Source organism: Salinicola acroporae (assembly GCF_003206615.1).
Taxonomy (GTDB): Bacteria; Pseudomonadota; Gammaproteobacteria; order Pseudomonadales; family Halomonadaceae; genus Salinicola; species Salinicola acroporae.
In genome coordinates, this window is record NZ_PZJW01000014.1 from 275 (window position 1) to 55845 (window position 55571).

The following is a 55571-nucleotide window of genomic DNA, read 5'->3' on the forward strand; positions in this document are numbered from 1 at the left end:
GTTCGACGACATGGCGTCGGAGCAAAGCTCGCTGGAGATGGTCTTTGAGGGGCTGGTTGTCGAGTTGTCATGGGAGCAGGAGTTTAGGGAGAAAGATGTAGATGTTGTTAGCAGTCATGGCATATTGGGTACGACTTCCAAGGAGCTTCAGAATTTTAAGGCTGAGAGGAGTCTTGTAAAAATTAATTTAAAGGTCAGGGTTCCAAAGTTGGATTTTATGGAGCTTGATGTTGAGCTTAGTGTCGCGAATCTGCGTGACTATACATATGCTTGGTCTTACAAGCGTACTGGCGGAGCCAGTGGGTTGTCTTCTGAGAGAAAACGTGGGCAAGACCAAAGTGCGGGATCTTCCGATACTCCACAATTCGTTGAGGTGGATGATGGTTATAGTATGGAATGGTGCCAGGCTTACACTCGGAAAGAACTCTCTGACATGGCTACTCTGTCTATAAATCTGAAGACGTCTCGTGCTGCACTTGGCAGCTCTGATGTTTTCCTAATGGAGCTTCCTCAATGAGATTGATGCTTGTATTTCTTTTTTTGTTTGCTGTAAATTATGTTCATGCGGGAACTTTTTACAATGACCCCGCTGGCCGTGAATTCAATGCTGCTTATGATCGGTTTTCAGAGGATAGTTTGAAGGACTTGAGTGGCGATGATAAGCATCTGAGGCAATGTTTGCTTGGTGTCTTGTATGTGAATGGAGATCAAGAATTTAATGTGAGAAAAGATTGTCGCAAGGCGGTGTCATTGTTGCAGAAAGCCTGGCAGGCGAATGTTGTTGACGCTGGGTTCACATTGGCTACGATGTATTATGATGGTGTTTGTTTGGACAAAGATCTGGACAAGGCAAGGGGGCTTGCGACTGATACGGCAGAAGATGGCTATATTCTTTCTCAGAGGATGTTGGGAAGGGCGTATTTGGGGCGCTCTTGGAAGGGGCTATATCCGAAAAACATGGAAAAGGCTGTTTTTTGGTTAAGCAAAGCGGCTGATGCTGGAGATGCTCAATCTGCTGGAGCCCTGTCGGCTATTTATCGCACAGGCATTGGGGTGGCAGTGGACGAAAAAAATCTTTTTATTGGGCTAAGAAGTCAGCATTTTCAAAATACTAGCCAGACAAGATAATTAATTTTCACTACTTGCCCGGCTACTACGAAAAAGGAGTTGGCACAGGCGTGGATTTGGTTAGTGCTTATAAGTATTATGATCTAAGTGGTACCGCTAGGGTTGATGATAAGCAACGCATTGCCAAGGAAATGACCCAAGAACAGATCGACGAAGCCATTCGTCAGTCCAAAGAATGGCAGAAAGAGCACAATGTTCAGGTGGGCGGCGGGTTTATTCGTCGTGCCAACTGACGCTTTGGTTTCGGTGCTGGTGTGTGGTGATAAGTCATAAGTTAACGCCAGGCTGTCTAACGCTAAGAGGTGATTTTTATGCCAGACCAAGAAAATCCGGATCAAGCTTTTTACGCCAAGATCTCCTCGCTTATCGCGCTTTGCGGCGGGGGTGGGTTATTGCTCGCGTCGCTGTTGGCGATTCCCAGTTCGCCGATTTTTCCAGGTGCGCCCATCCTCATCGCTTGCGCCCTGATCGTGGCTGGCCTCTGGTTCCAGTTCAATCCTATCGTCCGGCTCACGGATGAGCATGTCTCGGTCAAACTGGCGATCATCCGTCCGCGTTCTACCCTTGCGCTCGACCAGTTGGCGCGCGTCGAAGCGACCCCGCGCGAGTGTGTGCTTTACTACCGCAAAGACGGTTCCGGCGAAGGCAAGCTCAAGATCCCGCTCAAGAGCCTGGCCAAGGAGGATCGCGAGCGGTGCACGTTGGCCTTGCGGCAGCGGGTGCGCACCGAGGCGGCCTAGGCCGATTGCATCACCAACACACAAACGCCCATGGCCTTGGCCATGGGCGTTTGCATTGGGGCAGGGCTGGTTTGTCAGGTAGTGCCGACTTCAGGCCTCGTCCAGCTTCTGCTTGAGCAGGCCGTTGACCTGTTGCGGGTTGGCGGTGCCGCGGGAGGCTTTCATCACCTGGCCGACGAAGTAGCCGATCATCTTGCCGCGCTTCTCCGGGTCGGCGTCGCGGTACTGGGCGACCTGTACCGGGCTGTCCGCGATGACCTGGTCGATCATCGCTTCGATGGCGCCGGTGTCGGTGACCTGCTTGAGCCCGCGGGTGTCGATGATCTCGTCGGCGCTCTGGCCTTCGTTGTTCCAGAGTGCCGCGAAGACCTGCTTGGCCGCCTTGCCGTTGATGGTGTCGTCGAGCACGCGGCTGACCAAGCCGCCGAGCTGCTCCGGGGTGACCGGGCTGTTGCTGATGTCGATGTTCTCACGGTTGAGATGGCCGGAGAGTTCGCCTTGCACCCAGTTGGCTGCCTGCTTGGCGTCGCCGCACACCGCGAGCACCGCTTCGAAGTATTCGGCAGTGGGGCGCGTGGCGGAGAGCACGCCGGCGTCGTAGGCCGAGAGCCCCAGGCTGTTCTCGAAACGGTGGCGCTTTTCGGTGGGCAGTTCCGGCAGGGTGGCGCGCTGGTGCTCGATATAGGCGCTGTCGAGCATCACCGGCAGCAGGTCGGGGCAGGGGAAGTAACGGTAGTCGTTGGCTTCCTCCTTGGTGCGCATGCTGCGGGTCTCGTCCTGGTCCGGATCGTAGAGCCGGGTCTCCTGCACGACCTTGCCGCCATCCTCGATCAGCTCGATCTGGCGTTCGACCTCGAACTCGATCGCGCGCTCGACGAAGCGGAAGGAGTTGACGTTCTTGATCTCGGCGCGGGTGCCGAAGGCTTCCTGGCCCTTGGGGCGTACCGAGACGTTGACGTCGCAGCGCATCGAGCCCTCGGCCATGTTGCCGTCGGAGATGCCCAGATAGGTGACGATGGCGTGGATCGCGCGCAGATAGGCGACCGCTTCCTTGGCCGAGCGCATGTCGGGTTCGGAGACGATCTCCAGCAGCGGCGTGCCGGCCCGGTTGAGATCGATGCCACTCATACCGTGGAAGTCTTCGTGGAGCGACTTGCCGGCGTCCTCTTCCAGGTGGGCGTGGTGGATGCGGATCCGCTTGCGCACGTCGTCATCCAGCACGATCTCGACTTCACCCTTGCCGACGATGGGCTGGGCCATCTGGCTGGTCTGATAGCCCTTGGGCAGGTCGGGGTAGAAGTAGTTCTTGCGCTCGAACAGCGAGGTGTCGGGAATGTGCGCGTCGATGGCGAGCCCGAACTGGACGGCCATCGCCACCGCGCCTTCGTTGAGCACCGGCAGCACGCCGGGCAGGCCCAGATCGATGGCGCAGGCCTGGGTATTGGGCTCGGCGCCGAACGCGGTGGAGGCGCCGGAGAAGATCTTGGATTGGGTGGCGAGCTGGACATGGACCTCCAACCCGATGACGGTTTCCCACTGCATTAGGTTGTCTCCTGATCGGTCGGATGCCGACGGTGCCAGTCCGTCGCCTGCTGGAACTGATGCGCCACGTTGAGCAGTTGGCCCTCGGCGAAGTGCTGGCCGAGAATCTGGAGGCCGATAGGGCGCTTGCCGGCAAAACCGGCTGGCACGCTGATACCCGGGATGCCGGCCAGGTTGATGGCGATGGTGTAGATGTCCTGCAGATACATCGAGACCGGGTCTTTCTTGGCGCCGAGATCGAACGCCGGGGTCGGCGCGGCCGGGCCCATCAGCACGTCGACTTCTTCGAAGGCGTCCATGAAGTCCTGGCGGATCAGGCGGCGGACCTGCTGCGCCTTGCGGTAGTAGGCGTCGAAGAACCCTTCCGACAAGGTGTGGGTGCCGATCAGGATACGGCGCTTGACCTCGTCTCCGAAGCCCTCGGCGCGCGAGCGCTTGTAGAGATCCTCGAGATCGACCGGGTTGTCGCAGCGGTGGCCGAAGCGCACGCCGTCGTAGCGTGAGAGATTTGACGAGGCTTCCGCCGGGGCGATCACGTAATAGGCCGGCACCGCCAGGTGGGTATGCGGCAGGCTGACCTCGCACACCTTGGCGCCCAGGGATTCGTAGACCCGGATCGCTTCGCGGATGGCGCTTTCGACCTCCGCGTCCAGGCCGTCACCGAAGTACTCCTTGGGCAGCCCGATCTTGAGTCCGTCCAGCGGCGCATCCAGCTCGGCCAGATAGTCCGGCACCACCCGGGCGACGCTGGTGGAGTCACGCAGGTCGTGGCCGGCGATGGCACCGAGCAGGTGGGCGCAATCTTCTGCGCTGCGGGCCATCGGCCCGCCCTGGTCGAGACTCGAGGCAAACGCGACCATGCCGTAGCGGGAGACCCGTCCGTAGGTCGGCTTGAGCCCGGTGATGCCGCAGAAGGCGGCCGGCTGGCGAATCGAGCCGCCGGTATCGGTGCCGAGCGCGGCAGGCGCGAAGCCGGCCGCGACGGCGGCGGCGCTGCCACCGGAGGAGCCGCCGGGGACGGCGGTGCGGTCCCAGGGGTTCTTGACCGGGCCATAGAAGCTGTTTTCGTTGGACGAGCCCATGGCGAACTCGTCCATGTTGGTCTTGCCGAGGCTGATCATGCCAGCGGCCCGGAGCTTCTCGACCACCGTGGCGTTGTAGGGCGCCTGGAAGTTGTCGAGCATCTTCGAGCCGCAACTGGTACGGATGCCCTGGGTGCAGAAGATATCCTTGATCGCCAGCGGCAGGCCGGCAAGCGGGCGCGACTCGCCCTTGGCACGGGCCTGGTCGGCGGTGTCGGCGGCAGCGAGCGCCTGATCGCGAGTGACGGTGACGAAGCTGTTGATTTCGCCATCCAGGCGCTCGATGCGGTCGAGCAGGCTGGTGGTCAGCTCTCGGCTGGAAAAGTCGCCGGCTTTTAGGCCCTTGGCGAGTTCCGTGAGCGTCATATGATGCATGGGGTCGATATTCCCTGAGTCAGATCGCTATGCGGGATGAAATGACGGCAATTGTCGCTCTCATCGATAAACGACGTCGGACGTGCTCGACGATGTCGAACTTAGTCGACTCTCTAAAGCGCCCTGAAGTCTAAAGTGTCCTGAAATGTCGAACTTATTCGACGACACGCGGTACCAGATAGAGGCCGTCGGCAGTCTCCGGCGCGCAGGCCTGGAAGGCGTCGCGTTGATTGGTTTCGGTGACCTCGTCCGGGCGCAGGCGCTGGGTGGTGTCGAGCGGGTGGGAGAGGGGCGCGATGCCATCGGTGTCCACCGCCTGCAAGCGATCGACCATTTCCAGGATCCGGGTCAGGTCGTCGACATAGCCGGCCGCCTCGGCATCGCTGTTGAGTCCCAGGCGAGCCAGATGCGCGGCGCGCAGCACGTCCGCATGTTCGATTGCCATGTAGAAAAGGTCCTCTGGTTGAGACATCGCGTCGTGAATGGCGGTGAGACCGGATCGCCGAAACCTCTACCCAAAGGGCCAGTCCCGAACCTCGGGATGTCGGAAATCGGAGACGATCATCGCGCTAAAACTTCGCGATACTGTTCATGCCAAGAAATGGAGGAGACATTATCATATTAACGCCCCATCTGGCAGGCTTGCGCTTGCTGCTTTACCCCCACGGTGATACCGTTTGCGTCCGCACAGGGTTCCGGTCTGGACTAGGTAAAAGTTTCCATGTTTAAACGTTTACGGGGGCTGTTCTCGAGCGATCTGTCGATCGATCTGGGGACCGCCAACACGCTGATTTACGTCCGCGGTCGCGGGATCGTCCTGGACGAACCCTCCGTCGTGGCGATTCGCCAATCCGGCAACATGCGTAGTGTTGCGGCTGTCGGTCTCGACGCCAAACGGATGCTGGGGCGCACGCCCGGTAACATTACCGCCATCCGTCCGATGAAGGATGGTGTGATCGCCGATTTCACCGTTACCGAGCAGATGCTGCAGCACTTCATCCGCAAAGTTCATCAAAGCACCTTTTTGACGCCTAGCCCGCGCGTGCTGGTGTGCGTTCCCTGCATGTCCACGCAGGTCGAGCGCCGCGCGATCAAGGAGTCCGCCGAGGGTGCGGGCGCACGGGATGTCTACCTGATCGAGGAGCCGATGGCTGCCGCGATCGGTGCCGGCCTGCCGGTCGAGGAAGCGCAGGGTTCCATGGTCGTCGATATCGGCGGTGGCACCACCGAGATCGCGATCATCTCGCTCAACGGCGTGGTCTACTCCGAATCCGTGCGGGTGGGTGGCGACCGCTTCGACGAGGCGATCACCTCCTATGTGCGTCGTCACTACGGCAGTCTGATCGGCGAAGCGACGGCGGAGCGGATCAAGGAGGAGGTCGGCTGTGCCTATCCGGGCGGTGAGCTGCGCGAGATCGACGTTCGCGGACGCAACCTGGCCGAGGGCATTCCGCGCAGCTTTACGCTCAATTCCCACGAGATTCTCGATGCGCTGCAGGAGCCGCTGGCTTCCATCGTCGCGGCGGTCAAGAGCGCCCTGGAGCAGTCCCCGCCGGAACTGGCCTCCGACATCGCCGAGCGTGGCCTGGTGCTGACCGGCGGTGGCGCGTTGCTGCGTGATATCGACAAGCTGATCGCCGAAGAGACCGGCCTGCCGGTCATCATCGCCGAGGACCCGCTCACCTGCGTTGCCCGGGGTGGCGGCAAGGCGCTCGAGATGATCGATCAGCATACCTTCGAACTGCTCTCCAGCGATTGAGGCCAGCCGCGACGGATGAGGCCGCCGAGCGGCACCTTCCGTCTTCGGTAGGTGGGGGTGAGGCCTATCAAACCGCTGTTTTCCTACGGCCCGATACCCACGTACCGCATGCTGCTGTGTGCGGTACTGGCGTTCGGGCTGATGTTTGCCGAACACCGCTTCAGCGCGGTGGAAACGGCACGTTCCCACATGACCTCGATCGTGGCGCCGATCCAGTGGCTGGTCGCGCTGCCTAGCGAGGGCGTGCGCTGGGGCGCCATGGCGATCTCCGACCAGCAGGCGCTGATCGACGAGAACGGGCGCCTGCGCGAGCAACTGCTGACGCTCTCCAACCGGGTGCAGCGCATGGCGAGCCTGACCGCCGAGAACATCCACCTGCGCGAACTGCTCAACGCTCCGAATCCCGCCGACGTGCCCTATATCACTGCCGAGCTGCTGTCGCTGGACTCCGACCCGTTCACCCAGCAGATGGTGATCAACCGAGGGCGGCGCGATAGCGTCTACATCGGCCAACCGGTGATGGACGCCTCGGGTCTGATCGGCCAGGTGGTCTCCGTCTCCGCCTATACCAGTCGCGTGCTGATGGTGGCCGATGCCAACCATGCGGTGCCGGTGGAGATCAATCGCAACGGTTTGCGCTTCATCGCCCAGGGCACCGGCCAGCTCGATTCGCTCAACATCCCCAGCGTGCCGGCGACGGCGGATATTCGCGAGGGCGATCTGCTGGTGACATCCGGACTGGGCGGGCGTTTCCCCCAGGGGTATCCGGTCGCGCGTGTCGTCGACGTCAAGCGCGAGTCGAGCCAGGCGTTCATGGAAGTTTCGGCGGAGCCGATCTCCCAGCCCGAGCGCTCGCGCTATTTCCTGCTGCTGTTTCCGCCCGAGCGGCCCGAGGATAGCTTGAGTGCGCCGGAACGCATGGCTCGCCAGGTGGTGTGGCCGGGCGATCCCGGTCATCCTGATACCAACCGGATCAATGAAGACGCGTTGACCGCGGCGCTGACACTGCATTCCACGGAGCAGGAGTAGCCATGGGTCCGTTCGGTTATCTCTTCGTCTGGTTCACGCTGCTGTTGGCGCTCTGTCTGCAGGTGATGCCGCTGCCGGATGCCTGGCTGGTATGGCGACCGGACTGGCTGGGCGTGCTGCTCGCCTACTGGTGTGTCGCCACGCCACAACGAGTGGGAGTGCTGCATGGCTTCGTGCTGGGCCTGATGCTCGACCTGATCGAGGGCGCGCCGCTGGGGCAGAACGCCCTGGTGCTGTCGCTGCTCGCCTATCTCTTCCTGCTGCTCTACCAGCGCTTCCGCGTCTATTCGATCTGGCAGCAGGCCGTGTTGGTCTTCATTCTGCTGGGTATCGCGCAACTGGTCGAGCAGTGGCTGCGCACGATCTTCGGCCCGATCTCCGTCAGCCTCGAATTCCTGCTGCCGGCGCTGATCGGTGCGCTGCTCTGGCCGTGGCTGTTCACCATGATGCAGGTGGTGCGTCGCCGGTTGGGTATCGGATAACCGTCGGAGCGGCCTTCGCAATGACGTTGCGGCGTGGCCAGCGCCGTCCCCGGCCGGAGGTGTCATGCCGACGGCCGGGGACTTCCCAGCTCTCTCGGAGGATTTGCCCATGACTGCCGCTACCCGAACCGACCCCGTACTGCGCCTGGCATCGGCATCGCCGCGTCGGCGCGAGCTGTTGGCGTCGATCGGCGTCACGGTCGAGGTCGTGCCGACCGACATCGACGAGTCCCGGCAAGACGGCGAGTCGCCGGAGCGCTTCGTCTCCCGCCTGGCTCGCCAGAAGGCCGAGGCGGGCCATGCGGGCAGTGCGTTGCCTACCTTGGGCGCCGACACCGTCGTGGTCTGCGACGACGCCATCTTCGGCAAGCCGGCAGATCAAGCCCACGCCCGCGAGATGTTGATGACGCTGTCCGGGCGCGAGCACCGGGTACTGTCCGCGGTGGCCGTGCTGGGCCCTCGGGGGTTGGTCGAGAGCCGGGTCTCCACCCGCGTGGTGATGCGTCGCATCGACGAGGCGGAAGCGTCGGCCTACTGGGCAACCGGAGAGCCGCTGGACAAGGCGGGCGGCTACGCGATTCAGGGCCTGGCATCGATCTTCGTCGACCAACTGGTGGGGAGCTACTCCGCCGTGGTGGGTCTGCCGCTTGCCGAGACCGCGGCCCTGCTGCGCGGGCAAGGTGTCCCGCTGTGGGGTGGCGCGTTGCCGGATGACGGATCGAGTGGTCCTCCCTCGTGACGGGGCGCCTTATGAGAGAACGGGCGGCTGTGCCATAATTCCCATGAGGCTGGCGCCGCTGGCCCCGGCAAGGGATGTCGCCGGCGTGCTCGAACCACCTGCAACAAGGATGCCCGCATGAGCGGTGAGGTACTGATCAATCTGACGCCGATGGAAACGCGGGTGGCCGTGGTGGAAAACGGCGTGCTGCAGGAGGCCTTCATCGAACGCAGCCGACGCCGGGGCATCGTCGGCAATATCTACAAGGGCAAGGTCGTGCGGGTCCTCCCGGGCATGCAGGCCGCCTTCATCGATATCGGCCTCGAGCGGGCCGCCTTCATTCACGTCAATGAAGTGCTACCTCCCGATGCCCCGCACGAGGAGCCGGCGTCGATCAGCCATCTGCTGCACGCCGGACAGTCGCTGATCGTCCAGGTCACCAAGGACCCGATCGGCTCGAAGGGCGCTCGGTTGACCACGCATCTCTCCATTCCCTCCCGCTATCTCGTCTATATGCCGGATTCACCCCATGTCGGCGTCTCCCAGCGGATCGAGGACGAGGCCGAGCGCGAACGATTGAAGGCGCTGGTCGAGAGCGGCAAGGCGGAGCTGCCGTCAGGCGACAGCGGGGGCTTCATCATCCGCACGGCGGCCGAGGGCGTGGGGCGAGAGGAGCTGTTCGCCGACATGGTCTTCCTGCAGCGGCTGTGGCAGAAGGTGGCCGAGCGGCGCACCACGGCCGAGGTCTCTACCCCGATCTACGACGATCTCCCGCTGTTCATCCGCACGTTACGGGACGTGATGCGCGACCAGATCGAGAAGGTGCGCATCGATTCCCGCGAGAACTACTTCAAGCTCAAGGAGTTCGCCCGGGAGTTCATGCCGACCATGGAGTCGCGGATCGAGTACTACCCCGGCGAGCGGCCGATCTTCGATCTCTACAGCGTCGAGGACGAGATCCAGAAGGCACTGGGGCGCAAGGTACAGCTCAAGTCCGGTGGCTACCTGGTCATCGACCAGACCGAGGCGATGACCACCATCGACGTCAATACCGGCGGCTATGTCGGCCATCGCAATCTCGAAGAGACCATCTTCAAGACCAACCTCGAAGCCGCGACCGCCATCGCCCGCCAGCTGCGGCTGCGCAATCTCGGCGGCATCATCATCATCGACTTCATCGACATGGAGGAGCTGGAGCACCAGCGCCAGGTGCTGCGGGTGCTCGAGAAGTCGCTGGAGCGGGACCATGCCAAGAACAAGCTGACCGGCGTTACCGAACTGGGCCTGGTGCAGCTGACCCGCAAGCGTACCCGCGAGAGTCTCGAGCAGACACTGTGCGAGCCCTGCCCGACCTGCCTGGGGCGGGGATCGTTGAAGACCCCGGAAACGATCTGCTACGAGATCTTCCGCGAGATCCTGCGCGAGGAGCGTGCCTATTCGCCGGAGACCTACATGGTGCTGGCCGCCCAGTCGGTGGTCGATCGGTTGCTCGACGAGGAGTCCGCTGCGGTGGCCGATCTCGAATCCTTCATTGGCAAGACGATCCGGTTCCAGGTCGAGGCGCATTACTCCCAGGAACAGTACGACATCGTGCTGATGTGAACCGATGAGTCGTCCCCGAATGATTCGGTTGCGTGCCTCCTGGCGCTGGCTGCTGACGCTGGTCGCCCTCGTTGCCATCATCGTCGCCGTGCTTTCGAGCGGCGTTCGGCTGGCGGCCTGGCAGATCGATCGGCTGAGCCTCTGGCTGACCTCGGTCGTGGAAGACCAGTTGCATGCCAGTGCCCGGCTCGGTCACCTCTCCCTGACGGTCCATCGACTGAATCCCCGCCTGGCGTTGAATGGTTTTCGGCTCGACACTCGTGACGGCCAGCCGTTGCTGAACATCGATCATGCCGCCGGGCGGCTCGAGACATTGGCAAGCTGGCGGTTGGGCGCGCCGGTCCTGCGGGGGGCGGAAATCGAGGGGCTGACGCTGCATCTCTATCAGGCTGCCGACGGCCGATGGGCCTGGCCGGATGGCGCAGGCAGCCGCTGGTTCGGTGGCACCGACGACTCGTCGTCTTCGTCGCTCGATATCGACGGCTGGCTGCGGCTGCTGGCGCGCCAGCAGGCCCGGCTCGAGAACGTCACGCTGGTCCTGCATGGCAAGCGCGAGCAGGCCAGCGTCTCGGTTTCGCAACTGACGCTGGCCAGCCGGAACGGCCAGGCCTCGATCCAGGCGACGCTCAGCGCCGGGGAGAAAGAGGCGGGACACCTTCATCTGGCGATCGAGAGCGGCGGTGAGTCGCAACCAGGGGACGGTGGCACCGACGATCACCCCGAGGCTCGCTTCGCCGGAGAGCTTGATCTGGACGCGCTATCGCCGTCACTGGCCGCATTGAGCTCGGGCTACCCCAAGGGGGTCGGGAAGGTCGAGGGCGAGGCATCGCTGGGCGGCGAGTGGCGCGACGGCGGACTGCGTCAGGGCCGGCTCTCACTCGACGTACCCAGGTTGCAGGTCAATGACACCCGCAACGAGGTTTCCGAGACGCTGCGTGGGCTCGGCTTCGAGGCGGGATTGGACCGCGACTCCCAGGGTGGCTGGAGAGCCTGGTTGGATGACCTGCGGGTCTCCCATGCCGGCCTGGCAGCGGTGGACTGGCCACAGCAGTTGCAGGCCCAGTCCACCGAGAATGGCTGGCGGCTGCGCAGCGCACCGTTCGATCTGGCCGGCATGACCGACTATTTGCGCTATCTGCCAATGCCGTTCGAGCTCGCTCAGACGCTGATCCAGTTGAACCCCCGCGGCCATGTCGCCGGTCTGGAAGTCGGGCGGGAGAACGGTGAATGGTACGCCCAGAGTGCGCTCGAGAACGCTGCGGTAACCGCCTGGAACGAGATTCCCGGCGGCGGCCCCGCGGACGCCTGGATCAGCTATCGTGGGCGTGGAGGCACGGTCTCCTTCGCCGCCGGTGAGGCGGCGCAATTCTCGATTCCGATGGTTTACGCCGATCCGCTGGATCTCTCCCGCGCCAGCGGCCAGATCGACTTCGAACTGACCCGCCAGGGTGCCGTGGTCAGCGGCGAGAACCTCAAGGCGGGATGGCGGGGTGCAACCGCCACTGGGCGATTCGGGCTGACGCTCTACGATGACCAGGACAAGCCCGGTACCTTCCTGCTGGATCTCGATTTCGCCAATGCCGATGCCCGAAACTCGCGAGTGCTGTCGTGGCTGCCTACCCGCGTGATCGACGACGAGCAATTACGGGAATGGTTCGGCGGCGACATCGGCGGCATCGTCGAGCGGGGCAAGCTGGGACTCTCCGTCACGCTGAGCGACAAGGAAGCGCCGGAGGGGCAGATGTTCGTCAACCCGGACGACTATCTCAAGCTGTCGCTGGACGTCGCCGACGGGCGCCTCCAGTACGCGCCCGAGTGGCCCGCGCTGGAGAAGGTCTATGGCCACCTGCAGATGGACAACATGGACCTGGACGCGAACATCACACACGCCACCAGCCATGGCCTCACGACCCGCAATGCCAGTGTCGTGCTGGACGACAAGACGCTGCACGTCGAGGGTGATGTCAACGGCAGCACTGCCGGCCTGCTGGATTTCCTCGCCCACGCCCCGCTGGATACCATGAGTGAGACCTTCGGCCTCTGGCAGAGCGAGGGCTCGGTCAGTGCCAATCTCCGTATCGACTTGCCGATGGACGAGGGCAGCGACGTCGAGACCGACATGGCGGTCGATGTCCAGGGCCGGTTCGATGCGGAGTCATTGACGTTTCCCGAGCTGCAACTGACGCTCGGTGGCGTCAACGGCGACCTGCGCTATCGGCGTGACAACGGCGAGGATTACGTTACCGGGGATCTAGGGGGCCGGGCTTTCGAGGGGCCGGTGCTGGCGCACTTCAATATCGGCGGCCGCCAGAGCGGCCCCAGCGGCATTGCCCTCGAGGGCAGAGCGTTGGGGCGGGGGCTGCTGGGTTGGGCCGGCCTGTCTCGCGTCGGCGGCCTGTTGAGCGGCTTCTTCCCCTATCGCGCCGACTTGACGTTCGACGAACAGGACAACGCCAGCCTCACGGTGCGCAGCGATCTCGAGAGCCTGGGGATCGCACTGCCGCCGCCGTTCGGGAAGTCGCCTTCTTCGAGCGAGTCGTTGGCGATCGATGCCGATATCGCCGCCGGCACCGGTCGGGTGACGCTGGGTAGCTGGGGGCACGCGCGCTGGCGCACCGTGGGCGATCAGGTCCAGGGACAGGTCTGGCTGGAAGGGTGGCCGGGCGAACAGGCCGCCTGGCCCAGCGAGCCCGGCTGGTACGTATTGTGGCGCCCGAACCGGATCGATACCCAGCGTTGGGTACAGGCCCTGAGCGGACTCGAAGCCGCCGATTCGGCACCTGATACGGAGGGTGGTGTTCCGACGACCCTCGAGGACGATGTTGGCGATCCCGAGGCGAAGCCCGTCAAGGATGGCGGCGGTCTCAAGCGCATTGCGCTGTCGACGCCGTGCATCCTGGTGGAAGGGCGCTGTCTCGGTGGCTTGCAGGCCGATGCCTCGCCGCTGTCGAACGGCTGGCAACTGTCGCTCGCCGGTGAGATCGCCGCGGGCAAGGCCAGTTGGCAGCCGGATGCCGCGATGCCGATCGATATCGATCTGCAACGTCTCAATCTGGATGCATTGACCCCCAAGGAGGGGGCGGACCAGGGCCAGGCGTCGAGCCTGATGGAGGAGATCGAGACCGCCCCCCATCCAGCGGCGATCCCCTCGGGTCTCGCCAAAGTGCCGGCGGGTCACGTGCGGGTTGTGCAGTTCGAGCGTCAGGGGCAGAAGTTCGGGCCGCTGGAGGCGACCTGGCATGCCGATGACGGGCAGCTCGCCGTCGAGCCGCTGAGTCTGACGCTGGGAGAGCTGAAACTGTCCGGGGCGCTCGAGTGGCAAGCGTCCGGAGAGGCAAGCTTGAGTCGGGCCCAGGTGAAAGCCACGGGTGGCAATGTGGGCAGTGCCTTCCAGGCGCTGGACCAGCAGGTGCCGGTTACCAGCGAGAGCGCGGACGCCGATATGCAACTCTCCTGGCCGGGGGCGCCATGGCAGTTTGCCTTGCCGCTGTCGACCGGGCGGGTCCAGGCGACTCTGGAGAATGGCCGGTTACGCCAGATCCACTCCTCGGGCGCCAAGCTGGTCGGCCTGTTCAACCTGGACAATGTGCTGCGCCGTCTGCAACTGGACTTTTCCGACGTCACGAGCGGCGGCACGGCTTTCAATAGCATCGAGGGCAGCGCTACGCTGTACAATGGCCGATTGCAGACCGAGGGGCCGATCGTCGTCGACGGTACCGCCACTCGGTTCACGCTCTCCGGCAGCGTCGATCTCAACCGACAGACGCTGGACCAGCGCCTCGGGATCACCGTCCCGGTGAGCCAGAACCTGCCGTTGGTCGCGGTCATGGCCGGCGCTCCGCAGGTCGGTATCGGCCTCTTCGTCGTCGATCAACTGTTCGGCCGCTGGCTGGATCGCGCAACGCAGATTTACTATCGCATCGAGGGCCCCTGGTCCTCGCCGAACATCAACCTGGAAAGTGCCCAATGACACTGAGTCCGATGAAACAGACGAGTGGCGACGCCCTCGAGCAGGCGTCGACGCTGTTGCTGGCACCCGGCGGGCTGGACGTCGAATCGCTGAGCGTTGGCCTTGGCCACGCCATGGGCGCCGGTATCGACTACGCCGATCTCTTCTTCCAGCGCACCTGGCACGAGATGTGGGTGCTGGAAGATGGCGAGGTCAAGGATGCCAGCTACAACATCGATGGGGGGGTCGGCGTGCGCTCGCTCTCCGGCGAGAAGACCGGCTTCGCCTACTCGAGCCAGATCAGCCCGGATGCGTTGCTGGACACCGGACGCACCGCTTCCGGCATCGCGCGCAGCGGCGATCGGCGTGAACCGGCACCGATTCAGGTCGCCGCCGCGACGTCTCGCTACCAGGGTATCGATCCGCTGAGCGGGCTTGGCGCCGAGGAGAAGATCGCGATGCTCAAGCAGGCGGATCGCGTGGCGCGCGCCGCCGACCCCGCGGTGACCCAGGTCAGCGCATCGCTGACCGGGGTGCACGAGGTGGTGCTCGTCTGTGCCAGCGATGGCACGCTGGCCGCCGATATTCGTCCGCTGGTGCGATTCAACGTCAACGTGATCGTCGCCAGGAATGGACGTCGCGAGCGCGGCAGCGCCGGCGGAGGCGGCCGCTATTCCATGCAGCGTCTGCGAGAAGAGAACGTTGCCGACACCTATGCCAGGGAAGCCGTGCGGCAGGCGCTGGTGAATCTGGAGGCTGTCGCCGCGCCGGCCGGACAGATGCCGGTCGTGCTGGCCAACGGCTGGCCGGGCATCCTGCTGCATGAAGCGGTGGGACACGGTCTGGAAGGGGATTTCAACCGCAAGGGCAGCTCCTCCTTCGCCGGCCGCCTGGGGCAGCGGGTGGCGGCCAAGGGCGTCACTGTCGTCGACGATGCCACGCTCGACGACTGTCGCGGCTCACTGAGCATCGACGACGAGGGGACGCCGGGCCAGTACACGCCGTTGATCGAGGATGGCATTCTCACCGGCTACATGCAGGACAAGCTCAATGCGCGGCTGATGGGCATGCAGCCCACCGGCAACGCGCGGCGCGAATCCTACGCCCATGTCACCATGCCCCGCATGACCAATACCTACATGCTGGCGGGACAGGATGACCCGGAAGAGATCGTCAAGAGCGTCAAGCGGGGTATCTACGCGGTCAGCTTTGGCGGCGGGCAGGTCGATATCACCTCCGGCAAGTTCGTGTTCTCGGCTTCCGAGGCGTACCTGATCGAAGACGGCAAGATCACCGCGCCGGTCAAGGGCGCCACGCTGATCGGCAATGGCCCCGAAGCGATGTCACATGTCTCGATGATCGGTAACGACATGGCGCTGGACAGCGGTATCGGGGTCTGCGGCAAGGAGGGCCAAGGGGTGCCGGTGGGCGTCGGTCAGCCGACCCTGAAGCTGGACGAGATCACCGTCGGTGGCACGGCGTCCTGAGCTCGAGCTCGAGCTACGAGCCACGCGAGCTACGAGAAAAGAGTTGCGCGATCTCGCGAGAGCTCGGCCTGGTTTTCACGACCCGCGGCTCAGAGCCCGGCAGTGTCACGAATCAGCTGGAACAGCTTGCGGGAGCTGGCGGGAGGCTTGTTCCGTGCTCTCTCGCTCCGGGCGTTGCGGATCAACTGGCGCAGCGCCTGGCGGTCGACGTGGGGATGCGTTTCGATGAAGGGCTCCAGGGCGGTATCGTCTTCGATGAGCTGGTCGCGAAGCCGTTCGAGACGGTGGAACGCGGCATTGCGCTGGACGTGCTCATGGTCGATCTCCTCGAAGGCGGCCCGGATCGCCTCGCGGTCCTCCTTGCGCATGACCTTGCCAACGTACTGCATGTGGCGGCGGCGTCCTTCGTGGGAGCGGATGCGACCGGTCTCTTCGACGGCAGCGAGCATTTCGTCGGAGAGCGGCAACCGCGCGCGCACGGCGGGGTCCAGCGCAATGATGCGCTCTCCCAGAGCCTGCAGTTCCTGCATCTCCCGCTTGATCTGGCTCTTGCTGGGAGGTGCGTCGTGATCGAAAGCCGTATCGTTGTCCGAATCGTTAGCCATGGTTTACCCAATGCGTCGAGTGAGGGCCGTAGTATATCAGCGCGTCCCGCCTCGCCAACGCTTCTTGTCAGCCAGGCGCGGGGCCATAGAACCCCGTCCAAGGCCCGAATTGATCCAGGCTCCGCTCGATCGGCGTGCCCGATGACCGGAGTGTCAAGCATCAGGAGTCTCAGATGAGTCAAGCTTTCAACGCCGAGGCACAGCAATCGCGCCTCGAGGAGCGCGCCGGCATGGCGCTGGAACTCGCCAGGCAACTCGGCGCAGACGCCTGCGAAGTCGGTGCCAGCGTCGACCAGGGGTTGGGCGTGAGCGTGCGCCTGGGCGAGATCGAGACGGTGGAGCTCTCACGCGATCAAGGCATCGCGGTCACCGTCTACGTGGGCAACCGCAAGGGGAACGCCTCCTCTTCGGATGCCGGTGACGCTTCGATTCGTGCGGTGGTCGAGAAGGCGATCGCGATCGCGCGTTACACCGGCGAGGACCCGGCCTCGGGACTCGCCGACGCGGCGCTCATGGCGACCGATCTGCCGGATCTCGACCTCCATCATCCGTGGGCTTTGAGCACCGACCAGGCGGTCGAGCTGGCGCTGCGCTGCGAAAGCGCGGGCCGTGACCAAGCCGGCATCACCAACTCCGAGGGTGCCAGCCTCTCCTCCTCGGAAGTGGTCACGGTCTATGCCAACAGCCATGGTTTTCTGGGCAGCAAGCGTGGCACCCGCCACTCCCTCTCCTGCCTGCTGATCGGAGGTAGCGGCGACGGCATGCAGCGCGATCACGATTTCACCACGGCGCGCAAGGCCAGTGATCTGGCGAGTCCGGAGTCGGTGGGTGTCAGCGCTGCCGAGCGGACCCTGAGTCGGCTGGGTGGGCAGCGGCCCAGGACCGGCCGGTTCCCGGTACTGCTGGCGCCGGACATGGCGCGCGGACTGGTCGGTAACCTGCTCAACAGCATTGCTGGTGGGGCGCTCTACCGCGAATCGTCGTTTCTCTGCGACCAGCTCGGCGAGACGCTGTTCCCGGAGTGGTTCACCCTCGGTGAGCATCCGCGCGAGATCGGTGGCATGGCGAGCGCCGCCTTCGATGGTGACGGCGTCGCCACTCGCGACAACGTCTTCATCGAGCGCGGCAGGCTGGCGAGTTACATGCTGGCGGCCTACAGTGCTCGCCGGCTGGGCCTCCAGACCACCGGCAACGCTGGCGGGGCGCGCAACGTTCGGATTCAGGCGCCGACGTCTCCGCTGGAGCAGTTGATGCAGCAGATGGGCACGGGAGTCATGGTGACCGAGATGATGGGGCAGGGGCTCAATCCGGTGACCGGCGACTACTCGCGGGGCGCGGCGGGGTTCTGGGTAGAGAATGGCCGGATATCCCACCCGGTGGAGGAGTTCACGGTGGCCGGCAACCTGCGCGAGATGTTCTCCGGCCTCCAGGGCGTCGGTGACGACATCGACCGGCGGGGAAGCATCCAGACCGGCAGCTGGTTGATCGACTCCATGACCATCGCGGGGCAGTAAGCGCGAGCTACGAGCTACGANNGCTCACGGCTCACGGCTCGCGGCTCGCGGCTCGCGGCTCGCGGCTCGCGGCTCGCGGCTTCAGGCGTCGAAGCGATCCTTGACATAGGTGATCTCGGTGCGGCCATGCGGGGCGGGAGCGCCGTCCTCGCCGAGATTCACGAAGATCATCCTGTCGATCGTCAGGATGCTCTTGCGGGTTATCTTGTTGCGGACATGGCACTCCAGGGTAATGGAGCTGGTGCCGAAACGGGTGGCGGTGATGCCGAGCTCGATGATGTCGCCCTGCCGGGCACTGGAGACGAAGTTGATCTCGGAGATGTATTTCGTCACCACCTGGGCGTTGCCCAATTGAATAATGGCGTAGATCGCCGCCTCCTCGTCGATCCAGCGCAACAGGCTACCACCGAAGAGTGACCCGTTGGGGTTGAGATCCTCGGGCTTGATCCACTTGCGGGTATGGAAGTTCATCTGCTGCTCCTTGCCAGGTTGACGCTCGTGCCCCAGGGGTGCGTTGCCACCGTGTCGTTACAGGTAGAATGCCGTCGCCAATCCGAGGAAGGCGACGAAGCCGACCACGTCGGTGATGGTGGTCAACAGCACGCCGCCGGACAGCGCCGGATCGATCTTGAACTTTTTCAGCATCACCGGGATCAGGGTGCCTGCGAGCGTGGCGACGGTCAGGTTGATGACCATCGCCATGGCGATGATCTCGCCGAGCCGAATGTCATCGAAGCGAAATACCGACATCGCCCCCACGACGACGGCCCAGATCAGTCCGTTGGTCATGCCGACGAGCAGTTCACGAATCAGCAACCAGCGGACATTGGCGCCCGAGACGTGGCCCAGCGCAATACCGCGAATCAGGACGGTCAGGGTCTGGGAGCCGGCGATACCGCCCATGCTGGAGACGATCGGCATCAACACGGCCAGCGCGGCGATCTGCTGAATGGTGTCCTCGAAGAAACCGATGGCGATGGAGACGATCGTCGCCGCGACCAGGTTGATGCCGAGCCATACCGCACGGCGGCGGCTTGTTCTCAGCGCGGGGGCGAAGGTGTCCTCGTCCTCGTCGAGGCCGGCCATGCTCATGACCTGGTGCTCGGCATCCTCCCGGATGACATCGACCACGTCGTCGATGGTGATGCGGCCGAGCAGCTTACCATCGATGCCGACGACCGGTGCCGAGATCAAGTCGTGCTTCTGGAACAGCGTCGCCACGTCGCTGTCCGAGGCGGTCGCCTGAGTGGCGTGGAAGTCGGTCTGCATCACTTCGCGAACCAGAACCGAGACATCCGATACCAGCAGGCGATTGATCGACAGGATCCCGATCAGCTCGTCGCGGCGCGTGACCACCAGCAGGGTGTCGGTGGCATCCGGCAGGCGCTCGTGGCGACGCAGGTAGCGGAGAACGACGTCCAGTGTGATATCCGGGCGGATGGTGATCGCATCCGGGTTCATCAGGCCGCCGGCGGTGTCTTCCGGATAGGAGAGCACTGCTTCGACGCGCTGGCGCTCCTGCGCCTCCATCGACTGGAGAACTTCCTGGATGACGGTATTGGGTAGCTGCTGGAGCAGGTCGGCGAGGTCGTCGACGTCGAGCCCCTCGGTCGCTGTCAGCAGCTCTTCCGCATCCATGCGGTTGAGGAATTCGAGCTGGACGTCATCGCCCAGATACTGCAGTACGTCGCCGTGTAGCTCGGGGTCCAGCAAGCCCCACAGGATCTCACGCTCCTTGGGTGGCGTGGACTCGAGCAGATGGGCGACATCCACCGGCGCCAAGCCGCGGTTGAGCATGCGCCGCGCCTGATCCAGCGCGCCACTCTCGAGGGCTTGGTTGAGCTTGGCCAGCCGTGGCTGTAGCTTTTCGGGATTGTTGCTCATCCTGAACGATCATCCTTGAACGACTGGCGATAGGATGAGCATTCTACCATCGTCGAGGCGCATGACGAGGATGGAAAACGCTGTTCGTAAATGAGGCGGGTTACTCGTCCTCGTGAAAACGAGCGTCGAATAGCCTGATGATGGCGTCCATGGCAATGTCCTCGTCTTCGCCTTCGGTGACGACGACCAGCTCGGTGCCACAAGGGGCGGCGAGCATGAGCAGCGACATGATGTTGGCCGCGTCTGCCTGGCGGTTACCGTGATGGATCGCGACGCGGACGTCGAAGGGTTGGCAGCATTGCACCAGCTTGGTAGCGGCGCGGGCGTGCAGCCCGCGGCGGTTGGTCAGGCGAAGTTCACGTGTCGGCATCGCGCTCTGGGGATCCTGCGTTTCCTGTTGGTGCCGATGGCGGCGCTGCTGAGTCGCTCGAGAGAGCGGTATGAACGCCCAGCTCACGATGGCGCAGTCGAATATCGGCGTCGTCGTGGTGAAAATGGCGTGCCAGCCGCTCGATCAGGTAGACCGACCGGTGTTGACCGCCGGTACAGCCGATGGCGACGGTCAGGTAGCTGCGATGACTGGCCAGATACGATGGCAACCAGCGATCGAGCCAGCCATGGATATCCTCCGCCAGGGCATGGACATCGGGGTAGGACTCCAGGAACTCGATGATCGGGGCATCCCGGCCGTCGTAGGCACGCAGCCCAGGGTCCCAGAACGGATTGGGTAGGCAGCGGGCGTCGAAGACCATGTCGGCGTCCAGCGGCACGCCCCGTTTGAAGCCGAACGACTCGAAGGTCAGGGTCAGGCGGCCACCGGTGTGCTTGGCCACCTGTTCGCCGATCCGGGCCCGGAGCTCGTGCACCGAGAGCCCCTGGGTGTCGATGACCAGGTCGGCCATGCGGCGGATCGGTGCGAGATAGCCTTGCTCGTGATCGATGGCCTCGGCCAGGGTCATGTCATTGCCGCGGGTCAGCGGGTGACGGCGGCGAGTGGCCGAGTAGCGCTCGAGCAGGATCTTGGCATCTGCGGTGAGATAGACGACCTGGGTATCGATGCCGCGCTCGCGCACCGCCTCCAGCAGGATGGGGAAGCGCTCCAGCGATTCCGGCAGGTTGCGTGCGTCGATGCTGACCGCCACGTTGGGGCGGGAGGGTGGCGCGCTGCGCAGTTCGTCGATCAGTGGTGCCAGCAGGTTGGCCGGGAGGTTGTCGATGGCGTAGTAGCCAAGATCCTCGAGCGCCTGCAGCGCGATCGATTTTCCCGAGCCCGAGCGGCCGCTGATGATGACGAGTTGCATTGCTTATCCGTCGTCGCTGTCACGGTGATGGCGGATGGCATCGACGAGCGCATCATGCAACGCCCGCTGCGAGTCGGCCTGACGCAACTGCTGCCGAACGCTGCTCTGATTCATGATGCCGGCAACTTCCGCCAGCAGCGACAGATGCGCATCATCCGCCTCTTCCGGCACCAGCAGCACGAAGACTAGATCGACCGGCTCACCGTCGATGGCATCGAAGTCGATGGCGTCTTCCAGTCGCATGAATCCCGCGATCGGCCCTTTGCAGTGCGGACTGCGGGCGTGGGGGATGGCAACGCCGTTGCCGATCCCCGTGCTACCCAGTCGCTCGCGGCCGATCAGGCGGCTGAAGACCTCATGGCTATCCAGGCTGGGTGTATTCTGGGCGATGAAGGTGCTGAAAAATTCCAGCAGACGTTTTTTGCTGCCCCCCGTGACCTCGAACAGAGTTCGCTCGGGGGGCAGAATGCTTTCCAGTGTCATCATCAGGCTTCAGCGGGCGCCTGCGCCTTGGGCGCGGGCTTGTGCCTTCTCTTTATGTTTGACCAGTTGGCGGTCGAGTTTGTCGGCCAGTGAATCGATGGCGGCATACATGTCGGTGTCGCTGGCTTCGGCGTGTAGATCGCCGCCTGCGGCGTGCAGGGTACAGGCTGCCTGTTGGCGTTCCTTCTCGACACTCAGGGTGACCTGAACATTGGTGATATTGTCGTAGTGACGCTCCAAACGAACGAGTTTCTCTCCGACGTAGTCCCGGAGGGCGTCGGTCAGCTCGACATGGTGGCCGGTAACGTTCACTTGCATGACACACTCCTGTTGCGGCAGATGGCACTTCTGATTGTAACCCTTTTCAGGGGGCTGCAAAGGCATCGTGATCGATCTGATTCGGAATGGCGAGCCTTGACTGGTTTCGGGCCCGTGGATCAGGCCAGACGCTTGCGCTCGCTGGAGGACGGAATGCCCATGGCTTCGCGATATTTGGCCACGGTGCGTCTGGCCACGCTGATATCGGACTGGGCCAGCAATTCGACCAATTTGCTGTCCGATAGTGGTTTGCGAGGGGATTCGTCGCCGATGAATTTCTTGATGCGAGCACGGATGGCGGTACTCGAATAGCTGTCGCCTTCGCCGCCCTGGCCGCCGACCTGGCTCGAGAAAAAATATTTCAGTTCGAACACGCCGCGTGGCGTGTGAATGTACTTCTGGGTCGTGACGCGGGAAATCGTCGATTCATGCATATCGACGCTGCGGGCGATATCGGCCAGGATCAGTGGCTTCATCGCCTCTTCGCCACGTTCGAGGAACCCGATCTGGCGCGACATGATTTCCCGGCCCACCTTGAGCAAGGTGTCGTTTCGGCTGGATAGGCTCTTGATCAGCCAGCGGGCTTCCTGCAGGTGCTGGCGCAGGAAGGTGTTGTCATCGCTTTTGTCCGCCCGCTTGATCAGGGCGGCGTAGTCGGGCTGAATGCGCAGGCGCGGCAGGGTTTCGGCATTGAGTTCGATGCGCCAGCCATCGCGGGAGGGGGTGGCAACCAGGTCGGGAACCACGTAATCGTCGCGACTGGTGTCGAAGCGTTGCCCCGGGCGCGGCTCCAGCGTCCGGATCAGGGCGATGACGCTATCGAGTTCGTTCTCCTCGAGACGCAGGCGACGCTTGAGCAGTCGCCGGTCGTTGCCGGCCAGCGCCTCGAGAAACTGGCGCACCAGGCGCTTGGCCTGGGGTAGCAGCGGCGTGTCGTCGTCCAGTGTGCCGAGTTGAAGCAGCAGGCACTCGCGCAGATTGCGAGCGCCGACGCCGGTCGGATCGAACTGCTGCAGGCGCATGAGCATGTGTTCGAGATCGGCCATGCTGACGCTCTCTTTGCGCTGCGCGCGCAGGCTCGTCGCCAGCTCGTCCAGTGAGCCCACCAGATAGCCGTCGCCGTTGACGGCGTCGATCAGGCACTCCCCGAGCGCCCGCTCGCGCTCATCGAAATCTCCCATGGCCAACTGCCAGAGCAGATGATCCTGAAGGGTGGTCACGGCTGCGTTGCGATCGAAGTCCGGTGCTTCCTCGCTGGCGCTGCCGGACGAGCTGGCGTAGGCGTCCTGATAGGTATCGCTCCAGTCGCTGTCGAGGGCCAGTTCGTCGGGAATGTCATTGGCCCACTCGTCTTCCGTGGCGTCCTGAGTTTCCTGCTCCGAGTAAGGCTCTTCCATCTCCAGCATGGGATTGGACTCGAGCGCCTGCTGGATTTCCTGGCGCAGGTCGAGCGTCGACAGCTGAAGCAGCTGAATGGCCTGCTGGAGCTGAGGCGTCATGGTCAACTGCGTGCCGACCCTGAGTTGCAGCGAGGGCTTCATGGACATGGAGAAACGATCGTCACAATCAACGGTGGAAGGCTTACGTTACTGGCTGCGATGACGAGATGCAACGTTTCATGCAAGAAACATGCCATCGGCGCGAGGCCAGGTATGGCCGCCGATGGCGTGTCGGGGGGGGCATTACAGGCGGAACTCGTGGCCGAGATAGACTTCGCGGACGCGCTGGTTTTCGAGAATGGCCTGGGGGCGGCCCTCGGCGATGATCTGGCCGTCGCCGACGATGTAGGCATTATCGCAGATGTCGAGCGTCTCGCGCACGTTGTGGTCGGTGATCAGAACGCCGATCTCGCGGTCGCGCAGCTGGCGGATGATGCTCTTGATGTCACCGACCGAGATGGGGTCGACACCGGCGAACGGTTCGTCGAGCAGCACGAATGCCGGCTCGGTGGCCAGGGCGCGGGCGATCTCGACTCGCCGCCGCTCGCCGCCGGACAGGCTCATGCCCAGGTTGTCGCGAATGTGATCGACGTGGAAATCGCCGAGCAACTGCTCCAGCCGCTCACGGCGCCCGGCACGATCCAAGTCCTTGCGTGTCTCGAGAATGGCCATGATGTTGTCGGCAACGCTCAGCTTGCGGAAGATCGAGGCTTCCTGCGGCAGATAGCCGATGCCGGCTCGCGCCCGGTCGTGCATCGGTGCGCGGCTGAGATCCATGTCGTCGATATGGACGCTGCCGGCATCGGATTTGACCAAGCCGACGATCATGTAGAAGGAGGTGGTCTTGCCGGCGCCATTCGGCCCCAGCAGACCGACGATGCTGCCTTGTCGCAGCGTCAGGCTGAAGTCGTGGACGACTCGGCGTCCCTTGTAGCTCTTGGCAAGGTTGGCGGCCGTTAGCGTTTTCATGAATACGATCCTTGTGGCTGCGCGCCGGGTATGGTGTCGGCGATCACGCCCCACGCGACGGCTCGAGGCCGTGCCGGGTCAGGGTTTGATCGTTACTGGGACGAGTCACGCGGTGTGAGGGTCATGCGGACTCGGCCGTCGCCGTTCCCGTCGCCATTCTGGGCGGAACGGGCCTGGACGCGTCGCGAGTCGAGATAGTACTCGACATAGGCGCCGTCGAAGGTGTCGCCGGCCTGGTGAAGTTCAGCATTGCCGATCAGTTCCACGCGTCGCTGGGCCGCGTGATAGACCACGGTATCGCCCCAGCCCTTGACGATCTCCTGGTCGGGGGACGGCTTCTGTTCGAGGTAGGCGCGCTCGCCGCCGCCGCCCTTGGCGGTGACCAGGCTGACCTGGCCGTTGTTGCCGCGCTGGATGTCGACGCGTGCGGCCTTGAGGTGCATGCTGCCTTGCTGCAGGTCGACGCCACCCGTATAGACGGCAGTGCCCTGGCGGTCGTCCAGCTCGAGTTGATCGGCGGCGATCTCGATCGGTGCACTGGCATCGCTTTCCAGCGCGACGGTGGGAAAACTGGTGAAACCCAGCGCGGTCAGCACCAGGAGTTGGCCGATTTCTCGCCTCATGATCCTTGATCCTCAGATTGCTGTGGCAGGCGCCCCTGCACGTTGTCGGTCAAGCGCATACGATCTTCGTCGATCCAGGCATCGAAGCGATTTCCGCGCATGGTCTGGTTATGCTGACGCAACACGGAGGGCGTGTCACTCCAGGCATGGGCCTCGCGGTTGTCGTAGTGCAGCGTCTGTGTTTCCAGGCTCCACGCCTGCTCCGGCTGAATCAGGCGGGCATCGCCCTGGAGTGTCAGTTGCTCTCCGTTGCGGCTCAGTTGCCCCGTCTGGCTGGTCACCTGCCACTGGCGTTGCTGGTCGTCGGTCAGGTAACCGTGGGGCGCCTCGGTGCGGATGATGTCGTCGGAGGGCGTGTGCACCAGGCGTGGCGTTTCCAGCCGCTGATAGGCACGCCCCCGTTCGTCGAAGCGCGTCATGCTGGCGTCCTCGAGATAGTAGTCGGGCTCGCCAACCGTGTTGCCGATGACGGGCTCCTGACCGTTCTCGCCGCGCTGGTCAAGGTAGGTCAGGCCGCCCCCCAGGACCAGCAACAGCACCAGCAGGCCGAGGCGGCGCCACCAGGGAGACTGGAATCTGACTGTCTTGGCCACGTTATCTCCTCGTGGTGAGTGTGAATGTGGTGATCGGGGGGGCCCGTCAGCGGTTGGCATGGGCTGGAATCCCGGTGGAACCGGCACCGGGCAGGGCCTCAAATGACGCCGCTTCGCAGCAGGTCGTGCATATGCAGGGCGCCGACGGGGGCACCGTTCTCGACCACCGCCAGGGCGGTAATCCGGTTGTCCTCCATGATCCTCACGGCCTCCGCCGCCAGCATGCCGGGCGAGGCCGTCTTGCCGCCACGGGTCATGACGTCGTCCACGCGCAGTAGCGCGAAATCGCCGCGCTGATCGAGGGTCCGGCGTAAGTCGCCATCGGTATAGACACCGACCAGCATGCCGCGTTCATCGACGACGCAGGTGAAGCCCATCCCCTTGAGGGTCATCTCCAGCAGCGCCTCCCGCAATGGGCTGCCGGTCGGTACGCTGGGGAGGCGGTGGCCCTCGTGCATGAGATCCGCGACGCGCAGCAGCAGCCGTTTTCCGAGGGTGCCGCCAGGGTGCGACAGCGCGAAGTCCTCGGCGCTGAATCCCCGCGCTTCCAGCAGCGCCAACGCCAAGGCATCTCCCATCGCCAGTGCGGCAGTGGTGGAGGAGGTCGGTGCCAGGTCGTGGGGGCAGGCCTCGCGAGAGACGCCGACATCGATATGGACATCGCTGTAGCGTGCCAGCGTGGAGCCGGGTCGACCAGTGAGGCTGACCAGCGGCGCGCCGAGACGCTTGAACAGCGGAAGCAGGTCGGTGATTTCCTGGGTCTCGCCCGAGTTGGAGAGCGCAATGACGACATCGTCGACGGTGATCATGCCGAGATCGCCGTGGCTGGCTTCGCCCGGGTGGACGTAGAACGAGGGCGAGCCGGTGCTGGCGAAGGTCGCTGCCAGCTTGCGAGCGATGTGCCCCGACTTGCCCATCCCGGTGACGATCAGCCGGCCTCGGCAGGCGAGAAGCAGCTTGCAGGCCTCATCAAAGCATTCGTCGAGCTTCGTCACGAGCTCCCCGATGGCTTGTTGTTCCAGGGTCAACGTGCGCCTGGCGCTGGCGCGGAAATCTAGCGCGGCGATGTCGCTCATGGTCTCGGCAAAGGCTCCCCGGTGGTGGTGAATGAGACGGAGAAGTCGTCCATGGCCTCGGAATCCGTCTGGCCGCTGGTGGGCGTCGTATGTCCAAACGCCTGCAGTGGCGGCAGTATACCTTTGATCGATCGGTGATTCGTCCCTCCTGCGCGAGTGATTTCCACCGCTCGAGAGTGATTGCTGGTCGCTGACGTCAAGGTTAGGATACAATGTTCGATAATTGATCTCATTAGCTTGGTGGATGCTGCATGGACGATCCGATTATGGTCGAGGTCAAGGATCTGCACTTCTCTCGCGGCAACACCGACATCTTCCGCGGTGTCGATCTGCAGATTCCGCTCGGCAAGATTACCGCCATCATGGGGCCCAGCGGGACCGGCAAGACGACCCTGTTGAAACTGATCGGCGGCCAACTGGCACCGGATCGCGGCCAGATTCTCATCGGCGGCCAGGACGTACACAGGCTGTCCCGGCGCTCGCTCTTCAAGCTGCGTCGTCGAATGGGCATGCTGTTTCAGAGCGGCGCGCTTTTCTCGGACCTCGACGTTTTCGAGAATGTCGCCTTTCCGCTGCGCATCCATACCGAACTCCCGAATGCGATGATCCGCGACATCGTGCTGATGAAGCTACAGGCGGTGGGTTTGCGTGGAGCCAGACATCTGATGCCCTCGGAATTGTCCGGCGGGATGGCGAGACGTGTGGCACTGGCGCGGGCGGTGGCGCTGGATCCGGACCTGGTGCTCTACGACGAACCGTTCGTGGGGCAGGACCCGATCTCGATGGGTGTGCTGGTGCAGTTGATCAAGAAGGTCAACCTGGCGCTGGGGCTGACGGCTATCGTGGTCTCTCACGATATCAAGGAGACGCTGTCGATCGCGGATTACGTCTATATCATCGCAGATGGGCGAGTCATGGCGCATGGCACGCCGCAGACGCTGGACGTCAACGACGACGCTCACGTGAAGCAGTTCGTGCATGGCGAGCCCGATGGTCCGGTGCCGTTCCACTATCCGGCGCCGGACTTCTTCGATGACATCCTGGCGCCGGCGGGACAGTTCTCATGACGCGATATCTCACGGCGCTGGGCCGCGCCACGCTCGATACCTTGAGCTCAATAGGAAGGGCGGGCCTGTTCCTGGTCCAGTCGATCATTTGCCTGCCGTCTCGCGAGGGATTCCACCTCTGGCTTCGTCAGATGCACTTCGTCGGCGTGATGTCGGTGGCGATCGTCCTGGTGTCAGGGCTGTTCATCGGCATGGTGCTGGCGCTGCAGGGGTTCACCATCCTGGTCGGGTTCGGCGCCGACGAGGCGCTGGGCCAGATGGTGGCACTCTCCCTCGTCCGCGAGCTGGCGCCGGTCGTGGCGGCATTGCTGTTTGCCGGGCGTGCCGGCTCGGCGCTGACCGCCGAGATCGGCCTGATGAAAGCGACCGAGCAGCTCACCAGTATGGAGATGATCGGTGTCGATCCGCTACGCCGGATCGTCGCGCCCCGGCTCTGGGCCGGCTTCGTCTCGCTGCCGATACTGACGGTGATCTTCGGCGTGGTCGGTATCTGGGGTGGCTACCTGGTCGGTGTCGAATGGCTCGGCGTCTACGCCGGCTCCTACTGGAGCAACATGCAGGACAGCGTCAATTTCGTCGACGATGTGCTCAACGGCATGGTCAAGAGTCTGGTGTTCGGGCTGGTCGTGACCTGGATTGCGGTATTCCAGGGTTATGATCTGATCCCCACCTCGGAAGGTATTTCGCGCGCGACCACCCGGACGGTGGTCTACGCCTCGTTGGCGGTATTGGGCCTTGATTTCGTGCTCACCGCGCTGATGTTTGGAGATCTCGGATGAAGCGCAACAGCTGGTTGGAACTGGGCGTCGGCATTTTCATGCTGGCAGGCATTCTCGGTCTGGTGTTCCTCGGGCTTCGGGTGAGCGGGCTGGGGGTGGGCGTTCCCAGTAACACTTTCACGTTGACTGCGAATTTTGCCAACATCGGCGGGCTACGTCCCCAGGCCAAGGTCACCATGTCCGGGGTGCGCGTGGGGCAGGTGACCGACATCCAGCTCGATCCCAAGTGGTTCGATGCCAAGGTCACCATGGAGCTGGACTCGAAGTACGATGGCAAGCTCTCCGATGACACCACGGCGGCGATCCTGACGTCCGGCCTGCTGGGCGAGCAGTATATCGGTCTGACCGTGGGGGGCGCGCCCGACATGCTCCATGACGGTGACGTGATTCACGATACCCAGCAGGCACTGGTGCTGGAGGATCTCATTCAGCAGTTCGTGTCGAACATGGCCAAGTAAGCCGGAAGAACGTAATCGCAGACAAGGAGTCGATGATGAACATGACCTTCGCAAGCAATACCTCGAGGGCTCCGGGGCGAGATACCGGGATGCGCGGTATCTGGATGATGGCGCTGACGATCGTCGCGGTGTGCCTGGCGAGCATTGCTACCCCGGCCCAGGCCCAGCAGTCGCCGACCCAGGTGATCCAGCAGAGTGTCGACTCCCTGATGTCCGAGCTCGAGGGCAAAAAGGACTACTACGCCCAGCATGAGGGTGAGCTGGCCAAGCTCGTCGACACCAACATGGCGGAAGTGGCCGATTTCCGTTACATCGGCGCCAGTGTGATGGGGCGTTATTTCCGCGCCGCAACGCCGGAGCAGCGTTCACGGTTCGTCACGGTGTTCCGCAAGACCCTGATCGACACCTACGCCAAGGGGCTGGTCACCTTCGATTATCAGACACTGCGCGTGAAGGATAGCGAAAACGCGGGCCGTTACGACGATCAGGCCTCGGTGCCCATGGAGGTGGTTTCCACCAGTGGCCAGACCTATCCGGTCGACTTCACGCTGCGTCAGAGCGACGGCCAGTGGAAGGTGATCAACGTCATCGTCAATGGCATCAATCTGGGGCTGACCTTCCGCAACCAGTTCGATCAGGCGATGCGCGACAATAATCGAGACATCGATACCGTGATCGACAACTGGGCGCCGGCCGTCGGGACCGATGAGCTGGAGCAGGGCGGCGACGCGTGAGCGTCCTGCTGGAGCGCGCGGACGCCACGCTCGAGGTCGTCGACGGTAATGCGCTGACGATCCGCGGCGAAGCGGATTTCGACAGTGCCGGCCCGCTTGCACAGGCGGGTCGGCACTGGCTGGCGGAACTGCCGGCCCAAGCCGAGGTCTCCTTCGACCTGACGGGCGTGCAGGTGGCCAGCAGCGCCGTTCTCAGCGTGCTGTTGGTCTGGATGCGAAGCGTCAACCGGCACTCATTGAACCTCAGCCGCGTGGCGCTCTCCCTGCCGCTGCAGCGGCTGGTGGACATCACCGAACTGGGGCCGCTGCTGGCGACCACTGAAACGGCCTGTGTCGAGCCGGCCCCGGCGCGGCACTGAACCCTCGAGGCGTCTCGCCGGCCGCGATCGACTTGCGACGTTTTTGCCCATCGCCAAGATCGCCAAGACGGGGCGCTTTCCGCTACCATGTGGCGCTTTCCCTGCGCATCCTGCGCAGTAGTCACAAGGGAGCCCGATGTCATGCAACCCAGCGATGTCAAAAGCCGCCTCGAGAATCAGATCGGCGGCTGCGAATTCCATATTCAGGGCGAAGGCTGCAACTTCCAGGTGATCGCCGTGGGTGACGTCTTCGATGGCATGAGCCCGGTCAAGCGTCAGCAACTGATCTACGGCGCGCTGTCGGACGAGATCGCCTCCGGCGCGCTCCACGCCATCACCATCAAGACGTTCACTCCCGCCCAATGGGAGTCGGCCCCGGAAAACCTCGGTGCCTGAGCGCCTGTCCGGCCTACCCGGCTGGTCATCTCTCTCGATTCTATAGCGAACCTTCATGGACAAGCTGATCATTACCGGTAACGGGCCGCTGGACGGCGAAGTCTGGGCCAGTGGTGCCAAGAACTCGGCGCTGCCGATACTGGCGGCGACACTGCTCGCCGATGAACCCGTCACCATCGGAAACCTGCCGCATCTTCAGGACATCACCACGACACTCGAGTTGCTCGGTCGCATGGGCATCGAGCCGGTCATGGGCGAGAAAATGAGCATCCAGATCGATGGCTCGCAGGTGCGCGATTGTCATGCTCCCTACGAGCTGGTCAAGAAGATGCGCGCCTCGATCCTGGTGCTCGGGCCGCTGCTGGCCCACTTCGGCAAGGCCGACGTGTCGCTGCCCGGCGGCTGTGCCATCGGCTCCCGGCCGGTCGATCTGCACATCCGTGGACTCGAGGCGATGGGCGCGGAGATCACTGTCGAGGGGGGCTACATTCGCGCCCGCGTCGATGGTCGTCTCAAGGGCGCCACGATCTTCTTCGACACCGTGACGGTGACCGGTACCGAAAACCTGCTGATGGCCGCCACGCTGGCCGAAGGGACCACGGTGCTGGAGAACGCCGCCCGCGAGCCGGAAGTCGTCGATCTGGCCGAGTGCCTGATCGCCATGGGCGCCGATATCCGCGGCCAGGGGAGCGATACCATCACGGTGGAAGGCGTCGAGCGTCTGCATGGTTGTCACTACGACGTGATGCCGGACCGCATCGAAACCGGCACCTTCCTGGTCGCTGCCGCTGCCACTGGCGGGCGCGTGCGGGTGCGCAAGACGCGGGCCGACATCATGGAGGCGGTGCTGGCCAAGCTCGAGGAGGCCGGCGCCACCCTGACCACCGGAGATGACTGGATCGAGCTCGACATGGGGGGGCGCCGGCCAAAGGCCGTGAATCTGCGCACCGCGCCGTACCCGGCCTTTCCCACGGACATGCAGGCCCAGTTCGTGGCGTTGAATGCGGTGGCCGAGGGTACCGGCACGGTCGTCGAGACCATCTTCGAAAACCGCTTCATGCACGTGCAGGAACTCAATCGAATGGGCGCGCACATCGCCCTCGAGGGGAACACCGCCGTGGTGACTGGCGTCGAGAAACTGTCCGGCGCGCCGGTGATGGCGACCGATCTGCGGGCGTCGGCGAGCCTGGTGGTAGCGGCGATGGTAGCCCAGGGCGAGACGATGGTGGACCGGATCTACCATATCGATCGTGGCTATGAGTGTATCGAAGAGAAATTGCAGCTCCTGGGTGCGCGCATTCGCCGCGTGCCGGGTTAGGCGACGGTTAGAGAGAACATGAGCAATCAACTGATCCTGGCGCTATCCAAGGGCCGTATCCTCGAAGAGACCTTGCCACTGCTGGCGGACGCGGGCATCACGCCGGCGGACGATTTTGGCAAAAGTCGCAAGCTGCTGTTCGATACCAATCTGCCCGACGTCAAGCTGGTGGTCATCCGGGCGGTGGACGTGCCGACCTATGTTCAACTGGGGGCAGCCGATCTCGGTGTCGCTGGCAAGGACGTACTGCTCGAGCACGGCGCCGAGGGGCTTTACGAGCCACTCGACCTGGGGATTTCGCGCTGCCGGCTGATGACGGCGGGTATCGTGGGCGCCCAGCCCGCGCGAGCCAGGCGCCGTGTGGCGACCAAGTTCGTCAACGTGGCGCGCCGTTACTACGCGGAGCAGGGCATCCAGGCCGAGGTGATCAAGCTGTACGGCGCGATGGAGCTGGCGCCGCTGATGAACCTGGCCGACGAGATCGTCGATATCGTCGACACTGGCAACACCCTGCGCGCCAACGGCATGGAGCCTCGCGAGCTGATCGAGAACATCAGCACCAGGTTGGTGGTCAACAAGGCGTCGATGACGATGAAGCACGAGCGACTCAAGCCGCTGATCGAGCGTCTGCGTCACGCGGTGAGCGTGCGGACCGCCGCTTGAGCCGCGGCTCCGTGAGTGGGCCAGGGGCCGCATGAACACTGTCGGCGGCGTCACGGTCGCGATCGCACGTAGAGAGAACCAATGATGAGCCAAACGACTACCATTGCCCGCCTCGCCACGCGGGACGCTGACTTCAACGCACGCCTCGACGCTCTGCTGGCCTGGGAAGGGGTTTCCGACCAGGAGATATCGGCCCGCGTCGCGGAGATCATCGATGCCGTTCGTCGACGCGGCGATGCGGCGTTGATCGAATATACCAATCGCTTCGACCGGCTCGCCGCCACGGCCATGTCCGAACTGACGATCGGGGCCGAGCGTCTGGAGGCAGCGTTCGCATCGATCCCTGCGGCCCAGCGCGAGGCACTGCAACATGCGGCGGAGCGCATTCGGATCTATCACGCGCGCCAGAAGCCGGAATCCTGGCAGTACCATGAGCCGGACGGCACCATGCTGGGCCAGAAAGTGTCGGCGCTCGATCGCGTCGGCATCTATGTGCCGGGCGGCAAGGCGGCCTATCCCTCCTCGGTGCTGATGAACGCGCTGCCGGCCCATGTGGCCGGTGTGCGCGAGATCGTGATGGTCGTGCCGACGCCGGACGGCGTGGTCAATGAACTGGTGCTGGCCGCTGCCCATCTCGCCGGCGTCGACCGCGTCTTCACGCTGGGCGGCGCCCAGGCCGTTGCCGCCTTGGCTTACGGTACCGAGAGCGTACCCAGGGTCGACAAGATCGTCGGCCCCGGCAACATCTACGTGGCGACCGCCAAGCGGGCCGTCTTCGGTCAGGTCGGCATCGACATGATCGCAGGACCCTCCGAGATACTGGTGGTCTCCGACGCCGGTACCGATCCGGATTGGCTAGCGATGGACCTGTTTTCCCAGGCCGAGCACGACGAAGATGCCCAGGCCATTCTGGTGGCCTGGGATGCCGGGCATCTCGAGGCTGTCCTGGCTTCCATCGAGCGGCTGCTGCCGACCATGGAGCGGGAAGCGATCATTCGCGAGTCGCTGGCAAGGCGGGGGGCGCTGATCCTCTGTGAAGGGCCGGAACAGGCGGTCGAGCTGATCAACCGCATCGCGCCCGAACACCTCGAGCTTTCCGTGGAGTCACCCCAGGCAATGGTGGAGGGCGTGCGTCACGCTGGTGCCATCTTCATGGGGCGCCACACGGCGGAGGTGCTCGGTGACTACTGCGCCGGCCCCAACCATGTGCTGCCGACCTCCGGCACGGCGCGTTTCTCATCCCCGCTGGGTGTCTACGACTTCCAGAAGCGCTCGTCGCTGATCCAGTGTTCTCCGGCGGGGGCCGACACGCTGGGGCGGACCGCCTCGGTGCTGGCGCGGGGCGAGTCCTTGACGGCTCACGCCCGCTCGGCGGAGAACCGCCTCAAGCGCTGAAGATCTGGCCCAGGATCAGGTGTGTGGAGAGACCAAGATCGCCGCCCTTCGGGCGGCGATCCTCGTTGGATGGCAGCTAGCGGGCGCCGGAACCGCCATCGGTACCGGGCGTCTCGGGTGCCTCAGAGCCCCGGGTGGCCTGGGCCCTTCTGGTTGCGTCGTCGTTGCCCTGGGTCGGCGGCGGACGCTCGCCGACCTTCAACGTCACCTGGCGTTTCTCGCCTCCTCGCACGATGGTCAATGGCAGCTCCGTGCCGGGGGGGATCTCGGCGATATCCACCTGGGTCTCCCGCGGATCGAGAATCGGCTTGCCGTCGATGGCGAGCAGGATGTCTCCGGGGCGCAGCCCGGCCTCGTCGCCGGGCCCGCCGGAGACGACGTTGGCCACGATGACGCCGCTCAGGGTCTTGAGGCCGAACGACGACGCCAGGTCCGGCGTCATCTGCTGAGCGTCGATCCCCAGCCAGCCCCGGATGACGCGGCCCTGGGTCACGATATCGTTCAGAATGCTGCGTGCCAGATTGGCAGGTATCGCGAAACCGATGCCCTGGGAGCCGCCGGAGCGGGAGAATATCGCCGTATTGATGCCGATCAGCGAGCCGTTGGTGTCCACCAGCGCGCCCCCGGAGTTGCCTGGGTTGATCGCGGCATCGGTCTGAATGAAGTCCTCGTAGCGGCTGAGGCCGAGATGATCGCGCCCGGTCGCGCTGATGATCCCCATGGTCACCGTCTGGCCGACCCCGAAGGGATTGCCGATGGCCAGGGTGACATCGCCAATGGCGATCTTTTCCGAATCGCTCAGCTTGATGACCGGCAGGTCGTCGAGGTCGATCTTGAGGACCGCCAGATCGCTGTCGGGATCGGTGCCGATCACCTGGGCGATGGCCTCACGGCCGTCGCGGAGGGCCACCTGGATCTCGTCCGCATCGTTGATGACGTGATTGTTGGTCAGGATATAACCCTCTTCGCTGACCACGACCCCCGAACCCAGGCTCGATAGCATGCGCTGGCGTTGCGGCACGTTCTTGCCATAGAACTGGCGGAAGAACGGGTCCGACATCAGCGGATGCTGGCCGGTGTCGACGACGCGCGACGAGTAGACGTTGACGACGGCCGGAGCGGCGCGATTGACGGCTTGGGAGTAGCTGACGGGCCCGGCCTGGCGATTGAGCGATGGCGCATCGATGACACCGGGCGGGGCGCGTTCCGAGGTGGCGGATTTGACGCTTGTCGTACCGGCTGGCGTATTGCTGGCGGTGCGGTCTCGACCCAGCAGCGACGGGAAGGCGTAGAGCAGGACGACGGCGATCAGAATGCCGCATAGGGCGGGCCACAGATAGGCGGCTAGGTGGCGGCGCATGTGCTGGGTCCTTAGACTGAAAATCAGAGCGACTTCGCCACATCGGGCAGCGCTGCAGTGATCGAGGCGGCCGCGGCTACGCCGAGGGAGCCGAAGCAGGATCGATGGAAGTACGATGCGCTCGATGACGCGGTGCGCGGTGTTTGGCACGATGGCGGTACGGACCGAAAGTGTAACATTCACCAAGGCTTTGCGCTGGGAGACAGTATGATTTCGCGGCAGATTCTCCTGGAGGCGATCGATACGGAGCTGAGTATCGACGCGTTCAAGGATTACACCGTCAATGGATTGCAGGTCGAGGGGCGGGACCGGATCGAGCGTGTCCTTACCGGTGTGACGGCGTGCCAGGCGTTACTCGACGAGGCGGTGGCCTGGAACGCCGATGCCGTGCTGGTCCATCACGGCTATTTCTGGAAAAACGAGCCGGTCAGCATAACCGGCATGAAACATCGGCGGCTGGCTACCTTGTTGAAGAACGACATCAACCTGCTGGCTTACCACCTGCCGCTGGACGCCCATGTCTCGATGGGCAACAACGCCTGCCTGGGGCGGCGTCTGGGGTTCGAGGTGGAACGCTGTCTCGATGGTGAGCTGGGGCGGGGGTTGCTGTGGATGGGCGTGCCGCAAGTCGAGCTGGACAGTCGGGCCCTGGCGGGGCTCGTCGAGCGGACTCTGGATCGGACGCCGACCCTGATAGAGGGGCACTCCGGCATCATACGACGGGTCGCCTGGTGCACGGGAGGCGCTCAGGACATGTTGCCCATGGCCGCCGAGGCGGGCGCCGATGCCTTCATCTCCGGTGAAATCTCCGAGCGCACCACGCACATGGCGAGAGAGATGGGGGTGACCTATCTGGCGGCAGGCCACCATGCCACCGAGCGCGAGGGTGTTCAGGCGCTCGGTAACTGGTTGGCGGGACGTTTCGGTATCGAACACCGGTTCATGGACATCGACAATCCGGCTTGAGGCGGGGCTTGCAGCCGCCGGAACCCCGTGGGATCCGGCGGATCTTCGGTCATTCAGTAGCGGGGAGGCTGCGGAGCGGTGTCCTGCTGTTCCGTGGTTCTGCGTTGCCGGATACCATAATCCTCTGCCAGCGTGCCGCCGGTACCGTCGGCATAGTCGCGTGGCACCTGGGGCAGGTCGATCTCTTCGGCCTCTTCCTGGTTGCCATGCAGCCGACGTTTCAGCTTGAGGTCATCGACCAGCTTGTCCGCACCCTGGATCAGGTGCTGTTCGAGGTCGTGGCTCTGGCGCTGAATGCTGGAGGCCAGGTCGGCGACTTTGGCGAAGTGGTCGTTCAGTGCATCCTTGACCTGATTGAGCTCCAGTTCCGTCTCGGCCAGACGCTGACGCACTTTCTGGTTGCGGGCGACATTGGCGTTCAGCAGATGGTAACAAAGGGCGCCGATACCGATGCCCGCCAGGAAGCAGGCGATTGCCAGGATCCAGTCGATATTGCTTTCGTTCACAGTGCGCTCCTCGTCGTCGTGCCCGGCACGACCTGTCTCAAAGACCCTTGCGTAAGGTCGGTGCGGTGCCATTATATCGACCCGCTCGGCTCTCGGGTCAAACCTTGCCTGTCTCCCCGGCACTGTCAAGACTTTCGTCGGAGAGTATAATCCCGCCACTTGTTTCGAACCGAGGTCACGATACCGCCATGAGTTCATCCCAAGCCGCGACGTCCCATCAAGGCACCATGACGCCAATGTCGCGCTATCGCGCGGATCTGGAGCGCGATGACTTCAGTTACGACGCGGCGCAGGAAAATGCCGTCAAGCATCTGCAGCGCCTGTACGACGATCTGCAGCGGATTCCGGCGCCCAAGCCCGTCGCTCCCGGCGAGTCCAAGCTCTCGAAGGTGGCGGGGCTGTTCGGCAAGCGCAAGGCGGCCGAACCCGAGGCGCCCGCCAAACCTTCGGTCATGGGGCTCTACTTCTGGGGCGGCGTTGGCCGTGGCAAGACCTACCTGGTCGACGTGTTCTACGAGTCGTTGCCGTTCGAGCGCAAGATGCGCACGCATTTCAACCGCTTCATGCAGCGAGTGCATCGAGAACTCGAGATCCACAAGGGGGAGAAGAACCCGTTGACCCAGATCGCGGCCACCTTTGCCAGCGAGGCTCGGGTCATCTGCTTCGACGAGTTCTACGTCAAGGACATCACCGATGCGATGATCCTCGGCAACTTGATGGAGGCCTTGTTCGCCCAGGGCGTCGTTCTGGTGGCGACCTCCAATATCGTGCCGGACGATCTCTACAAGGACGGCTTGCAGCGGGCGCGCTTCTTGCCGGCGATCGATCTGCTCAAGCGTCATTGCGAAGTGGTCAACGTCGATTCCGGGGTGGATTACCGCCTTCGTGCCCTGGAGCAGGTGGAGATATTCCATTCGCCGCTCGACGCCGAGGCCGAACAACTGCTGGCGAAGAGTTTCCGCTCGGTCGCCGGCAGCGAAGGGCGAGAGAATGCCACGCTCGCGATCAACCACCGGGAGCTGAAGGCCCGTCGTCTGCACGAGGGCGTGGTTTGGTTCGATTTCAAGGTGCTCTGCGATGGGCCCCGCAGCCAGAACGACTATATCGAGCTGTCGCGGGAGTTTCATACCGTGCTGGTTTCCGACGTGCCGCGCATGGGGGCGGGTACCGACGATCAGGCGCGGCGGTTCATCAGCATGGTCGACGAGTTCTATGATCGCGCGGTCAAGCTGCTGCTCTCCGCCGAGACCGAGGTCGAGTCGCTCTATACCGGGGGCAATCTGAGCTTCGAGTTCGAGCGCACGCTGTCGCGCCTTCAGGAGATGCAGTCGCGGGACTACCTGGCGCTGGCGCACAAGCCCTGACCGGCGCGCACCGCGAGCGAGTGCCAATGTCACGATGATACTGGTCTTTCCTCGCACATTGTGCTCGTGTACAATGCGCGCTCTTCGATCCGTTGCCCTCCTGTCGGTAGTCGTTAATCGGCTTTCGATCGTGGTGGCAACCCAAGAAAAATAGGGATGGCCGAGAAGCCTTTGCTTCGACGCCCAAATACGCTTATTTGGTGAAACACTCATGAAGACGTTCAGTGCCAAGCCGCACACCGTGCAGCGCGACTGGTATGTCGTTGATGCCTCGGGCAAGACGCTCGGTCGTCTGGCGACGGAAATCGCTCGCCGCCTGCGTGGCAAACACAAGCCGGAATACACCCCGCACGTCGACACCGGCGATTACATCGTCGTCGTCAACGCCGAGAAGGTGCACGTCACTGGCAACAAGGCGCAAGCCAAGAACTACTACCGTCACACCGGTTACCCGGGCGGTCTGCGCACCATGTCGTTCGAGAAACTGATCGACCACGCGCCGGAACGCATCATCGAAGGTGCCGTCAAGGGCATGCTGCCCAAGGGGCCGCTGGGTCGTGCCATGCACGCCAAGCTCAAGGTGTATGCCGGTACCGAGCATCCGCACGCCGCGCAGCAGCCGCAAGAACTGAACATCTGAGGGTAACCGTCATGGCACAACAGTATTACGGCACCGGGCGTCGCAAGACTTCTACCGCTCGCGTGTTTCTCAAGCCGGGCACCGGCAAGATCACCGTCAACGACCGCGAGCTGGGTGAGTTCTTCGGTCGTGTCACCGCGCAGATGGTCGTGCGTCAGCCGCTGGAGCTGACCGAGACCACTGGCCAGTTCGACGTCTACGTCACGGTCAAGGGCGGCGGTGGCTCCGCTCAGGCCGGCGCGATTCGTCATGGCATCACGCGCGCGCTGATGGAGTACAACGAAGAGCTGCGTCGTCCGCTGCGTGCAGCGGGTTACGTCACCCGCGACGCTCGTGAAGTCGAGCGTAAGAAAGTGGGTCTGCGTAAAGCACGTCGTCGCCCGCAGTTCTCCAAGCGCTGATCCCACGGGGTTCGCGTCTGCGCAAAACGCCCGGCTTATCCAGTCGGGCGTTTTGCTGTTGGTACGTGGTGCAGGGGTGTTCTGGCTCTGCGTGGCGATGGTTGGCGCCCAGCGGGGTTGCCCGTCGTGTTACCATTGGTCGTTGAATTAATGCGAGGAAAGTTTCATGGGTGTAGTGGCCAAGCGATCGTCGATGATCTTTTACTCCGGTAGTGATGATCATTTCAGCCATCGCGTCAGAATCGTGCTGGCGGAAAAGGGCGTGGCCGTCGATATCCTGGACGTCTCGGCCGATGAACATAACGCCGAATTGGCCGATCTGAATCCGTACAACAGCGTGCCCACTCTGCTTGATCGTGACTTGGTGCTGTACGAATCCAAGGTCATGATGGAGTACCTGGATGAGCGTTTCCCGCATCCGCCTCTACTACCGGTCTATCCGGTGGCGCGTGCGCAAAGCCGTCTCTGGATGCATCGCATCGAACGCGAGTGGTGTCCGCTGGTCGAGCAGATTCAGCAGGGGCCCAAAAAGGATGCCGACAAGGCTCGTAAGGAATTGCGTGAGAGCCTGACCGGGATTTCACCAATTTTCGAAGACATGCCATATTTCATGAGTGAAGAGTTCACGCTGGTGGATTGTTGCATCGCGCCGATTCTCTGGCGTCTCCCGGCGCTGGGTGTCGAGCTGCCGGAAAAGCAGATCGCTCCGTTGATAAGCTACATGGAACGTGTCTTCGCGCGGGATGCCTTCAAGGTGGCGCTGTCCGAAACCGAACGTGAGATGCGTAGCTGAGGCGACGACGCCGCAAGCTGCCCGAGAGGAGTTGACATGCTGACTAGCCGTCCCTATCTGGCGAGAGCCCTTTATGAATGGCTGCTGGACAACGAGCAGACCCCCTATATCGTGGTGGATGCTGGGAAGCCCGATGTCCGGGTGCCGCAGCAGTTCGTGCAGAATGGTCAGATTGTACTGAACATCGCGCCGGCCGCCGTACGCGACTTGGCGATCGATAACGCGGCAGTCACCTTCGGGGCGCGCTTCAGCGGACAGCCGATGCAGGTCGTGGTGCCCATGGATGCCCTGATCGCGATCTACGCTCGTGAAAATGGCGTCGGCATGGTGTTTGGTCAGGAGCCGGTCATGCCGAGCTTCTCCAGTGAGGAGGAGGCGGCGCTGGAAGAAGAAGGGCGGCCGACGCTGGAGAGTGTCGAGAATCGCGCTGATGGCGATACCGCCGCATCATCGGAGCCGGCCGCGACCAAGGATGACGAGGCGTCCGGTCGTCCCGAGAAAGGCAAGCCATCCCTGCGCATCGTCAAGTAGCGGGGCTTGTTGCCCAGCGGGCCCTTCCGGGTGCCGTAGAGCCGCTGCCGAAGATCACTCGGCAGCGGCTTTTATGCGTCTGGAGGGTGGGTCAGTTGAGGTATTCGAAGACCTTGACGATGCGCTGGACGCCGCCCACGCCGGATGCGGCCGCAGTGGCTTCGCTAGCCTGCTGCTGAGTCACCAGCCCCATCATGTAGACCGTGCCGTTTTCGGTGATCACGCGAATCAGATTGGCATCGAGATCCTCATTGGCAACCAGGTTGGCCTTGATGCGCCCAGTGATCCAGGTGTCGGTCATGCGCTGACTGACCGGGGTGTTGGCGGACACCATCAACTCGTTGTGCACCTGCCGCACGCTCCGCACGTCGCGGGTGATCTCGGTGGCGCGCTGCTTGAGTTCGTCGCTCGGCACCTGGCCGGTCAGGAGTACGTTGCTGTTATAGCTGTCCACATTGATGTGGGCATCACCGTAGCGTGCGTCCGCCGCGTTGAGGGCATTGAAGATCTTGCTCTGGATGTTGCTGTCTTCGACCTTGGCGCCAGGGGTGCGCTCGGCGTAGTTCTCCTGCTGGCCGTCGGTGGCACATCCACCCAGTGTCAGCAGGCCGATCAGGCATGAGGAAACGATCAGGGTCTTCTTCATAAGGCTCACTCGTTGCTGCCAAAAAGCTGTTGGTCGATCAGATCACACAAACAGTGGATGACCAAGAGGTGGACCTCCTGAATGCGTGCGGTGGAAGTGGCGGGGACGCGAATCTCGCAATCCTCCTGCCCCAGCAGGGACGCCATGTCGCCACCGTCCCTTCCGGTCAGCGCGACGACGCTCATCTCGCGATCGTGCGCAGCTTGAATCGCCTGTACCACGTTAGCGGAGTTGCCGCTGGTGGAGATGGCCAGCAGGATGTCGCCCGGCTGGCCGAGGGCGCGAATCTGCTTCGAGAAGACATCGTTGTAGCTGTAGTCGTTGGCGATCGAGGTCAACGTCGAGGTGTCGGTGGTCAGTGCCAGTGCCGGCAGGCTGGGGCGTTCCCGTTCGAAGCGGTTGAGGAGCTCCGAGGAGAAATGCTGGCTGTCGCCGGCGCTGCCCCCGTTGCCGCATGCCAGGATCTTGCCCTCGCTGACCAGGCACTGGACCATCATCTGGCTGGCGACCTCGATGAAGGGCGGCAGGACCTCGCTGGCGTAAGTCTTGGTGTCGATGCTGGCGTTGAACAGGTCGAGTATGCGTGCTTGAAAATCCATGAGATGCCTATTGAGCGGTCAATATGCGTCGAAGGCGGCCCGAATCCAGTCGAATTCGAGTGCGGGCAGGCTTCCGGTCACGCCGACGACGTCGAAGCGGCAGGGGCATGATAGCCCGTGTGCATGAAGATAAAAACGCGCGGCCTTGATGATGCGCCGCTGCTTGGCGGGAGTGATCGTCTCGGCCGGGTGGCCATAATCGGACCTGCGGCGATGGCGAACCTCCACGAATACCAGATTGTCGCCGTCGCGCATGATGAGGTCGATCTCGCCACCTTTGGCATGCTGGTTGCTGGCGACCAGTGTCAGCCCCCGGACTTCGAGCCAGCGGGCAGCGGCCTGTTCGACCTGCTGCCCGAGTTGGCGTCGGTTACTGGGTGCCGTCATCGTCCGCGTCCAGCGCGAAACCGTTGAGGTCGGCGTTGGAGGCCTCCTGGCTTCCCTGCGACGGCCCGTTGTCTTCGGAAGTCGAGGGGGAGCGGGTTGGGGCGGATGCCGGCGCCGTCAGCAGGGGCTGCGGCGTGCCGGACTGGAACACCGCCCAGGGCAGCGTGCGCTGGATGCGGTCGTCGTCGCGCGCCTGCAGCGTACCCGTCGCGCCGAAAACCTGCGTGTTCGGCAGTGCCTGGATCAGCGGCAGGCGGCGTGCCAGCTCGTAGGCGTCGACACCCATGGCGTTGAGTTTGAGCAGGCCCGGATCGTTCTCGCCTGCCAGTTGCTGGTAGGTGGAGACGAACGGTAGCGCATCGGTTCCGCCCACGGCGGCATCCGGGATCATCCATGGGATATCGACGAACTGTACCCCGTCGAGATCGTGATCGGCGCGCGGCTGCGGAATGCCTTCATAGAGATGTGACGTGGCATACACCGGGAGGTCGCCGGCATAGTAGAAATCCAGTGTCGGTGGGACCTGGCGGGCGTAGCTGGGCAGGGCGAGCAGGAACAGCATGTCCATGCTCGAGGGGTCGCTGTTCAGGAGCTTGCGAACCGCAGTGGCGACGGAGCCCGAAGGATCGTAGCTGACCACCGACGCCACCGTCCCGCCTTCACCCTCCCAGTTGTTGCGAAACGCCGCCAGTACCCGTGAACCCCATTCGTTGTCGGGGATCATGATGCCCGCGCGCCGGCGTCCGTCGAGATGGGCGCGGTGAGCGACCTGGCGCGCTTCATCCTCAGCGGACAGGCCGTACTGGAACAGGTTGGTCGCCTGGTTCCGGGGGTGTTCGCCATAATTCAGTGCGAGGGTGGGTAGCGGAACGCTGCTGCGGGTTTCGAGTTCGCTGACCTTGTCCTTGTCGAGCGGGCCGATGACCGCCTGGGCGCCGCTCATGGTGGCCTGGGCATAGAGAGCGTCGATGTTCTGCTGGCTGGAGTCGACGAAGGTCAGGCGCGGGGTCCGCTCCCCCTGGTTTTGCGCATCGCTGGCGCGAGCCTCCAGGCCCTGGCGAATGGCCGATGCGATGTTGGCCAGCGGGCCGCTGTTCGGCAGGAACACGGCGATCTGGCTGATTTCATTGCCCTCGATCCGGCGTAGTGCCGACAGGTCCTGCGGGAGTCGCCGGTTGGCAGGATGGTCCGGGTAGCGGCTGCGCCACTGATCCAGGCGGTCGAACAAATTGGAGATGTCACCGCCGCTGGTGCGATAGAGTCGAGCGAGATCGACCCAGCCCTGGGTGATTGGATCGCCATTCGTCGCGACCAGGGCGTCGAGCGCCGTGGGACTCAGGCTCGAGAGGGGCTTCCAGATGTCGTCATTCAGCTCGTAGGGCGCGTTCTCGCGCTGCAGATCGATCAACAGCCGGGCCGAGGCCTCGGGTTCGCCGATCATGTTCAGCGCGAGGCCGCGGCGGTAGCGTAGCGTCTGGCGGTCCTCGGCGGAGAGATTGGCCTGGGTGTCGAGGATATCCGTTGCCCGGATCGCGCTCCAGCCATCCTCCTCGGCCAGCGCGCTGTCGGATAGCACTAGGGCCCAGCGGGTGCGCTGCGCGTCATCGAGCTGGGTGCTGTCGATCTGGCCGGCGATCTGGAGCGCCTGCGCCGTATCGCCCTGGCGTGCTAGGATATCCGCCGCCTCGAGCCGGGACGCGGCGGCCTGAGGGCCGCTCTGGCTGTTGGCCTGCTTCAGCAGCTCCTGCGCACTGGGGCCGCTGATGCCTTGCATCATGCTCTGGCCCGCACAGCCTGCCAGCATCAGGGTTGCCATCAGTGGCAGAAGAAGTCGCCGCAGCGCGTAACGCATAGTGTCATTCCCTTTACGTGTGAGTGGTCGCGCGCGATCGATAGCGATCCTGGATGCTCCGGTCGTGTATGGCCCGGTTTCGAAGCGCCGACCTGTTCCCGTTCCGCTGGAGGCTGCTGCGGCCCGGCGGCCGATGACCGCCCGCCGCCGCCTTGCGGAGGCTTCCTTGATGAGTTGAACACCGACGCCACCGCTGGCGGTCATCGATCTCTGAATGCACGTTAATCCGGATGGTACCGAATGAGCGAGACAAAGGAAGGCGTATTGTACGTGGTCGCCACGCCGATTGGGAATCTCGAGGATCTGAGCGCCAGGGCCGGACGCGTCCTGGCGGAGGTCGATGCGATTGCCGCTGAAGACACGCGTCACACCCAGCGTCTGCTTCGGCATCTGGGTATCGATCGTCCGCTGATTTCGTTGCACGAGCACAACGAGGCGGCTCGCGTGGAGCAACTGCGAAGGCGGCTTCTCCACGGCGAGCAACTGGCGCTGGTGAGCGACGCCGGGACACCGCTGATCTCCGATCCCGGGTTCGTGCTGGTCAGGGAGCTTCGTCGTTCGGGCTGCCGGGTGGTGCCGGTCCCCGGTCCCTGCGCGCTGGTTGCCGCGCTGAGCGCTGCCGGTCTGCCCACGGACAGGTTCACCTTCGAGGGGTTTCTGCCGGCCAAGTCCGGGGCGCGCCGGAAGCGGCTGGAGGCGGGTGTCTGGCGGGAAGAGACGCGTGTGTTCTACGAGTCCCCTCACCGGATTCGCGATCTGCTGGATGATCTTGCCGTGGTGGCCGGGGAGCGTCAGGTGGTGTTGGCGCGAGAGCTGACCAAGACCTTCGAGACCCTGCTGGAAGGGTCGGCCAGCGAGTTGCTGGCGATCATGGATGCCGATCCCGACCAAGCGAGGGGCGAGTTCGTAGTGATGCTGGCGGGGGCGCCACCGAAGGAGGGGGCCGCCGATGACGCCGAGGGCGAGGGCCTGCTTCGCGCATTGCTGGCAGAAGAAGTGGCGGTCAAGAGTGCGGCGGCGATCGCCGTCAGGTTGCTGGGTGGACGGCGCAAGCACTGGTATCAGATGGCGCTGTCGATCAAGTCGGAGGCTTGAGCCAGTGCCTTCCCGCTACCGGATTCGAGGCGCGATCGCGTTGTCGCCGGCTTCGAACCGATGTCGGTGTCTGGAGACGGTTTGCCGGGGGTGACAAAAGCTTTTGCCCAACGCGTCAATGCTGTCTTGAGAGGGTCCCGGGGGGCTGTTATTCTTGCGCGCTTGGGAGTCGGCCAGACAGTCGCCGCCGGCATGTCCGGGGGAGGAAAGTCCGGGCTCCATAGGGCGAGGTGCCAGGTAACGCCTGGGCGGCGCAAGCCGACGGCTAGTGCAGCAGAGAGTAGACCGCCTAAGCAGCGATTCGCTGCCGGTAAGGGTGAAAGGGTGCGGTAAGAGCGCACCGCGCGCCTGGCAACAGTGCGTGGCATGGTAAACCCCACCTGGAGCAAGACCAAATAGGGATCCTTTGGCGCGGCCCGCGCTGGATCCGGGTAGGTTGCTCGAGAAACGTGGCGACGCGTTTCCTAGATGAATGACTGTCTTAGACAGAACCCGGCTTATCGGCCGACTCCCTCTCCGATTCTTTGCCGTTCAACACCGAGACACGCATGCTGCACCGCGACAAGGCTCCACAGGCACCCCAGGGCGGTGCGGCGAATCGTTCCGACTTTCGCCACACCAGCGTGTTGCTCGACGGGGCGGTGGACGCACTCGTGCAGTCGTCCTCCGGCGTCTATCTCGATGGCACCTTCGGGCGCGGCGGGCACTCGCGGGCGATTCTCTCGCGGCTCGATGACCAAGGGCGGCTGATCGCGATCGACCGCGATCCCGCCGCGCTGGCCGTCGCGGCCGAAATCGACGACCCGCGTCTGACGGTGTGTCGTGGCGTGTTCGCCGAACTGGACAGGCATGCCGAGGCGTGCGGCGTTCCTGGCCAGTTGAACGGTATCCTGCTCGATGTCGGCGTCTCTTCTCCCCAACTGGATGATCCCGAGCGCGGATTCAGCTTTCTGCGTGACGGGCCGCTGGATATGCGCATGGATCCGACATCGGGAATCGGCGCGGCCGAGTGGATTGCGCGTACCGGCGATCAGGAGATGGCGCGGGTCTTCAAGACCTACGGCGAAGAGCGTTTCGCCAAGCGAATCGCGCGCGCCATTGGCGCCGCGCGTCAGGAAACGCCGATCGTCGGCACCCATCAGTTGGCCGAAATCGTCAAGGCAGCCCATCCCGCCTGGGAGAAGGGGAAGCACCCCGCGACCCGCGTGTTCCAGGCCATTCGCATTCATCTCAACGACGAGCTGGGGCAGTTGGCCCGCGCGCTGGATGTCGCCCTAGAGTCATTGACGGTGGGAGGTCGGCTGGTCGTCATCAGTTTCCATTCGCTGGAGGATCGGCTGGTCAAGCGCTTCATCCGGGATCAGTCGAGGGGCGATACGCATTTGCCCCGCGGCATGCCGGTACGCGAGGATCAACTTCACAAGCGGCTCAAGCCGGTAGGCAAGGCGATGCGTGCCAGCGATAGCGAGGTCGACGCCAATCCGCGCGCGCGCAGTGCCGTCATGCGCGTCGCCGAGAAGCTGGAATAGGGAGCAACATGGCCGTTCAAGGACGACGCAGTGGGTTGGGAGTGGGCAACTGGCCATTCGCTCGACGCCTGGACCTGCGTTCCGCTTTGCTGGGCATGGTCATCATCGCGCTGCTGATAACGGCGCTGGCCATCATCAGTACCTCTCACCTGACCCGGGTCCAGTACGCGCGGTTGCAGAAGCTGGAGAACCAGCGCGATTCGCTGCAGACCGAGTGGGGACGGCTGCTGCTCGAGGAGAGTACCTGGTCCTCCCCGGCCCGTATCGAATCATTGGCCAGTAAACGGCTGGACATGCGTGTCCCCAGCGTCGATGAAGTCAAGGTGATTCATCCATGAGTGCGTCCAGACGCGCTGCGACAGCCAAAACTCGCCGGCCGGATGCCCCCCTGGGCGCCGGGCGTTACTGGTTCATGCTGTTCGTCATCCTGGTCGCGCTATCCGCGCTGGTCGGCCGAGTGGTCTATCTCCAGGTCATCGATCGCAGTTTTCTCCAGAACCAGGGGGATGCGCGGACCCTGCGCGTAGAGACCATCGGCGCTCACCGCGGCATGATCAGCGACCGCAACGGCGATCCTCTGGCCATCTCGACGCCGGTGATCACGCTATGGGCGAACCCCCAGGAGCTGCCGAAGGATCCGATCCAGCAGACGCTGTTGGCGAAGGCGCTCAAGGTGGATCCCGGGCAGCTGCAGGATCGCATTTCGCGCTACTCGGACCACGAATTCATGTACCTGCGTCGCCAGCTGACGCCCGCTGCCGCCAAGCCGGCGCTGGATCTGCAGATGCCCGGGGTCTATTCGCGAGACGAGTACAAGCGCTATTACCCGGCCGGGGAAGTGGCGGCGCAGCTCGTCGGCGTGACCAATGTCGACGACAAGGGGCAGGAAGGGCTCGAACTCGCCTACAACCGCTATCTGACCGGTCAGCCGGGCAAGCGTCGAGTGCTGAAGGATCGCAAGGGACATCTGGTTCGCGATCTCCACCTGATCGACGAGGCCAAGCCGGGGGGCGACCTGACGCTGTCGATCGACCTGCGCCTGCAGTACATGGCTTATCGTGAACTGGCGGCGGGAATCCGCAATAACGATGCCGATGGCGGTTCGCTGGTCATGCTGGATGCGCGTACCGGCGAAGTGCTGGCGATGGCCAACCTGCCCTCGTATAACCCCAACAATCGCAGTGACGTCGACGTCCGTGGCCTGCGCAATCAGGCCATCACCGATGCGATCGAGCCTGGTTCGGTGATGAAGCCGCTCGCCATGTCGGCGGCCCTCGCTTCCGACAAGTTCACGCCGGAGAGCATCATCGACACCTCGCCGGGCTGGATGGTGGTGGATGGCTATACCATTCGCGATTTCCGTAACTACGGCAAGTTGTCGCCGGCCGGCATCCTGCTTCACTCGTCGAATATCGGCATGTCCCACATCGCGCTGGAGTTGCCCAAGGACGCGATCTGGAATCGCTATCGCGAACTCGGCCTGGGCCAGTCACCCGGGACCGGGTTCCCCGGCGAAAACAGCGGTAGCCTGCCGTCGCCGACCAATCTGCCGCGCAGCGCCCAGGCGGCGATGGCCTACGGCTACGGCGTTGCCGTAACGCCGCTGCAACTGGCGAGCGCCTATACCGCCATCGCCAACGATGGCAAGCGGCTTTCTCCCTCGCTGCTCAAGCTCAACGGCAAGCCGGAGAGCGAGCAGGTGATCTCGGCCACGGTGGCGCACGAGCTACTGGCGATGATGGAGAAGATCGTGCAGCCCAACGCCGGTGGTCACCTGGCGATGGTGCCCGGCTACCAGATCGCGGGCAAGACCGGCACCGTGCGCAAGGTTACCAGTACCGGCTACCAGGAGACCGAGTACCGGGGGCTGTTTGCCGGTATCGCCCCGGCCTCGAATCCGCGTATCGTCACCGTGGTGATGATCGACAATCCCAAGAAGGGCGACTACTACGGTGGTCTGGTCGCCGCTCCCGTCTTCAGCCGCGTCGTTGGCAGCGCATTGCGCCTGCTCGACGTGCCGCCCGATGCGCCGCAGAAGGAAACCGCGCCATGAGAATCGATACCGCGCGGCTCGCGACCGCGCTGACCGAACTCTGGCCCGATGTCGCCTCGTCTTCGGACAAGCCCGCGCCGCCCGAGCGACTCGCCGCCTGGCTTTCGGCGGCAGCCGAAGTGACGCTGGCGCAGGATAGTCGTCAGGTCGAGAAGGGCGACCTGTTCCTGGCCGTGCCGGGCGTCAGTGTCGATGGCCGCGAATTCATCTCCAGGGCGCTCGATGCCGGCGCTGCCGGCGTGCTCTGTGAGGCCGAGGGGCTGGCGACAGCCTGGGCCACCGACGAGCGCGTTCTCGCCCTACCCGGATTGACGTCTCGGTTGGCCGCGCTGGGCCGACGGCTTTTCGCGGTGCCGGAGTCACTGCAACTGATCGGTGTCACCGGTACCAACGGCAAGAGTTCGGTAACCTATTACATCGCGACACTGCTGGAAGCCCTCGGCACCCCGGCTGCGGTGATCGGTACGCTGGGATATGGCCGGCCCGGCGACGTTCGCGCCGCGGTGCAGACCACCCCGGGCCCGCTGGCCCTGCAGCAGATGCTCGGTGAGCTGGCCAGCGACGGGGTCGAGGTCGTTGCCATGGAGGTGTCATCGCACGCGCTGGCCCAGGAACGGCTCGGCGATACTCGAGTGGATGCCGCGGTCTTCACCAACCTGAGTCGTGATCACCTGGATTACCACGGCAGCATGGCGGCCTACGCCGCCGCCAAGGCCCGACTGTTCAGGCGGGGCTCGATCCGACTGGCCGTCGTCAATGGTGACGATCCCTTGGCTCGTCTGATGCTGGCGGGGCTGCCGGACGGTATTCGAGTCCTGGCCTCCGGCGGCGGCGAGGCTACGACGTTGCGCGTGGTCGATTGCGAAGCGCTTCCCAACGGTCTGCGCGCCATTGTCGCCACGCCGGAGAACGAAGGCGTCCTCGAGCTGGCGTTGATGGGGCGCTTCAATCTCGACAACGCCCTGCTGGCGATCGCCACGCTGCATGGCCTGGGCTATCCGCTGGCATCTCTCTGGCAAGCCGCCTCCGCGCTGCAGCCGGTGCCGGGGCGTATGCAACGGCTGCCGCGAGATGATGCCGGCAAGGCGCCGGTGGTGGTCGTGGATTATGCCCACACGCCGGATGCGCTGGAGAATGCGCTTTCCGCACTGCGTGACCATCTGCCGGGCCGCCAAGGCAGTGCCCTGTGGTGCGTGTTCGGCTGTGGCGGGGACCGTGACAGCGGCAAGCGTCCCCTGATGGCGGCCATCGCCGAGAAGCTGGCGGATCGAATCGTCGTCACCGATGACAATCCCCGGAGCGAAGACCCGCAAACCATTCGCGACCAGATTGCGGCCGGGCTGTCGCCGGAAGCTCGGGCGGAGAGCTGGTCGGTGGAGGGTCGGGAAGCGGCGATCGAGCGGGTTATCGCGGCGGCAGGAGACGAGGACATCGTGCTGATCGCGGGCAAGGGCCACGAGGATTACCAGGAGGTCGCCGGTATCCGCCAGCCGTTCAGCGATGTCGAGGTGGCGAGCCGTTGCCTTCGCCTGCGGGAGACGTCCGCATGAGCGATAGACTCAGTGGCCTTGCTGCGCGCCTCGGTGCCGATCTGGCGGGCGTCGACGCCGAGGTGCTCCGTGTCGTCACCGACACGCGCGCGCTGCTGCCTGGCGACCTGCTGGTGGCGTTGCAGGGCGACCGTTTCGACGCCCACGATTTTCTTGCCCAGGCGCGGGAAAAAGGGGCGGTGGGGGCCGTCGTCTCACGTCCGATCGCCGATCCCCTGGCCCAGATTCAGGTGCCCGATACTCGGCTGGCGTTGGGGTTGCTGGCGCGGGCCCACCGGCTCGAGTGGGATGGCAAGCTGGTTGCGGTGACCGGCAACAGCGGCAAGACCACGGTCAAGGAGATGCTGGCGTCGATCCTGTCACGACGAGCGCCGACGCTGGCCACCCGCGGCAACCTCAACAATGACATCGGCGCGCCGCTGACGCTGCTCGAACTTGCCGCCGAGCACCGCTACGCGGCCGTCGAGCTGGGAGCCAATCACCTCGGCGAGATTGCCTGGACCACCGCGCTGGCCAAGCCGCAGGTGGCGATCATTACCAATGTCACCGGGGCCCATGTCGGCGAATTTGGCGGCATGGGCCAGATCGCTCAGGCCAAGGGGGAGATTCTCGCCGGCCTGACCGCGGAAGGCTGCGCGGTCCTCGACCGGGAGGAGCGCTATTTTCCGGTATGGCGAGCCCTGGCGGGGCGCGCCCGGGTGATCGACTTCGGCATCGAGAACGATGCCAGTGTCACTGCCCATGATCTGGTGTGCGATGCGGGCGGGCGTTATGCTTTCACGCTTTCTCTACCGGGCGAGACATCGGTACGTGTCTCGCTGGCCCTGATGGGGCGACACAATGTGCGCAACGCGCTGGCCGCGGCAGCCGCGGCACAGGCGCTGGGGCTTCACGCCGCGGAGATCGTGGCCGGGCTCGAGGCGTGCCGGAGCATGCCGGGGCGCATGCAGGTGATCGATGGAGTGCGTGATAGCCGCGTGATCGACGACACCTATAATGCCAACCCCGGCGCGATGCGTGCAGCGCTCGAGACCTTGGCGTCACTGCCGGCGCCGCGCTGGTGTTTCCTCGGTCCGATGGGCGAGATGGGCGCCGAGAGCGAGCGTCTGCACGCCGAGATCGGTCAGCTGGCGGACGAGCTCGGACTCGATTTTCTCGGCACGTACGGCGAACCCGCACGTGCCGCAACGGAGGCTTTCGGCAACGAAGGCCGTCATTTCGATGACTGGGCGACGCTCGAGCGTTTCGCCCAGGATCAGCTTCCTTCCCGGGCCAGCGTACTGGTCAAGGGTTCTCGCAGTGCTGGCATGGAACGACTCGTTGCCGTACTGCGTGATGATGCCTCAAGGTGAATCTGACTCATGCTGCTTTTTCTGGCTGAACTGCTTACCCATTTTCAAAGTGCTTTCAATGTTTTTGGATATCTGACCCTGCGCGTGATCCTGGGCACGTTGACGGCGTTGTTTCTCAGTCTGTGGATGGGACCGCAGATGATTCGTCGCCTGGTCGAACGCCAGATCGGCCAGGCAGTGAGGGACGATGGTCCCCAGTCCCACCTGTCCAAGGCGGGAACACCGACCATGGGCGGCGCGCTGATCCTGATCTCCATCGCGATCAGCACGCTGCTGTGGGGCGACCTGACCAACCATTACGTGTGGTTGGTACTGGCGGTCACGCTGGGTTTCGGCGCCATCGGCTGGGTCGACGATTTTCGCAAGGTGGTGGAGAAGAACCCGCGTGGCCTGCCGGCCCGCTGGAAATATTTCTGGCAGTCGGTGATCGGTCTTGGCGCGTCCCTGGTCCTCTACTTCACCGCGGCGAGTCCGGTGGAGACCAGTCTGATCGTGCCGCTGTTCAAGGACGTGGTGATCCCGTTGGGCCTGTTCTACATCGTGTTGAGCTATCTGGTCATCGTCGGCAGCTCCAATGCGGTCAACCTGACAGATGGTCTCGATGGCTTGGCGATCATGCCGACGGTGCTGGTCTCCATGGGGCTGTCGGTCTTCGCCTACGCCAGCGGCAATGCGCTCTTCGCCAACTACCTGCATATACCCGAAGTGCCGGGGGCCGGCGAGCTGGCCGTGTTCTGTGGCACCATCGCCGGGGCCGGCCTCGGGTTTCTGTGGTTCAACACCTATCCCGCCCAGGTGTTCATGGGTGATGTCGGTGCGCTGGCATTGGGTGCGGCGCTGGGCATCGTCGCCGTCATCGTGCGCCAGGAGATCGTTCTCTTCATCATGGGGGGCGTCTTCGTCATGGAAACAGTGTCGGTCATCCTGCAGGTCGGGTCCTACAAGCTCACCGGCCGACGCATCTTCCGCATGGCGCCGCTGCACCACCATTTCGAGCTGAAGGGGTGGCCGGAGCCCCGTGTCATCGTGCGTTTCTGGATCGTCACCGTCATGCTGGTCCTGCTGGGGCTGGCGACATTGAAGCTGCGTTGATGCCATGACCGATCCGCTCTCTGTCTACCCGGCTGGCTCTGCTCCGGGAGCGCCTGCCACCATTGGCCTGCCGTCGACCCTGGTGGTCGGGCTGGGGATCTCCGGTCGGGCGATCGCCCGGTTCCTGGCTAGCCGTGGCGAGCGATTCATGGTCGCCGATACCCGCGCCGTACCGCCGGGCCTGGAGGCTTTTCGCGCGGCCTATCCGGCGGTCGAGCTTCACCTGGGCAGTCTCGAGTCGCTGGACCTGGAGGCGTTCACCGAAATCGTCGTCAGCCCCGGCGTCGATCTCGAGCGTGCCGGCCTGGGTGCCGTCCGGGATCGTGTCGTCGGTGAGATCTCTCTCTTTGCACGGCACTGCAAGGCGCCGATCGTCGCCATCACTGGCTCGAATGCCAAGTCGACCGTGACCACGCTGGTGGGTGAGATGGCGCGTCAGGCGGGCAGGCGCGTCGCGGTCGGTGGTAATCTCGGGGATGCCGCGCTGGATCTGCTGATCGATCACCAGGATGCGGAGCTGTTCGTGCTGGAGCTGTCGAGCTTTCAATTGGAGACGCTCGCCGGATTGGGTGCGGCCTGCGCGGCGTTTCTGAATCTATCGGCGGATCATCTCGATCGCCATGGCGACATGGCTGGTTACCGCCGGGCCAAGGCGCGGATTTTCGAGGGCGCCGCGCATGCCGTTGTCAACGCGGATGATGCGGCCACCTGGCCGGAGCAGGAGTCGTTGAGCTGCGAGCGTTTCACCACGCATTCCCCCGATGAAGGCGAATGGGGGATCTCGACGATGGCGGGCGAGACCGGCGAGTGGCTTTGTCACGGCCGCGAACCGTTGATGCCGGTCGGTGAGTTGCGTCTGGCGGGGCGTCACAACCAGGCCAACGCGCTGGCGGCGATGGCGATCGGGCATGTCATCGGGATTCCTTGGGAGGTGGCACGGAGCGTCCTTTCCCATTTTGCCGGCCTGCCGCACCGGGGTGAGATCGTCGCCGAGCGCGAGGGGGTGTGCTGGATCAACGACTCCAAAGGCACTAACGTGGGCGCGACCCTGGCGGCGATCGCCGGCGTTGGGCAGACCCTGACTGGCAAGCTGGTCTGGTTGGGCGGCGGGGTCGGCAAGGGCGCGGACTTCACGCCGCTGGCCGAACCGTTGGCGCACTATGCGCGGGAAGCGATCGTTTTCGGTCAGGATGCATCGCAGTTGGCGGCCGCGCTCGAACCGCGAGTCGCCACCTGGCGGGTCGGCACGCTGGCTGAAGCCATGCGGCGTGCGGCGGCGATCGCTGAGCCCGGGGACTGCGTGCTGCTGTCGCCCGCCTGCGCGAGTCTCGACCAGTTCCCCAACTACCTGGCGCGCGGTGAGGCGTTCCGTGCCCTGCTGGATCAAGGATCGCTCGGACAAGGGCAGGAAGCCGCATGCTGAAGGCCATGATGAAGACGTCCCAGGCGCGACTGACCACCCAGCATCAGTCGTTCGACGGCTGGCTGCTGCTGGCGACACTGTCGCTGATGCTGATCGGCTGGGTGATGGTGACCTCGGCATCTACCGAGATTGCCGCGAGCCTGACCGGCAATCCTTACTATTTCAGCATTCGTCACGGCATCTTCGTTCTCGCCGCGATCGGCGTTGGCCTCGTCGCCGTGCGCCTGCCCCTGGACTGGTGGCGACAGAAAGGCCCGATAATGTTGATCTTGGCGCTGTTGCTGCTGTTCGTCGTGCTGATCGTCGGCCGTGAAATCAACGGCAGCCGGCGCTGGATCCCGCTCGGCATCATCAATATCCAGGCATCCGAAGTCGCCAAGCTGTGCCTGATCGTCTATATCGCCGGCTACCTGGAGCGTTACCTGCCGGACGTGCGCCGCACCTGGGGCGCCTTCATGCGCCCGCTGGCGGTGATGGCGCTGATCGGCTTTCTGCTGATCCTCGAACCGGACTACGGCGCCGTCGTCGTGCTGACCGGCTGCGTCATGGGCATGCTGCTGCTCTCCGGCGCGCCGCTGTGGCGATTTCTACTGATTCTGGCCGTGGTGGGGTCGGGTGCCGTCATGCTGGCGGTGGCCGAACCTTATCGTTTGCAGCGTATCACCAGCTTTGCCAACCCCTGGGCGGATCAGTACAACACCGGCTACCAGCTGACCCAGGCGCTGATCGCCTTCGGGCGCGGGCATTGGTTCGGTCTGGGACTGGGCAACAGCGTCCAGAAGCTGTTCTACCTGCCGGAGGCGCACACCGACTTTGTATTTGCCGTGCTGGCCGAGGAGCTGGGACTGTTCGGCGCCATGGCGGTGATTCTGCTTTTCGCCCTGCTGGTCTTTCGTGCCTTCAGGATCGGTCGCAAGGCGGAATTGATCGGTATCCCGTTCGCGGCCTACCTGTGTTACGGCATTGCGTTGGTCATCGGTGCCCAGGCATTCATCAACATCTCCGTGAGCTCGGGAATGTTGCCGACCAAAGGGCTGACTCTGCCACTCTTGAGTTACGGGGGGTCGAGTCTCATCATCAGCGGCGTCATGATGGCCATCCTGTTTCGCGTCGACGCGGAGGTCAGGCGGTTGCAGCGCCGAGCGGGACCCAAGGCCGGGCCCGATGCACAGCCAGGCCCCCAGTCCGAGGAGCCGAATCCATGAGTGCTGCACGGCGCGTTCTGATCATGGCGGGCGGTACCGGTGGGCACGTCGTGCCCGCGCTCTCGCTGGCGAAGGCCCTGCGTGAGCGGGGCGTGACGGTCGAGTGGCTAGGGAGCCCCAGGGGCATCGAGAATCGTCTTGTTCCCGCCGCCGACATCCCGTTGAATCGCATTGCGGTTTCCGGGTTGCGAGGCAATGGCCTGAGTGGCTGGCTGGCGATCCCGTGGCGGTTGAGCCGGGCGATCTGGCAGGCCCGGCGGGTGATACAGCGCTTCGACCCGCAACTCGTCGTCGGACTTGGCGGTTTCGCCAGTGGCCCCGGGGGCTTGGCCGCGCGTCTGAGCGGAAAGCCGCTGGTGG

58 protein-coding genes and 1 other RNA gene (1 of these 59 cut by a window edge) are annotated in these 55571 nt (G+C 63.9%); 38 read left to right on the top strand and 21 right to left on the bottom strand.

Features of this window, described 5'->3' with window-relative positions; all coding sequences use genetic code 11:
* From DOM54_RS17995 to DOM54_RS18005, 4 genes are all read left to right on the top strand, one after another.
* A partial coding sequence (locus DOM54_RS17995) for a hypothetical protein (RefSeq protein WP_162619918.1) occupies nt 1-517 on the top strand: 517 nt, incomplete at its 5' end.
* Nucleotides 514-1128, top strand: coding sequence for a tetratricopeptide repeat protein (locus DOM54_RS18000; protein ID WP_110717663.1), 615 nt, complete (start codon nt 514-516; stop codon nt 1126-1128). The genes DOM54_RS17995 and DOM54_RS18000, both read left to right, overlap by 4 nt.
* A 50-nt stretch (nt 1129-1178) precedes the next feature.
* Complete coding sequence (locus DOM54_RS20110) at nt 1179-1361, top strand: hypothetical protein (protein WP_162619919.1); 183 nt, start codon at nt 1179-1181, stop codon at nt 1359-1361.
* Between the two features lie 78 nt (nt 1362-1439).
* Nucleotides 1440-1868 carry a hypothetical protein gene (locus tag DOM54_RS18005; protein WP_110717664.1) on the top strand — a complete coding sequence of 143 codons (429 nt, stop codon included), beginning with the start codon at nt 1440-1442 and terminating at the stop codon, nt 1866-1868.
* 90 nt (nt 1869-1958) lie between these two features.
* Here the strand turns inward: DOM54_RS18005 and gatB are convergent, their stop codons facing one another.
* From gatB to gatC, 3 genes are all read right to left on the bottom strand, one after another.
* Nucleotides 1959-3410 carry an Asp-tRNA(Asn)/Glu-tRNA(Gln) amidotransferase subunit GatB gene (gatB, locus tag DOM54_RS18010; protein ID WP_110717665.1) on the bottom strand — a complete coding sequence of 484 codons (1452 nt, stop codon included), beginning with the start codon at nt 3408-3410 and terminating at the stop codon, nt 1959-1961.
* Nucleotides 3410-4867, bottom strand: coding sequence for an Asp-tRNA(Asn)/Glu-tRNA(Gln) amidotransferase subunit GatA (gatA, locus tag DOM54_RS18015; RefSeq protein ID WP_110717666.1), 1458 nt, complete (start codon nt 4865-4867; stop codon nt 3410-3412). The genes gatB and gatA overlap by 1 nt, the downstream gene beginning before the upstream one ends.
* A gap of 154 nt (nt 4868-5021) precedes the next feature.
* Nucleotides 5022-5312 (bottom strand): Asp-tRNA(Asn)/Glu-tRNA(Gln) amidotransferase subunit GatC, encoded by a 291-nt coding sequence (gene gatC, locus DOM54_RS18020; protein WP_110717667.1) that lies wholly within the window; start codon nt 5310-5312, stop codon nt 5022-5024.
* Between the two features lie 276 nt (nt 5313-5588).
* Here gatC and DOM54_RS18025 point away from each other — a divergent pair, with 276 nt between their 5' ends.
* The 7 genes from DOM54_RS18025 to tldD all read left to right on the top strand — a co-directional run bounded on the left by DOM54_RS18025 (nt 5589) and on the right by tldD (nt 15893).
* On the top strand, nt 5589-6626 hold the full coding sequence (locus DOM54_RS18025) for a rod shape-determining protein (protein WP_110598223.1): 1038 nt from the start codon (nt 5589-5591) through the stop codon (nt 6624-6626).
* 57 nt (nt 6627-6683) lie between these two features.
* Nucleotides 6684-7655, top strand: a complete 972-nt coding sequence (gene mreC, locus DOM54_RS18030; protein ID WP_276309694.1) for a rod shape-determining protein MreC — start codon at nt 6684-6686, stop codon at nt 7653-7655.
* 2 nt (nt 7656-7657) lie between these two features.
* The gene (mreD, locus tag DOM54_RS18035) at nt 7658-8137 is read left to right on the top strand and encodes a rod shape-determining protein MreD (protein WP_110598221.1); all 480 of its coding nucleotides are present in this window, start codon (nt 7658-7660) and stop codon (nt 8135-8137) included.
* Between the two features lie 109 nt (nt 8138-8246).
* Nucleotides 8247-8876 (top strand): Maf family protein, encoded by a 630-nt coding sequence (locus DOM54_RS18040; protein ID WP_110717669.1) that lies wholly within the window; start codon nt 8247-8249, stop codon nt 8874-8876.
* Between the two features lie 117 nt (nt 8877-8993).
* The gene (gene rng, locus DOM54_RS18045; protein WP_110598219.1) at nt 8994-10457 is read left to right on the top strand and encodes a ribonuclease G; all 1464 of its coding nucleotides are present in this window, start codon (nt 8994-8996) and stop codon (nt 10455-10457) included.
* Between the two features lie 4 nt (nt 10458-10461).
* Nucleotides 10462-14427, top strand: coding sequence for a YhdP family phospholipid transporter (locus DOM54_RS18050; protein WP_110717670.1), 3966 nt, complete (start codon nt 10462-10464; stop codon nt 14425-14427).
* The gene (gene tldD / locus DOM54_RS18055; protein WP_240613960.1) at nt 14424-15893 is read left to right on the top strand and encodes a metalloprotease TldD; all 1470 of its coding nucleotides are present in this window, start codon (nt 14424-14426) and stop codon (nt 15891-15893) included. Before DOM54_RS18050 ends, tldD begins: the two co-directional genes overlap by 4 nt.
* A gap of 89 nt (nt 15894-15982) precedes the next feature.
* Here tldD and yjgA read toward each other — a convergent pair whose 3' ends face one another.
* On the bottom strand, nt 15983-16498 hold the full coding sequence (gene yjgA, locus DOM54_RS18060) for a ribosome biogenesis factor YjgA (RefSeq protein WP_110717671.1): 516 nt from the start codon (nt 16496-16498) through the stop codon (nt 15983-15985).
* Nucleotides 16499-16671: 173 nt separating this feature from the next.
* On the opposite strand from yjgA, the gene pmbA reads away from it, so the two are divergent.
* On the top strand, nt 16672-18012 hold the full coding sequence (pmbA, locus tag DOM54_RS18065; RefSeq protein ID WP_110717672.1) for a metalloprotease PmbA: 1341 nt from the start codon (nt 16672-16674) through the stop codon (nt 18010-18012).
* Between the two features lie 81 nt (nt 18013-18093).
* Here the strand turns inward: pmbA and DOM54_RS18070 are convergent, their stop codons facing one another.
* The 11 genes from DOM54_RS18070 to DOM54_RS18120 all read right to left on the bottom strand — a co-directional run bounded on the left by DOM54_RS18070 (nt 18094) and on the right by DOM54_RS18120 (nt 26698).
* Nucleotides 18094-18483: an acyl-CoA thioesterase gene (locus DOM54_RS18070; protein WP_110709821.1), complete on the bottom strand. Its 390-nt coding sequence runs from the start codon at nt 18481-18483 to the stop codon at nt 18094-18096.
* A 57-nt stretch (nt 18484-18540) separates the two neighbouring features.
* A complete protein-coding gene (gene mgtE, locus DOM54_RS18075; RefSeq protein ID WP_110717673.1) occupies nt 18541-19896 on the bottom strand; it encodes a magnesium transporter in 1356 nt (451 codons plus the stop codon).
* 100 nt (nt 19897-19996) lie between these two features.
* A complete protein-coding gene (locus DOM54_RS18080) occupies nt 19997-20266 on the bottom strand; it encodes an HPr family phosphocarrier protein (protein WP_110717674.1) in 270 nt (89 codons plus the stop codon).
* Complete coding sequence (gene rapZ, locus DOM54_RS18085) at nt 20253-21197, bottom strand: RNase adapter RapZ (protein ID WP_110717675.1); 945 nt, start codon at nt 21195-21197, stop codon at nt 20253-20255. The genes DOM54_RS18080 and rapZ overlap by 14 nt, the downstream gene beginning before the upstream one ends.
* A 3-nt stretch (nt 21198-21200) precedes the next feature.
* Nucleotides 21201-21680 carry a PTS IIA-like nitrogen regulatory protein PtsN gene (gene ptsN / locus DOM54_RS18090; RefSeq protein ID WP_110709850.1) on the bottom strand — a complete coding sequence of 160 codons (480 nt, stop codon included), beginning with the start codon at nt 21678-21680 and terminating at the stop codon, nt 21201-21203.
* Between the two features lie 9 nt (nt 21681-21689).
* Complete coding sequence (gene hpf, locus DOM54_RS18095) at nt 21690-21998, bottom strand: ribosome hibernation-promoting factor, HPF/YfiA family (protein ID WP_071232900.1); 309 nt, start codon at nt 21996-21998, stop codon at nt 21690-21692.
* A gap of 119 nt (nt 21999-22117) precedes the next feature.
* Nucleotides 22118-23545 carry an RNA polymerase factor sigma-54 gene (locus DOM54_RS18100; protein ID WP_110717676.1) on the bottom strand — a complete coding sequence of 476 codons (1428 nt, stop codon included), beginning with the start codon at nt 23543-23545 and terminating at the stop codon, nt 22118-22120.
* A 135-nt stretch (nt 23546-23680) separates the two neighbouring features.
* Nucleotides 23681-24406, bottom strand: coding sequence for an LPS export ABC transporter ATP-binding protein (gene lptB, locus DOM54_RS18105; protein ID WP_110602325.1), 726 nt, complete (start codon nt 24404-24406; stop codon nt 23681-23683).
* A 92-nt stretch (nt 24407-24498) separates the two neighbouring features.
* Entirely contained in the window at nt 24499-25029 is a 531-nt protein-coding gene (lptA, locus tag DOM54_RS18110) for a lipopolysaccharide transport periplasmic protein LptA (protein ID WP_110717677.1), read from the bottom strand.
* Nucleotides 25026-25622, bottom strand: a complete 597-nt coding sequence (gene lptC / locus DOM54_RS18115) for an LPS export ABC transporter periplasmic protein LptC (protein WP_240613961.1) — start codon at nt 25620-25622, stop codon at nt 25026-25028. Before lptC ends, lptA begins: the two co-directional genes overlap by 4 nt.
* A 98-nt stretch (nt 25623-25720) precedes the next feature.
* Nucleotides 25721-26698 (bottom strand): KpsF/GutQ family sugar-phosphate isomerase, encoded by a 978-nt coding sequence (locus DOM54_RS18120; RefSeq protein ID WP_110717679.1) that lies wholly within the window; start codon nt 26696-26698, stop codon nt 25721-25723.
* A 251-nt stretch (nt 26699-26949) separates the two neighbouring features.
* On the opposite strand from DOM54_RS18120, the gene DOM54_RS18125 reads away from it, so the two are divergent.
* The 9 genes from DOM54_RS18125 to hisD all read left to right on the top strand — a co-directional run bounded on the left by DOM54_RS18125 (nt 26950) and on the right by hisD (nt 33867).
* The gene (locus tag DOM54_RS18125) at nt 26950-27765 is read left to right on the top strand and encodes an ATP-binding cassette domain-containing protein (RefSeq protein ID WP_110717680.1); all 816 of its coding nucleotides are present in this window, start codon (nt 26950-26952) and stop codon (nt 27763-27765) included.
* Nucleotides 27762-28544, top strand: coding sequence for a lipid asymmetry maintenance ABC transporter permease subunit MlaE (gene mlaE / locus DOM54_RS18130; RefSeq protein WP_110717681.1), 783 nt, complete (start codon nt 27762-27764; stop codon nt 28542-28544). The genes DOM54_RS18125 and mlaE overlap by 4 nt, the downstream gene beginning before the upstream one ends.
* A complete protein-coding gene (gene mlaD, locus DOM54_RS18135; protein WP_110717682.1) occupies nt 28541-29002 on the top strand; it encodes an outer membrane lipid asymmetry maintenance protein MlaD in 462 nt (153 codons plus the stop codon). Before mlaE ends, mlaD begins: the two co-directional genes overlap by 4 nt.
* An 89-nt stretch (nt 29003-29091) precedes the next feature.
* Nucleotides 29092-29736 (top strand): MlaC/ttg2D family ABC transporter substrate-binding protein, encoded by a 645-nt coding sequence (locus DOM54_RS18140; RefSeq protein WP_110717710.1) that lies wholly within the window; start codon nt 29092-29094, stop codon nt 29734-29736.
* On the top strand, nt 29733-30095 hold the full coding sequence (locus DOM54_RS18145) for an STAS domain-containing protein (RefSeq protein ID WP_110717683.1): 363 nt from the start codon (nt 29733-29735) through the stop codon (nt 30093-30095). The genes DOM54_RS18140 and DOM54_RS18145 overlap by 4 nt, the downstream gene beginning before the upstream one ends.
* Nucleotides 30096-30236: 141 nt before the next feature.
* Entirely contained in the window at nt 30237-30491 is a 255-nt protein-coding gene (locus DOM54_RS18150; RefSeq protein WP_110717684.1) for a BolA family protein, read from the top strand.
* A 55-nt stretch (nt 30492-30546) separates the two neighbouring features.
* The gene (murA, locus tag DOM54_RS18155) at nt 30547-31809 is read left to right on the top strand and encodes a UDP-N-acetylglucosamine 1-carboxyvinyltransferase (protein WP_110717685.1); all 1263 of its coding nucleotides are present in this window, start codon (nt 30547-30549) and stop codon (nt 31807-31809) included.
* An 18-nt stretch (nt 31810-31827) separates the two neighbouring features.
* Nucleotides 31828-32472: an ATP phosphoribosyltransferase gene (gene hisG, locus DOM54_RS18160; RefSeq protein WP_110717686.1), complete on the top strand. Its 645-nt coding sequence runs from the start codon at nt 31828-31830 to the stop codon at nt 32470-32472.
* A gap of 84 nt (nt 32473-32556) precedes the next feature.
* Complete coding sequence (hisD, locus tag DOM54_RS18165; protein WP_110717711.1) at nt 32557-33867, top strand: histidinol dehydrogenase; 1311 nt, start codon at nt 32557-32559, stop codon at nt 33865-33867.
* A gap of 76 nt (nt 33868-33943) precedes the next feature.
* On the opposite strand, the gene DOM54_RS18170 is transcribed toward hisD, so the two are convergent.
* Nucleotides 33944-35227 carry a Do family serine endopeptidase gene (locus tag DOM54_RS18170; RefSeq protein WP_110717687.1) on the bottom strand — a complete coding sequence of 428 codons (1284 nt, stop codon included), beginning with the start codon at nt 35225-35227 and terminating at the stop codon, nt 33944-33946.
* 207 nt (nt 35228-35434) lie between these two features.
* Between DOM54_RS18170 and DOM54_RS18175 the strand changes: the two genes are divergently transcribed.
* On the top strand, nt 35435-36193 hold the full coding sequence (locus tag DOM54_RS18175; RefSeq protein ID WP_110717688.1) for a Nif3-like dinuclear metal center hexameric protein: 759 nt from the start codon (nt 35435-35437) through the stop codon (nt 36191-36193).
* A 53-nt stretch (nt 36194-36246) separates the two neighbouring features.
* On the opposite strand, the gene DOM54_RS18180 is transcribed toward DOM54_RS18175, so the two are convergent.
* On the bottom strand, nt 36247-36699 hold the full coding sequence (locus tag DOM54_RS18180) for a Z-ring associated ZapG family protein (protein ID WP_110717689.1): 453 nt from the start codon (nt 36697-36699) through the stop codon (nt 36247-36249).
* 188 nt (nt 36700-36887) lie between these two features.
* Between DOM54_RS18180 and zapE the strand changes: the two genes are divergently transcribed.
* The 5 genes from zapE to DOM54_RS18205 all read left to right on the top strand — a co-directional run bounded on the left by zapE (nt 36888) and on the right by DOM54_RS18205 (nt 40428).
* Complete coding sequence (gene zapE / locus DOM54_RS18185; protein ID WP_240613962.1) at nt 36888-38063, top strand: cell division protein ZapE; 1176 nt, start codon at nt 36888-36890, stop codon at nt 38061-38063.
* Nucleotides 38064-38274: 211 nt separating this feature from the next.
* Nucleotides 38275-38703, top strand: coding sequence for a 50S ribosomal protein L13 (gene rplM, locus DOM54_RS18190; RefSeq protein WP_110602351.1), 429 nt, complete (start codon nt 38275-38277; stop codon nt 38701-38703).
* 11 nt (nt 38704-38714) lie between these two features.
* On the top strand, nt 38715-39104 hold the full coding sequence (gene rpsI / locus DOM54_RS18195; RefSeq protein WP_087717922.1) for a 30S ribosomal protein S9: 390 nt from the start codon (nt 38715-38717) through the stop codon (nt 39102-39104).
* Between the two features lie 166 nt (nt 39105-39270).
* Nucleotides 39271-39897, top strand: coding sequence for a glutathione S-transferase N-terminal domain-containing protein (locus tag DOM54_RS18200; RefSeq protein ID WP_110602353.1), 627 nt, complete (start codon nt 39271-39273; stop codon nt 39895-39897).
* A 36-nt stretch (nt 39898-39933) separates the two neighbouring features.
* On the top strand, nt 39934-40428 hold the full coding sequence (locus DOM54_RS18205; RefSeq protein WP_110717690.1) for a ClpXP protease specificity-enhancing factor: 495 nt from the start codon (nt 39934-39936) through the stop codon (nt 40426-40428).
* A 91-nt stretch (nt 40429-40519) separates the two neighbouring features.
* Here DOM54_RS18205 and DOM54_RS18210 read toward each other — a convergent pair whose 3' ends face one another.
* The 4 genes from DOM54_RS18210 to DOM54_RS18225 are packed head-to-tail and all read right to left on the bottom strand — an operon-like array spanning nt 40520 to nt 43912.
* Entirely contained in the window at nt 40520-41074 is a 555-nt protein-coding gene (locus tag DOM54_RS18210) for a BON domain-containing protein (protein ID WP_110717691.1), read from the bottom strand.
* A gap of 5 nt (nt 41075-41079) precedes the next feature.
* Nucleotides 41080-41673 carry a phosphoheptose isomerase gene (locus DOM54_RS18215; protein WP_110602357.1) on the bottom strand — a complete coding sequence of 198 codons (594 nt, stop codon included), beginning with the start codon at nt 41671-41673 and terminating at the stop codon, nt 41080-41082.
* 18 nt (nt 41674-41691) lie between these two features.
* Nucleotides 41692-42060 carry a YraN family protein gene (locus DOM54_RS18220; RefSeq protein WP_110717692.1) on the bottom strand — a complete coding sequence of 123 codons (369 nt, stop codon included), beginning with the start codon at nt 42058-42060 and terminating at the stop codon, nt 41692-41694.
* A complete protein-coding gene (locus tag DOM54_RS18225) occupies nt 42044-43912 on the bottom strand; it encodes a penicillin-binding protein activator (RefSeq protein WP_110717693.1) in 1869 nt (622 codons plus the stop codon). Before DOM54_RS18225 ends, DOM54_RS18220 begins: the two co-directional genes overlap by 17 nt.
* Nucleotides 43913-44152: 240 nt before the next feature.
* On the opposite strand from DOM54_RS18225, the gene rsmI reads away from it, so the two are divergent.
* The 11 genes from rsmI to murG all read left to right on the top strand — a co-directional run.
* A complete protein-coding gene (gene rsmI, locus DOM54_RS18230) occupies nt 44153-45007 on the top strand; it encodes a 16S rRNA (cytidine(1402)-2'-O)-methyltransferase (RefSeq protein ID WP_110717694.1) in 855 nt (284 codons plus the stop codon).
* Between the two features lie 165 nt (nt 45008-45172).
* Nucleotides 45173-45523: RNase P RNA component class A (gene rnpB / locus DOM54_RS18235), an RNA gene on the top strand.
* Between the two features lie 32 nt (nt 45524-45555).
* Nucleotides 45556-46536 (top strand): 16S rRNA (cytosine(1402)-N(4))-methyltransferase RsmH, encoded by a 981-nt coding sequence (gene rsmH / locus DOM54_RS18240; RefSeq protein ID WP_110717713.1) that lies wholly within the window; start codon nt 45556-45558, stop codon nt 46534-46536.
* Nucleotides 46537-46544: 8 nt separating this feature from the next.
* Nucleotides 46545-46874 carry a cell division protein FtsL gene (gene ftsL / locus DOM54_RS18245; RefSeq protein ID WP_110717695.1) on the top strand — a complete coding sequence of 110 codons (330 nt, stop codon included), beginning with the start codon at nt 46545-46547 and terminating at the stop codon, nt 46872-46874.
* Nucleotides 46871-48589, top strand: coding sequence for a peptidoglycan D,D-transpeptidase FtsI family protein (locus DOM54_RS18250; protein ID WP_110717696.1), 1719 nt, complete (start codon nt 46871-46873; stop codon nt 48587-48589). Before ftsL ends, DOM54_RS18250 begins: the two co-directional genes overlap by 4 nt.
* Nucleotides 48586-50139, top strand: coding sequence for a UDP-N-acetylmuramoyl-L-alanyl-D-glutamate--2,6-diaminopimelate ligase (locus DOM54_RS18255; RefSeq protein ID WP_110717697.1), 1554 nt, complete (start codon nt 48586-48588; stop codon nt 50137-50139). The genes DOM54_RS18250 and DOM54_RS18255 overlap by 4 nt, the downstream gene beginning before the upstream one ends.
* On the top strand, nt 50136-51491 hold the full coding sequence (locus tag DOM54_RS18260) for a UDP-N-acetylmuramoyl-tripeptide--D-alanyl-D-alanine ligase (RefSeq protein ID WP_110717698.1): 1356 nt from the start codon (nt 50136-50138) through the stop codon (nt 51489-51491). The genes DOM54_RS18255 and DOM54_RS18260 overlap by 4 nt, the downstream gene beginning before the upstream one ends.
* A gap of 9 nt (nt 51492-51500) precedes the next feature.
* A complete protein-coding gene (gene mraY, locus DOM54_RS18265) occupies nt 51501-52583 on the top strand; it encodes a phospho-N-acetylmuramoyl-pentapeptide-transferase (protein ID WP_110717699.1) in 1083 nt (360 codons plus the stop codon).
* 4 nt (nt 52584-52587) lie between these two features.
* Entirely contained in the window at nt 52588-54006 is a 1419-nt protein-coding gene (gene murD / locus DOM54_RS18270) for a UDP-N-acetylmuramoyl-L-alanine--D-glutamate ligase (protein ID WP_110717700.1), read from the top strand.
* Nucleotides 54000-55211, top strand: coding sequence for a putative lipid II flippase FtsW (gene ftsW / locus DOM54_RS18275; RefSeq protein ID WP_240613963.1), 1212 nt, complete (start codon nt 54000-54002; stop codon nt 55209-55211). Before murD ends, ftsW begins: the two co-directional genes overlap by 7 nt.
* A protein-coding gene (gene murG, locus DOM54_RS18280; RefSeq protein ID WP_110717701.1) for an undecaprenyldiphospho-muramoylpentapeptide beta-N-acetylglucosaminyltransferase crosses the window boundary here: on the top strand, nt 55208-55571 show its beginning. The gene runs 722 nt beyond the window's last position; only the first 364 of its 1086 coding nucleotides appear in the window; the start codon lies at nt 55208-55210; the stop codon falls past the right edge of the window. Before ftsW ends, murG begins: the two co-directional genes overlap by 4 nt.

Bases quoted from the DNA above. Each gene is read 5' to 3' on its own strand.
- mlaE (WP_110717681.1), top strand. From the start codon at position 27,762: ATGACGCGATATCTCACGGCGCTGGGCCGCGCCACGCTCGATACCTTG.
- ftsL (WP_110717695.1), top strand. From the start codon at position 46,545: ATGGCCGTTCAAGGACGACGCAGTGGGTTGGGAGTGGGCAACTGGCCA.
- DOM54_RS18005 (WP_110717664.1), top strand. From the start codon at position 1,440: ATGCCAGACCAAGAAAATCCGGATCAAGCTTTTTACGCCAAGATCTCC.
- DOM54_RS18070 (WP_110709821.1), bottom strand. From the start codon at position 18,483: ATGAACTTCCATACCCGCAAGTGGATCAAGCCCGAGGATCTCAACCCC.
- DOM54_RS18140 (WP_110717710.1), top strand. From the start codon at position 29,092: ATGCGCGGTATCTGGATGATGGCGCTGACGATCGTCGCGGTGTGCCTG.
- DOM54_RS18100 (WP_110717676.1), bottom strand. From the start codon at position 23,545: ATGTCCATGAAGCCCTCGCTGCAACTCAGGGTCGGCACGCAGTTGACC.
- lptA (WP_110717677.1), bottom strand. From the start codon at position 25,029: ATGAGGCGAGAAATCGGCCAACTCCTGGTGCTGACCGCGCTGGGTTTC.
- DOM54_RS18175 (WP_110717688.1), top strand. From the start codon at position 35,435: ATGATTTCGCGGCAGATTCTCCTGGAGGCGATCGATACGGAGCTGAGT.
- pmbA (WP_110717672.1), top strand. From the start codon at position 16,672: ATGAGTCAAGCTTTCAACGCCGAGGCACAGCAATCGCGCCTCGAGGAG.
- zapE (WP_240613962.1), top strand. From the start codon at position 36,888: ATGAGTTCATCCCAAGCCGCGACGTCCCATCAAGGCACCATGACGCCA.
- DOM54_RS18220 (WP_110717692.1), bottom strand. From the start codon at position 42,060: ATGACGGCACCCAGTAACCGACGCCAACTCGGGCAGCAGGTCGAACAG.
- mraY (WP_110717699.1), top strand. From the start codon at position 51,501: ATGCTGCTTTTTCTGGCTGAACTGCTTACCCATTTTCAAAGTGCTTTC.
- DOM54_RS18250 (WP_110717696.1), top strand. From the start codon at position 46,871: ATGAGTGCGTCCAGACGCGCTGCGACAGCCAAAACTCGCCGGCCGGAT.
- mgtE (WP_110717673.1), bottom strand. From the start codon at position 19,896: ATGAGCAACAATCCCGAAAAGCTACAGCCACGGCTGGCCAAGCTCAAC.
- murA (WP_110717685.1), top strand. From the start codon at position 30,547: ATGGACAAGCTGATCATTACCGGTAACGGGCCGCTGGACGGCGAAGTC.
- rpsI (WP_087717922.1), top strand. From the start codon at position 38,715: ATGGCACAACAGTATTACGGCACCGGGCGTCGCAAGACTTCTACCGCT.
- DOM54_RS18025 (WP_110598223.1), top strand. From the start codon at position 5,589: ATGTTTAAACGTTTACGGGGGCTGTTCTCGAGCGATCTGTCGATCGAT.
- ftsW (WP_240613963.1), top strand. From the start codon at position 54,000: ATGCTGAAGGCCATGATGAAGACGTCCCAGGCGCGACTGACCACCCAG.
- tldD (WP_240613960.1), top strand. From the start codon at position 14,424: ATGACACTGAGTCCGATGAAACAGACGAGTGGCGACGCCCTCGAGCAG.
- DOM54_RS18225 (WP_110717693.1), bottom strand. From the start codon at position 43,912: ATGCGTTACGCGCTGCGGCGACTTCTTCTGCCACTGATGGCAACCCTG.
- ptsN (WP_110709850.1), bottom strand. From the start codon at position 21,680: ATGACACTGGAAAGCATTCTGCCCCCCGAGCGAACTCTGTTCGAGGTC.
- rsmI (WP_110717694.1), top strand. From the start codon at position 44,153: ATGAGCGAGACAAAGGAAGGCGTATTGTACGTGGTCGCCACGCCGATT.
- rsmH (WP_110717713.1), top strand. From the start codon at position 45,556: ATGCTGCACCGCGACAAGGCTCCACAGGCACCCCAGGGCGGTGCGGCG.
- DOM54_RS18215 (WP_110602357.1), bottom strand. From the start codon at position 41,673: ATGGATTTTCAAGCACGCATACTCGACCTGTTCAACGCCAGCATCGAC.
- gatC (WP_110717667.1), bottom strand. From the start codon at position 5,312: ATGGCAATCGAACATGCGGACGTGCTGCGCGCCGCGCATCTGGCTCGC.
- DOM54_RS18080 (WP_110717674.1), bottom strand. From the start codon at position 20,266: ATGCCGACACGTGAACTTCGCCTGACCAACCGCCGCGGGCTGCACGCC.
- DOM54_RS18260 (WP_110717698.1), top strand. From the start codon at position 50,136: ATGAGCGATAGACTCAGTGGCCTTGCTGCGCGCCTCGGTGCCGATCTG.
- DOM54_RS18200 (WP_110602353.1), top strand. From the start codon at position 39,271: ATGGGTGTAGTGGCCAAGCGATCGTCGATGATCTTTTACTCCGGTAGT.
- hpf (WP_071232900.1), bottom strand. From the start codon at position 21,998: ATGCAAGTGAACGTTACCGGCCACCATGTCGAGCTGACCGACGCCCTC.
- lptB (WP_110602325.1), bottom strand. From the start codon at position 24,406: ATGAAAACGCTAACGGCCGCCAACCTTGCCAAGAGCTACAAGGGACGC.
- gatA (WP_110717666.1), bottom strand. From the start codon at position 4,867: ATGCATCATATGACGCTCACGGAACTCGCCAAGGGCCTAAAAGCCGGC.
- mreD (WP_110598221.1), top strand. From the start codon at position 7,658: ATGGGTCCGTTCGGTTATCTCTTCGTCTGGTTCACGCTGCTGTTGGCG.
- DOM54_RS18125 (WP_110717680.1), top strand. From the start codon at position 26,950: ATGGACGATCCGATTATGGTCGAGGTCAAGGATCTGCACTTCTCTCGC.
- DOM54_RS18040 (WP_110717669.1), top strand. From the start codon at position 8,247: ATGACTGCCGCTACCCGAACCGACCCCGTACTGCGCCTGGCATCGGCA.
- DOM54_RS18000 (WP_110717663.1), top strand. From the start codon at position 514: ATGAGATTGATGCTTGTATTTCTTTTTTTGTTTGCTGTAAATTATGTT.
- yjgA (WP_110717671.1), bottom strand. From the start codon at position 16,498: ATGGCTAACGATTCGGACAACGATACGGCTTTCGATCACGACGCACCT.
- rng (WP_110598219.1), top strand. From the start codon at position 8,994: ATGAGCGGTGAGGTACTGATCAATCTGACGCCGATGGAAACGCGGGTG.
- DOM54_RS18170 (WP_110717687.1), bottom strand. From the start codon at position 35,227: ATGCGCCGCCACCTAGCCGCCTATCTGTGGCCCGCCCTATGCGGCATT.
- hisG (WP_110717686.1), top strand. From the start codon at position 31,828: ATGAGCAATCAACTGATCCTGGCGCTATCCAAGGGCCGTATCCTCGAA.
- DOM54_RS18255 (WP_110717697.1), top strand. From the start codon at position 48,586: ATGAGAATCGATACCGCGCGGCTCGCGACCGCGCTGACCGAACTCTGG.
- murD (WP_110717700.1), top strand. From the start codon at position 52,588: ATGACCGATCCGCTCTCTGTCTACCCGGCTGGCTCTGCTCCGGGAGCG.
- hisD (WP_110717711.1), top strand. From the start codon at position 32,557: ATGAGCCAAACGACTACCATTGCCCGCCTCGCCACGCGGGACGCTGAC.
- DOM54_RS18120 (WP_110717679.1), bottom strand. From the start codon at position 26,698: ATGAGCGACATCGCCGCGCTAGATTTCCGCGCCAGCGCCAGGCGCACG.
- gatB (WP_110717665.1), bottom strand. From the start codon at position 3,410: ATGCAGTGGGAAACCGTCATCGGGTTGGAGGTCCATGTCCAGCTCGCC.
- DOM54_RS18050 (WP_110717670.1), top strand. From the start codon at position 10,462: ATGAGTCGTCCCCGAATGATTCGGTTGCGTGCCTCCTGGCGCTGGCTG.
- DOM54_RS18150 (WP_110717684.1), top strand. From the start codon at position 30,237: ATGCAACCCAGCGATGTCAAAAGCCGCCTCGAGAATCAGATCGGCGGC.
- DOM54_RS18205 (WP_110717690.1), top strand. From the start codon at position 39,934: ATGCTGACTAGCCGTCCCTATCTGGCGAGAGCCCTTTATGAATGGCTG.
- rapZ (WP_110717675.1), bottom strand. From the start codon at position 21,197: ATGCAACTCGTCATCATCAGCGGCCGCTCGGGCTCGGGAAAATCGATC.
- rplM (WP_110602351.1), top strand. From the start codon at position 38,275: ATGAAGACGTTCAGTGCCAAGCCGCACACCGTGCAGCGCGACTGGTAT.
- mlaD (WP_110717682.1), top strand. From the start codon at position 28,541: ATGAAGCGCAACAGCTGGTTGGAACTGGGCGTCGGCATTTTCATGCTG.
- DOM54_RS18210 (WP_110717691.1), bottom strand. From the start codon at position 41,074: ATGAAGAAGACCCTGATCGTTTCCTCATGCCTGATCGGCCTGCTGACA.